The sequence below is a fragment of the Nonomuraea sp. NPDC005983 genome (genome assembly GCF_040614375.1).
Taxonomy (GTDB): Bacteria; Actinomycetota; Actinomycetes; order Streptosporangiales; family Streptosporangiaceae; genus Nonomuraea.
In genome coordinates, this window is record NZ_JBEXUP010000001.1 from 1 (window position 1) to 55,948 (window position 55,948).

The 55,948-nt window shown below is 70.5% G+C and carries 53 protein-coding genes and 1 pseudogene (1 of these 54 cut by a window edge); 31 read left to right on the top strand and 23 right to left on the bottom strand.

Features of this window, described 5'->3' with window-relative positions:
* Positions 1-361: hypothetical protein (locus ABZ297_RS00005; RefSeq protein WP_355336921.1), on the top strand; the 361-nt coding region annotated here is incomplete at its 5' end.
* A gap of 145 nt (positions 362-506) precedes the next feature.
* On the opposite strand, the gene ABZ297_RS00010 is transcribed toward ABZ297_RS00005, so the two are convergent.
* The gene (locus tag ABZ297_RS00010; protein WP_355336923.1) at positions 507-656 is read right to left on the bottom strand and encodes a hypothetical protein; all 150 of its coding nucleotides are present in this window, start codon (positions 654-656) and stop codon (positions 507-509) included.
* A gap of 54 nt (positions 657-710) precedes the next feature.
* The gene (locus tag ABZ297_RS00015) at positions 711-1,229 is read right to left on the bottom strand and encodes a VOC family protein (protein WP_355336925.1); all 519 of its coding nucleotides are present in this window, start codon (positions 1,227-1,229) and stop codon (positions 711-713) included.
* A gap of 85 nt (positions 1,230-1,314) precedes the next feature.
* On the opposite strand from ABZ297_RS00015, the gene ABZ297_RS00020 reads away from it, so the two are divergent.
* From ABZ297_RS00020 to ABZ297_RS00045, 6 genes are all read left to right on the top strand, one after another.
* The gene (locus ABZ297_RS00020; protein WP_355336927.1) at positions 1,315-1,764 is read left to right on the top strand and encodes a MarR family transcriptional regulator; all 450 of its coding nucleotides are present in this window, start codon (positions 1,315-1,317) and stop codon (positions 1,762-1,764) included.
* A gap of 74 nt (positions 1,765-1,838) precedes the next feature.
* On the top strand, positions 1,839-2,027 hold the full coding sequence (locus tag ABZ297_RS00025; RefSeq protein WP_355336929.1) for a hypothetical protein: 189 nt from the start codon (positions 1,839-1,841) through the stop codon (positions 2,025-2,027).
* Positions 2,028-2,070: 43 nt separating this feature from the next.
* Positions 2,071-3,510 (top strand): FGGY family carbohydrate kinase, encoded by a 1,440-nt coding sequence (locus ABZ297_RS00030; RefSeq protein WP_355337487.1) that lies wholly within the window; start codon positions 2,071-2,073, stop codon positions 3,508-3,510.
* A 195-nt stretch (positions 3,511-3,705) separates the two neighbouring features.
* Positions 3,706-4,362 (top strand): DUF998 domain-containing protein, encoded by a 657-nt coding sequence (locus tag ABZ297_RS00035; protein WP_355336931.1) that lies wholly within the window; start codon positions 3,706-3,708, stop codon positions 4,360-4,362.
* Positions 4,363-4,425: 63 nt separating this feature from the next.
* Complete coding sequence (locus tag ABZ297_RS00040) at positions 4,426-6,603, top strand: nitrate- and nitrite sensing domain-containing protein (RefSeq protein ID WP_355337490.1); 2,178 nt, start codon at positions 4,426-4,428, stop codon at positions 6,601-6,603.
* On the top strand, positions 6,603-6,977 hold the full coding sequence (locus ABZ297_RS00045) for a DUF742 domain-containing protein (RefSeq protein WP_355336933.1): 375 nt from the start codon (positions 6,603-6,605) through the stop codon (positions 6,975-6,977). The genes ABZ297_RS00040 and ABZ297_RS00045 overlap by 1 nt, the downstream gene beginning before the upstream one ends.
* On the opposite strand, the gene ABZ297_RS00050 is transcribed toward ABZ297_RS00045, so the two are convergent.
* From ABZ297_RS00050 to ABZ297_RS00065, 4 genes are read right to left on the bottom strand one after another with little or no spacing between them, the layout of a single operon-like run.
* Complete coding sequence (locus ABZ297_RS00050) at positions 6,974-7,546, bottom strand: ATP/GTP-binding protein (protein WP_355336935.1); 573 nt, start codon at positions 7,544-7,546, stop codon at positions 6,974-6,976. The two genes, ABZ297_RS00045 and ABZ297_RS00050, sit on opposite strands and share 4 nt — an antisense overlap.
* Entirely contained in the window at positions 7,527-7,886 is a 360-nt protein-coding gene (locus ABZ297_RS00055) for a DUF742 domain-containing protein (protein ID WP_355336937.1), read from the bottom strand. The genes ABZ297_RS00050 and ABZ297_RS00055 overlap by 20 nt, the downstream gene beginning before the upstream one ends.
* A complete protein-coding gene (locus ABZ297_RS00060; RefSeq protein WP_355336939.1) occupies positions 7,883-8,284 on the bottom strand; it encodes a roadblock/LC7 domain-containing protein in 402 nt (133 codons plus the stop codon). Before ABZ297_RS00060 ends, ABZ297_RS00055 begins: the two co-directional genes overlap by 4 nt.
* Positions 8,281-10,368, bottom strand: a complete 2,088-nt coding sequence (locus tag ABZ297_RS00065) for an ATP-binding protein (RefSeq protein ID WP_355336941.1) — start codon at positions 10,366-10,368, stop codon at positions 8,281-8,283. Before ABZ297_RS00065 ends, ABZ297_RS00060 begins: the two co-directional genes overlap by 4 nt.
* A 153-nt stretch (positions 10,369-10,521) precedes the next feature.
* On the opposite strand from ABZ297_RS00065, the gene ABZ297_RS00070 reads away from it, so the two are divergent.
* On the top strand, positions 10,522-11,307 hold the full coding sequence (locus ABZ297_RS00070) for an SDR family NAD(P)-dependent oxidoreductase (protein WP_355336943.1): 786 nt from the start codon (positions 10,522-10,524) through the stop codon (positions 11,305-11,307).
* Between the two features lie 24 nt (positions 11,308-11,331).
* On the opposite strand, the gene ABZ297_RS00075 is transcribed toward ABZ297_RS00070, so the two are convergent.
* Positions 11,332-13,278 carry an FAD-dependent oxidoreductase gene (locus ABZ297_RS00075; RefSeq protein ID WP_355336945.1) on the bottom strand — a complete coding sequence of 649 codons (1,947 nt, stop codon included), beginning with the start codon at positions 13,276-13,278 and terminating at the stop codon, positions 11,332-11,334.
* Positions 13,279-13,409: 131 nt separating this feature from the next.
* Here ABZ297_RS00075 and ABZ297_RS00080 point away from each other — a divergent pair, with 131 nt between their 5' ends.
* From ABZ297_RS00080 to ABZ297_RS00090, 3 genes are all read left to right on the top strand, one after another.
* Positions 13,410-13,610: a hypothetical protein gene (locus tag ABZ297_RS00080; RefSeq protein WP_355336947.1), complete on the top strand. Its 201-nt coding sequence runs from the start codon at positions 13,410-13,412 to the stop codon at positions 13,608-13,610.
* A 12-nt stretch (positions 13,611-13,622) separates the two neighbouring features.
* A complete protein-coding gene (locus ABZ297_RS00085) occupies positions 13,623-15,107 on the top strand; it encodes an SPFH domain-containing protein (RefSeq protein ID WP_355336949.1) in 1,485 nt (494 codons plus the stop codon).
* A gap of 156 nt (positions 15,108-15,263) precedes the next feature.
* Complete coding sequence (locus ABZ297_RS00090) at positions 15,264-15,863, top strand: hypothetical protein (RefSeq protein WP_355336951.1); 600 nt, start codon at positions 15,264-15,266, stop codon at positions 15,861-15,863.
* On the opposite strand, the gene ABZ297_RS00095 is transcribed toward ABZ297_RS00090, so the two are convergent.
* Both ABZ297_RS00095 and wecB read right to left on the bottom strand, forming a co-directional pair.
* Positions 15,860-17,896, bottom strand: coding sequence for a glycosyltransferase (locus tag ABZ297_RS00095; protein WP_355336953.1), 2,037 nt, complete (start codon positions 17,894-17,896; stop codon positions 15,860-15,862). The two genes, ABZ297_RS00090 and ABZ297_RS00095, sit on opposite strands and share 4 nt — an antisense overlap.
* 69 nt (positions 17,897-17,965) lie before the next feature.
* A complete protein-coding gene (wecB, locus tag ABZ297_RS00100; protein WP_355336955.1) occupies positions 17,966-19,096 on the bottom strand; it encodes a UDP-N-acetylglucosamine 2-epimerase (non-hydrolyzing) in 1,131 nt (376 codons plus the stop codon).
* Between the two features lie 170 nt (positions 19,097-19,266).
* Here wecB and ABZ297_RS00105 point away from each other — a divergent pair, with 170 nt between their 5' ends.
* From ABZ297_RS00105 to hisC, 6 genes are all read left to right on the top strand, one after another.
* A complete protein-coding gene (locus ABZ297_RS00105; protein ID WP_355336957.1) occupies positions 19,267-20,823 on the top strand; it encodes a glycosyltransferase family 4 protein in 1,557 nt (518 codons plus the stop codon).
* A 118-nt stretch (positions 20,824-20,941) separates the two neighbouring features.
* Positions 20,942-22,204 (top strand): nucleotide sugar dehydrogenase, encoded by a 1,263-nt coding sequence (locus tag ABZ297_RS00110; protein WP_350810851.1) that lies wholly within the window; start codon positions 20,942-20,944, stop codon positions 22,202-22,204.
* 19 nt (positions 22,205-22,223) lie between these two features.
* On the top strand, positions 22,224-23,312 hold the full coding sequence (locus ABZ297_RS00115) for a glycosyltransferase (RefSeq protein ID WP_355336960.1): 1,089 nt from the start codon (positions 22,224-22,226) through the stop codon (positions 23,310-23,312).
* Positions 23,313-23,355: 43 nt separating this feature from the next.
* Positions 23,356-25,140, top strand: coding sequence for a DUF4434 domain-containing protein (locus tag ABZ297_RS00120; RefSeq protein WP_355336962.1), 1,785 nt, complete (start codon positions 23,356-23,358; stop codon positions 25,138-25,140).
* A gap of 10 nt (positions 25,141-25,150) precedes the next feature.
* Positions 25,151-25,816 carry an NUDIX domain-containing protein gene (locus ABZ297_RS00125; RefSeq protein WP_355336964.1) on the top strand — a complete coding sequence of 222 codons (666 nt, stop codon included), beginning with the start codon at positions 25,151-25,153 and terminating at the stop codon, positions 25,814-25,816.
* Between the two features lie 80 nt (positions 25,817-25,896).
* Positions 25,897-26,955 carry a histidinol-phosphate transaminase gene (hisC, locus tag ABZ297_RS00130; protein ID WP_355336966.1) on the top strand — a complete coding sequence of 353 codons (1,059 nt, stop codon included), beginning with the start codon at positions 25,897-25,899 and terminating at the stop codon, positions 26,953-26,955.
* On the opposite strand, the gene ABZ297_RS00135 is transcribed toward hisC, so the two are convergent.
* From ABZ297_RS00135 to ABZ297_RS00145, 3 genes are read right to left on the bottom strand one after another with little or no spacing between them, the layout of a single operon-like run.
* Positions 26,956-28,488 carry a hypothetical protein gene (locus ABZ297_RS00135; RefSeq protein WP_355336968.1) on the bottom strand — a complete coding sequence of 511 codons (1,533 nt, stop codon included), beginning with the start codon at positions 28,486-28,488 and terminating at the stop codon, positions 26,956-26,958.
* A gap of 33 nt (positions 28,489-28,521) precedes the next feature.
* Positions 28,522-29,355: a carbohydrate ABC transporter permease gene (locus tag ABZ297_RS00140; RefSeq protein ID WP_355336970.1), complete on the bottom strand. Its 834-nt coding sequence runs from the start codon at positions 29,353-29,355 to the stop codon at positions 28,522-28,524.
* Positions 29,352-30,239: a sugar ABC transporter permease gene (locus tag ABZ297_RS00145; protein WP_355336972.1), complete on the bottom strand. Its 888-nt coding sequence runs from the start codon at positions 30,237-30,239 to the stop codon at positions 29,352-29,354. The genes ABZ297_RS00140 and ABZ297_RS00145 overlap by 4 nt, the downstream gene beginning before the upstream one ends.
* 198 nt (positions 30,240-30,437) lie before the next feature.
* Between ABZ297_RS00145 and ABZ297_RS00150 the strand changes: the two genes are divergently transcribed.
* Genes ABZ297_RS00150 through ABZ297_RS00175 form a run of 6 tightly spaced genes read left to right on the top strand, consistent with a single transcriptional unit; the run spans position 30,438 to position 37,153 of the window.
* Positions 30,438-31,730 carry a sugar ABC transporter substrate-binding protein gene (locus ABZ297_RS00150; protein WP_355336974.1) on the top strand — a complete coding sequence of 431 codons (1,293 nt, stop codon included), beginning with the start codon at positions 30,438-30,440 and terminating at the stop codon, positions 31,728-31,730.
* Positions 31,714-32,712: a Gfo/Idh/MocA family oxidoreductase gene (locus tag ABZ297_RS00155; RefSeq protein ID WP_355336976.1), complete on the top strand. Its 999-nt coding sequence runs from the start codon at positions 31,714-31,716 to the stop codon at positions 32,710-32,712. Before ABZ297_RS00150 ends, ABZ297_RS00155 begins: the two co-directional genes overlap by 17 nt.
* Positions 32,712-34,304 carry a heparinase II/III family protein gene (locus tag ABZ297_RS00160; RefSeq protein ID WP_355336978.1) on the top strand — a complete coding sequence of 531 codons (1,593 nt, stop codon included), beginning with the start codon at positions 32,712-32,714 and terminating at the stop codon, positions 34,302-34,304. The genes ABZ297_RS00155 and ABZ297_RS00160 overlap by 1 nt, the downstream gene beginning before the upstream one ends.
* A complete protein-coding gene (locus ABZ297_RS00165; protein WP_355336980.1) occupies positions 34,288-35,025 on the top strand; it encodes an amidohydrolase family protein in 738 nt (245 codons plus the stop codon). The genes ABZ297_RS00160 and ABZ297_RS00165 overlap by 17 nt, the downstream gene beginning before the upstream one ends.
* Positions 35,022-35,828: an amidohydrolase family protein gene (locus ABZ297_RS00170; RefSeq protein WP_355336982.1), complete on the top strand. Its 807-nt coding sequence runs from the start codon at positions 35,022-35,024 to the stop codon at positions 35,826-35,828. Before ABZ297_RS00165 ends, ABZ297_RS00170 begins: the two co-directional genes overlap by 4 nt.
* Complete coding sequence (locus ABZ297_RS00175) at positions 35,807-37,153, top strand: transcriptional regulator (protein ID WP_355336984.1); 1,347 nt, start codon at positions 35,807-35,809, stop codon at positions 37,151-37,153. Before ABZ297_RS00170 ends, ABZ297_RS00175 begins: the two co-directional genes overlap by 22 nt.
* A gap of 15 nt (positions 37,154-37,168) precedes the next feature.
* Here the strand turns inward: ABZ297_RS00175 and ABZ297_RS00180 are convergent, their stop codons facing one another.
* The 5 genes from ABZ297_RS00180 to ABZ297_RS00200 are packed head-to-tail and all read right to left on the bottom strand — an operon-like array spanning position 37,169 to position 42,018.
* Complete coding sequence (locus tag ABZ297_RS00180; RefSeq protein ID WP_355336986.1) at positions 37,169-37,909, bottom strand: SIS domain-containing protein; 741 nt, start codon at positions 37,907-37,909, stop codon at positions 37,169-37,171.
* Positions 37,906-39,162 (bottom strand): hypothetical protein, encoded by a 1,257-nt coding sequence (locus ABZ297_RS00185; protein WP_355336987.1) that lies wholly within the window; start codon positions 39,160-39,162, stop codon positions 37,906-37,908. Before ABZ297_RS00185 ends, ABZ297_RS00180 begins: the two co-directional genes overlap by 4 nt.
* Positions 39,159-40,067, bottom strand: a complete 909-nt coding sequence (locus ABZ297_RS00190; protein WP_355336989.1) for a BadF/BadG/BcrA/BcrD ATPase family protein — start codon at positions 40,065-40,067, stop codon at positions 39,159-39,161. Before ABZ297_RS00190 ends, ABZ297_RS00185 begins: the two co-directional genes overlap by 4 nt.
* 13 nt (positions 40,068-40,080) lie before the next feature.
* Positions 40,081-41,157 (bottom strand): AraC family transcriptional regulator, encoded by a 1,077-nt coding sequence (locus tag ABZ297_RS00195; protein WP_355336991.1) that lies wholly within the window; start codon positions 41,155-41,157, stop codon positions 40,081-40,083.
* 9 nt (positions 41,158-41,166) lie between these two features.
* Positions 41,167-42,018, bottom strand: coding sequence for a fumarylacetoacetate hydrolase family protein (locus ABZ297_RS00200; protein ID WP_355336993.1), 852 nt, complete (start codon positions 42,016-42,018; stop codon positions 41,167-41,169).
* Positions 42,019-42,133: 115 nt separating this feature from the next.
* Between ABZ297_RS00200 and ABZ297_RS00205 the strand changes: the two are divergent.
* A pseudogene (locus ABZ297_RS00205) lies at positions 42,134-43,327 on the top strand (aminotransferase class III-fold pyridoxal phosphate-dependent enzyme); the annotation flags it as partial.
* Here the strand turns inward: ABZ297_RS00205 and ABZ297_RS00210 are convergent.
* The 5 genes from ABZ297_RS00210 to purD all read right to left on the bottom strand — a co-directional run bounded on the left by ABZ297_RS00210 (position 43,298) and on the right by purD (position 49,565).
* A complete protein-coding gene (locus ABZ297_RS00210; RefSeq protein ID WP_355336995.1) occupies positions 43,298-44,317 on the bottom strand; it encodes an EamA family transporter in 1,020 nt (339 codons plus the stop codon). The pseudogene ABZ297_RS00205 and the gene ABZ297_RS00210 overlap by 30 nt on opposite strands.
* A 363-nt stretch (positions 44,318-44,680) precedes the next feature.
* Positions 44,681-45,970, bottom strand: a complete 1,290-nt coding sequence (locus tag ABZ297_RS00215) for a GTP cyclohydrolase IIa (protein WP_355336997.1) — start codon at positions 45,968-45,970, stop codon at positions 44,681-44,683.
* A gap of 201 nt (positions 45,971-46,171) precedes the next feature.
* Positions 46,172-47,437 (bottom strand): UDP-N-acetylglucosamine 1-carboxyvinyltransferase, encoded by a 1,266-nt coding sequence (gene murA / locus ABZ297_RS00220; protein WP_355336999.1) that lies wholly within the window; start codon positions 47,435-47,437, stop codon positions 46,172-46,174.
* 74 nt (positions 47,438-47,511) lie between these two features.
* Positions 47,512-48,348 (bottom strand): phosphoribosylaminoimidazolesuccinocarboxamide synthase, encoded by an 837-nt coding sequence (locus tag ABZ297_RS00225; RefSeq protein WP_355337001.1) that lies wholly within the window; start codon positions 48,346-48,348, stop codon positions 47,512-47,514.
* Positions 48,345-49,565, bottom strand: coding sequence for a phosphoribosylamine--glycine ligase (gene purD, locus ABZ297_RS00230; RefSeq protein ID WP_355337003.1), 1,221 nt, complete (start codon positions 49,563-49,565; stop codon positions 48,345-48,347). The genes ABZ297_RS00225 and purD overlap by 4 nt, the downstream gene beginning before the upstream one ends.
* 473 nt (positions 49,566-50,038) lie before the next feature.
* On the opposite strand from purD, the gene corA reads away from it, so the two are divergent.
* Positions 50,039-51,106 (top strand): magnesium/cobalt transporter CorA, encoded by a 1,068-nt coding sequence (corA, locus tag ABZ297_RS00235; RefSeq protein ID WP_355337005.1) that lies wholly within the window; start codon positions 50,039-50,041, stop codon positions 51,104-51,106.
* Between the two features lie 162 nt (positions 51,107-51,268).
* Here the strand turns inward: corA and ABZ297_RS00240 are convergent, their stop codons facing one another.
* The gene (locus ABZ297_RS00240) at positions 51,269-52,558 is read right to left on the bottom strand and encodes a serine hydrolase domain-containing protein (RefSeq protein ID WP_355337007.1); all 1,290 of its coding nucleotides are present in this window, start codon (positions 52,556-52,558) and stop codon (positions 51,269-51,271) included.
* Between the two features lie 191 nt (positions 52,559-52,749).
* On the opposite strand from ABZ297_RS00240, the gene ABZ297_RS00245 reads away from it, so the two are divergent.
* From ABZ297_RS00245 to ABZ297_RS00270, 6 genes are all read left to right on the top strand, one after another.
* A complete protein-coding gene (locus tag ABZ297_RS00245) occupies positions 52,750-52,875 on the top strand; it encodes a hypothetical protein (RefSeq protein WP_355337009.1) in 126 nt (41 codons plus the stop codon).
* Positions 52,876-53,160: 285 nt separating this feature from the next.
* Positions 53,161-53,565 (top strand): hypothetical protein, encoded by a 405-nt coding sequence (locus tag ABZ297_RS00250; RefSeq protein ID WP_355337011.1) that lies wholly within the window; start codon positions 53,161-53,163, stop codon positions 53,563-53,565.
* 144 nt (positions 53,566-53,709) lie between these two features.
* A complete protein-coding gene (locus ABZ297_RS00255) occupies positions 53,710-53,940 on the top strand; it encodes a hypothetical protein (RefSeq protein WP_355337013.1) in 231 nt (76 codons plus the stop codon).
* 2 nt (positions 53,941-53,942) lie between these two features.
* Complete coding sequence (locus tag ABZ297_RS00260; RefSeq protein ID WP_355337015.1) at positions 53,943-54,425, top strand: Clp protease N-terminal domain-containing protein; 483 nt, start codon at positions 53,943-53,945, stop codon at positions 54,423-54,425.
* A 411-nt stretch (positions 54,426-54,836) separates the two neighbouring features.
* Positions 54,837-55,766, top strand: coding sequence for an ABC transporter ATP-binding protein (locus tag ABZ297_RS00265; protein WP_355337017.1), 930 nt, complete (start codon positions 54,837-54,839; stop codon positions 55,764-55,766).
* A protein-coding gene (locus ABZ297_RS00270; protein WP_355337019.1) for an ABC transporter permease crosses the window boundary here: on the top strand, positions 55,763-55,948 show its start. The gene runs 657 nt beyond the window's last position; 186 of the gene's 843 nt are visible here — the first part of the coding sequence; its start codon is at positions 55,763-55,765; the stop codon falls past the right edge of the window. Before ABZ297_RS00265 ends, ABZ297_RS00270 begins: the two co-directional genes overlap by 4 nt.

Here is a 55,948-nt window from a genome sequence, read left to right on the forward strand (position 1 = left end):
CCGCTTCGACGCCGGAGGTCACGAGACCGCCGCTCCGGCCACCGTCGCCGTGATCATGACCGCGACCGCCGCCCTGAACTTCGCCGGCACCGGTCCGGCCCCACTGATGACCTGGATCTTCTCCTCGCTCGTCCTGCTGATGAACGCCGGGATCGTCTACAGCAACCTCACCGCGGTGAAGTCGGTGCAGGCCGCCTTCCGCCGCAAGGGCGACCCGGAACTGGCCCGCGTCGAGGTCGCGCCGTTCCTCAAGGCCGCCGAGAACGCCTTCCCCCGCTGGGTGCGAGCCCAGGCCTACATCCGCAACACCGTGGTCTTCGCCGGCTCCGCCATCGCCCTGATCGCCGTCTCCTTCGCCTGACAACCCCTCCTGATCAACAGGGCCTTCGCAGCGACGCCGTCGCCGCGAAGGCCCTGTTCACGTGGCTGGCCGATCGTCGTAGCCGGGCGCATCCAGTCGTTAACGAGCCTGACGGCCAGCGCGTGCGTGGGTGCAGTGTGGCTGTCTACCAGTTCCAGGAGGCGGTGACGCCGATCCCGCACCACCAGCCGCCGTTGGTCACCGCCCACCCGTCGAGGGTGGTCGCCGTTGCGCCCCACCCGATGGACGACAGCGTGCGCCATGAGTCTCCGGGCATGAACATGGGGATCGCCACCACGCACATCGCATGGACACCGGGATGAAGTCCGTAGCCAGGCCGCCGGCCGGCCTAGGTGTATTCGGCCGGGATCGAGACGCCCAGGCCGCCGCGCGTCTGGCTGCCGTACCGCTCCTTGTCGGCCGCGAGGTCCAGGGGGCGGACGGTGGCGCGCGCGGCGAGCACCTCCTCGGTGATCAGCGAGGCCGGCAGCAGCCAGGACACCTCGAACTCCAGGCCGTCGGGGTCGTGCGCGTACAGGGCCTTGGTGGTGCTGTGGTCCGACGCGCCGACGAGCGCGCCCAGCTCGCGCAGCTTGGACGCGACGCGCTCCAATTCGTCGAGCGTGTCGACCTCCCACGCCAGGTGGTAGAGGCCGACGGTGGAACGCCCGGCGGGCGACGGGCCCGCCTGGGCGCCGATCTCGAACAGGCCGAGGTCGTGGTCGTTGCTGGAGCCCTCGGCCTGCAGGAAGGCCGCCCCCGGCATGCCCATGACGACCTCGAAGCCGAGGGCCTCGCGGTAGAAGGCGACGCTGCGTTCGACGTCGCGTACATACAGGACCGCGTGGTTGAGCCGCTGGACCGGCATGGTGAGCTCCTCTCTGTCCGCTCTACCCCCAAGTATATGAGAGTTCAACTAAAAAGTATATGAGAGTTCAACTAAACTGCCAGTCATGACCCGATGGCTGGACGACGACGAGCAGCGCGCCTGGCGGGCCTTCCTGTCGGCCACGCAGCTCGTGAACGAGGCGCTCGACCGCCAGCTGCAGCGCGACGCGGGCATGCCGCACACGTACTACATGATCCTCGTCGCGCTCTCGGAGGCGCCGGAGCGCTCGATGCGGATGAGCGAGCTGGCGGCCAGGGCGCAGAGCTCGCAGAGCAGGCTCTCGCACGCGGTCGCCCGCCTGGAGGAGCGCGGCTGGGTGCGCCGGGCGCGCTGCTCCGACGACCGGCGCGGCAACACCGCCGTCCTGACCGAGGACGGCTTCGCCGCGCTCGCCGCCGCAGCTCCCGGGCACGTGGAGGAGGTGCGGCGGAGCCTGTTCGACGTGCTCACACCCGAGCAGGTGCGCTCTCTGGACGAGATCTGCACGGCCGTGCGGAACACGCTGGAGCGTTAGCGCGAAAACTGTCGGCGACACGTCGTAGCGTTCTCCCCGGTAATCGCTCCCGGTAATCGAACGAGGAGACACGGATGCGCGACACTGAAGAGGCTCTGTTCATGACGGTTCACGGGATCGCCGGGCAGATGGCGGGCCAGCCCGTGCCCGTGGTCATGGACGCGTTGCTGCGCCAGCTGCCCAAGGCGCCCGGCCTCGAGGTGTCCGAGATCCGCAAGATCGCCGAGGAGATCAGCGTGGGGCGCGATCCCTCGGGCTTGTGAAGGTCCGACGCCTCGGGGGAGCATCGGGGCTATGCACGATGAAATGCCCGGGTTAGGGGCCCTGGTCGCCGGTGTCGACTCGTCCACGCAGAGCTGCAAGGTCGTCATCCGCGACGCCGTCACCGGGAAGCTGGTGCGCCAGGGGCGGGCGGCGCATCCCGGCGGCACGGAGGTCCATCCGTCGCACTGGTGGCAGGCGCTGATCGAGGCCCTGACGCAGGCCGGAGGGCTCGACGGCGTCGCCGCGATCAGCGTGGCGGGCCAGCAGCACGGGATGGTGTGCCTCGACGAGTCCGGAAACGTCGTGCGCGACGCGTTGCTGTGGAACGACACGCGCTCGGCCCAGGCCGCCGCCGACCTCGTGGCCTCACGGGGCGGGCCGCAGTCGTGGGCCGACGCGGTGGGGTCCGTCCCCGTCGCGGCGTTCACGGTGACCAAGCTGCGCTGGCTGGCCGAGCACGAACCCGACTCGGCCCGCCGCACGGCCGCGGTCTGCCTGCCGCACGACTGGCTCACCTGGCGGCTCGCCGGGGCCCTCGCCCTGGGGCACTTCGACCCGGCCGCCTGGCGTGACGCCCCGCCGCCCGCCCTCGACCGCCTCACCACCGACCGGGGCGACGCCTCCGGCACCGGCTACTGGTCGCCCTTCACCGGCGCCTACCGCACCGACCTCCTGAAGGCCGCCCTCGGCGCGGTCCCGCTGCTGCCCAGGGTGCTGGGCCCGGTCGATGAGGCGGCCGCTCCGGCGGGCGTCCGGATCGCGCCGGGCACCGGCGACAACATGGCCGCCGCGCTGGGCGTGGGGGCGCGGCCCGGTGACGTGGCGGTGTCGATCGGGACGTCCGGCACCGTGTTCGCGGTGGCCGAGCGGCCGAGCGCCGACCCGAGCGGCGCCGTCGCCGGGTTCGCCGACGCCACCGGCCGGTTCCTGCCGCTGGTGTGCACGCTCAACGCGGCCAGGGTGCTCGACGCCGCCGCCGCTCTCACCGGCACCGACCTCGACCGGCTCGGAGAACTGGCCCTCCAGGCGCCGCCGGGGGCCGACGGGTTGACGCTCGTCCCGTACCTCGAAGGGGAGCGCACGCCCAACCTGCCCGACGCCACCGGCTCCCTGCACGGCCTGCGCCTGGCCACCGCCACCCCTGCCCACCTGGCGCGGGCCGCGGTCGAGGGCATGCTGTGCGGGCTGGCCGACGCGCTCGACGCCCTGGGCCTCCCGCCGGAGCGGGTGCTGCTCATCGGCGGCGGCGCCCGTTCCGTCGCCGTCCGCCGTATCGCGCCCACCGTGTTCGGGCGTCCGGTGACGGTCCCGCCGCCGGGCGAGTACGTCGCCGACGGCGCCGCCCGCCAGGCCGCCTGGCTCCTCACCGGAGCCGAGGAGCCGCCGGCGTGGACGTTGGAGGAGCCGGAGACCTACGAGGCGCCCCCGGCCCCGGAGATCCGCCACCGCTACGCCCGGGCCATCCACCCTGGCGAGGCGTGATTCCCCAGGCGATCTCCAGGCCCTGGGCCTGCCTTTGAGGGGCGCGCCTGCGTCTTGGCCAGGTGCTTTGAGGGTGTCCGGGGGTCGTGCGTGCAGAGGCAGGGTGTCCAGGGGTCGGCGTTCGGGGGTGGGTCAGGGTCGGGTCAGGGGTGGGGCCTGATGTGAGGGGATGCGGCGGCGCGGGAGGGTGTGGGCATGGCCGCAGTCAAGAGGTTCTACCCGCTGATCGCGTGCGTGTCGATCGTCTTCTCGGTCGTCGCGATCGTGGTCGGGCAGCTCGTCCCCGACCCCTACCTCGACCCGATGAACGTGACCATCAGCGAGTACGCCGTGTCCGACCGCGGGGGCGTCACGGAGGTCGCGATGGCGGTTCTGGGCGTGGGGTCGCTGGCGCTGCTCGGGGGGCTGCGGGCGGCGGGGGCGCCTGTGCGGGGGCTGCCGGAGAGGTTGCTGATGGTGTGGTCGGGGGCGCTGGTCGTCGCCGCGGTGGTCCCGACCACGCCCATCGGCGCGGACCTGACGCTGACGGCGCAGATCCACCGTTACGTCAGCGTGGCGGCGTTCGTCAGCCTCCCGGCGGCGGCCACGCTGCTGGTGCCGCGCCTCGCCGCGGACGTGGCCTGGAAGCCGGTGGCCCGGGTGATGGAGTGGACGGCGCTGACCTGCGGGTTCGGGCTGCTGGCGATCACCTACGTGGCGCTGCCCGGCGAGCGGGTGCTGATCGGTCTGGTGGAGCGGCTGCTGCTGGGCGCGGAGGTCGCGGTGCTGGCCGTGCTGGCGGCCTGGCTGGTGCGACTCACCTGGACCAAAGCCGTCAATTTCCCGACATATCACAGATTTATCGCTAGTTGATCTTAATCACACCCGTTTCGATGCTATTCTCTCCCGCGATCTTCTATCCGGGAGCGGGTGTCCATGGCATCGGGCAGATCTATCAGATTCAAGATCTCGACGCTGCTCGTCGTCCCTCTGATCTCCTTGATCGCGCTCTGGGGCTTCGCCGCCAGTAGCACCTTCGGCGAGGCGTTGAACCTGCTGAGGGCGGACACGATCTGGACCGGTGTCATCAACAACACCGACGGCCTGGTCTCCCGGCTCCAGGAGGAGCGGCTGGCGTCCGCCGAGCGGCTCGCCGGAACCGCCACCGATCCCGCGGAACTGGCCGCCGCCCGCGGCAAGACCGACAAGAGCAACCAGAAGCTGCGCGACGAGGCGCAGTCGGGCAGTGTCCAGTCGGCGCTGACGTTCGAGATGAGCACCAGGCTCAAGGAGGCGTTCGCCGCGGTCGACCGGTTGTCCGACATCAGGCGAAAGGTCGACGGCGGCCAGCTGAGCCCGTCGCGGCTGTTGGGCGAGTACGACTCCATCTCCGACTCCATCCACGTGCTCTACTCCACCTTCACCGCGAGCACCGACGTAGAACTGGCCAGGCAGGCACAGGGCCTGATCGCCGCCGACCAGGTGCGCGAGCTGCTGACCAGAGAGCACGCGCTGATCGTCGCCGCCAACGGCAAGCCGAGCATGGCGGATATGCACCTGCTGGCCAGGATCGACGGCACCAGGACGTACCTGTTCCCGAAGGCCATGGCCAACATGGACGCCGAGCTGCGGGCCCCGTTCGACAAGCTCGCCACCTCGTCCCGGTACGCCACCATGGAACGGGCCCTGGACTCGTACCTCATGGGCAAGCCCGTCGACATGCAGATGTGGCGCGGCCTGGCCGACCCGGTGCTGAAGGAGTACACGCAGGGCGTCTGGCGCGCGGGCGAGAGGCTGCTCGCCCGGCTGCAGCCGGCGGGCATGTCGATCCTCATCCGGGCCGGTGTGGCGGGCGCGGTGGGGCTCATCGCGGTCGTGTTCTCCGTCGTCATCTCGATCCGGGTGGGCCGGCGGATCACCCGTGAGCTGGCCTCGCTCCGCGTCTCCGCGCTCGACCTGGCGGAGGTCAGGCTGCCCGACGTAGTGGAGAAGCTCCGCAAGGGCGACAAGGTGGACATGGCCACCGAGGTGCCGCCCATCAAGGTGGGCGACCAGGCCACGAGCGAGGTCGCCGACCTGGCCGCCGCGTTCGACAGCGTCCAGCACACCGCCGTGGACGCCGCCGTCGGGCAGGCGAAGCTGCGCGAGGGCGTGTCGGAGGCGCTGCGCAACCTCGCCAGACGCAGCCAGTCGCTGCTGCAACGCCAGCTCAAGATGCTGGACGACATGCAACGCCAGACCGAGGAGCCCGAGGCTCTGGAGCGGCTGTTCAAGCTCGACCACCTGACCACCCGCATGCGCCGCCACGCCGAGGGCCTGGTGCTGCTGTCAGGTGGCGCGGCCGGCCGCAGGTGGCGCGGCGTCATCCCGGTCGAGGACGTGCTGAACGGCGCCGCCGCCCAGGTCGAGGAGTACACGCGGGTGCGCGTCTACCCGATGCCGGAGTCCGGCGTGTCGGGCGAGGCCGTGGCCGACCTCATGCACCTGTTCGCGGAGCTGATCGAGAACGCCACGTCGTTCTCCTCGCCCGGCAACGAGGTGTCGGTGCGCGGCGAACTGGTCGGCAGGGGCTTCGCGGTGGAGATCGAGGACCGCGGGCTGGGCATCAGCCCCGAGGAGCGGCGGGCGATCAACGAGCGGCTGGCGAACCCGCGCGAGTTCGACCTGGCACAGACCGAGCGGCTGGGCTTCGCGGTGGTCGGCATGCTGGCGGCCAAGCACGGGGTGGCGGTGACGCTCAAACCGTCACCGTACGGGGGGACGACCGCGATCGTGCTGGTGCCCTCGGCGCTCGTCCAGCCGCTGCCGACGCCGATGGACCTGCCGGAGTTCGAGCCGGTGTCGGTGTCGGTGGTCAGGACCGATACGGGGCCGGGAGAGCTCCCGCGCCGGGTCCGCACAGCCAAGCGGGGAGCCGCCGCGCTCTCGCAGGACTCGGGTCTGCCTCGCCGCGTCCGGCAGGCCAGCTTGCCGGAGCAGCTCAAGCAGGTGCCCCCCACCGAGCCGCCTGTGGAGGACCGCTCGCCTGAGCAGACCAGGGCGCTGCTCTCCTCGCTCCAGTCGGGCTGGCAGCGCGGGCGGCAGGACAGCGACCAGGATGGGGGAAGCCGATAGTGAGCCGCGAGCAGGAATGGGTGGACGAGGAGGCGGGGCCCGTCGTGCGGCCGTACGCGGTGGCACGCGGGCGGACCAGATCGTCGTCGCCCTCGATCGACCTGCTGGCGACGGTCGCCCCGACGGGGCTGCCCGTGCCAGGCAAGGCCGAGCTGAGCGTCCAGCACCGGCGACTGCTGGCCTTCGTGGCCGGTCGGGGCAGGGCGGTGGCCGAGGTCGCCGCGGAGCTGAACCTGCCCGTGGGGGTGGTCAGGGTGCTCCTCGGCGACCTTCTCGACTACGGCCTGGTGCAGGTGCGCATGCCCGTGGGCAAGGGCGCGTCTCCGACGGAGAGCCTGCTCAGAGAGGTGATCAACGGGCTCAGGGCGCTCTAGCCGGCCGCGGTCAGGGTCCGCAGCGAGTGCTCGACCAGGGTGATCATGACTTCCTTGGCCGAGGAGCGCCGGCGCACGTCGCACAGCAGGATGGGGACGTCGTCGTCCAGGTCGAGGGCGATCCTGACGTCTTCGACGCCGTGCCGGTCGGCGCCGTCGAAGCAGTTGACGGCCACCACGAAGGGCGTGCCGCGCTGCTCGAAGTAGTCGATCGAGGGGAAGCAGTCGGTGAGCCGCCGGGTGTCGGCGATCACGACCGCGCCGAGCGCGCCGTACGACAGCTCGTCCCACATGAACCAGAACCGCTCCTGCCCGGGGGTGCCGAACAGGTACACGACCAGGCCGTCGCGGATCGTGATGCGGCCGAAGTCCATCGCCACGGTCGTGGTGGTCTTGCTCTCGACGCCGTCGAGGTCGTCGACGCCGATACCGCGGTCGGAGAGCACCTCCTCGGTGCGCAGCGGCTTGATCTCGCTGATCGACCCGACGAGGGTGGTCTTGCCCACCCCGAAGCCCCCGGCGATGAGAATCTTCAGCGCGACCGGGTCCTCAGAGAGCACGGAGTCCATTGATCACTTCCTTGAGAGTGCGCTCACTCGTACGGCGCCCTGCGAAGGGGGACGTGACCGAGATGAGGCCGTTGTCACGCAGGTCGCCCAGCAGCACCCGGACGACGCCGACGGGCAGGTCGAGCTCGACGGCCACGTCGGCCACCGAGATCGGGGCACGCGCCGCCCGCAGGATGTGCCGTTGCTCTGGACCGAGGTCCGGCGGCGGTTCGCCCACGGTCCGGACGGTCGCGATGAGGTCGAGGGTCTCCCCTGACGGCCTCGTGCGACCGCGGATGAGGGCGTAAGGCCTGACGAACGGCCCCGCGTCCTCGTCCAGCCACTGGGGGGCGTCGCTCATGACGTCCGCGGGTTGGTCGAGATGTGCTGACCGACACGCTTGACCAGCATCGCCATCTCGTAGGCGATGTGGCCGACGTCCACGTTGGCGTCGGCGATCACAGCAAGGCAGGTGCCCTGCCCGGCCGCCGTCACGAACAGGAACGCCGTCTCCATCTCCACGATGGTCTGCCGGACGTCGCCGCCGCCGAAGTGCCGTCCGGTGCCCCGGGCCAGGCTCTGGAACCCGGCGGCGACGGCCGACAGGTGCTCGGCGTCCTCGCGGGTCAGCCCCTTGGAGCGTCCGACCGCCAAGCCGTCGGTCGACAGGATCACGGCCTGCCGTACCGAGGCGACCCTGTTCGTCAGGTCGTCGAGCAGCCAGTTCAGCTCACCAGTGTTGGTCGTCGGCACACTCATGCCTCCCCCTCCTCATTGCCTTCTTCTCGGGCGCGTTGGGTTCCCCGCTGGAACGCGGAGAACAGGTCGCGTACCTCGTCGGGAGAGCGATCTGTCTTCCCATCCTGCTCAGGTGGGTCCGCCCTGAGCGCGGGCGCCAGGTTCGCCTGCCGTACCCGTCGAGGAAGGCCGGCGTGGGTGCCGTCGCTCACCACGGCGAGCGCCTTCTTCTTGGTACGGCTGGGCAGCGCGGGCGCCTGGTCGCCGGACGGCAGCGCCGTCTGCTCGGCGATCAGCGTGCGTGGCACGAGCACGATGGCCGTGCTCCCGCCGAAGGGGGAGCGGCGCAGCGTCACATCGACGCCGTGCCGCTCCGCCAGCCTGGCCACCACGAACAGGCCGAGCCTGTCGCTGTCGGCCAGGTCGAACTCGGGTGGCGAGGACAGCAGCTTGTTGTAGGCCGCGTACTCGCCCGCGGACAGGCCCAGCCCCCTGTCCTCCACCTCGATGGCGTAGCCGTTGCTCACGACGTCGCCGCGGATCCGCACGCCGGTGTCGGGCGGCGAGTAGATGGTGGCGTTCTCGACCAGTTCGGCCACGAGGTGCGTCAGGTCGGCGGCGGCGGTGCCGTCGAACGCGGTCTCGGGCATGGTCTCGACGGTGACCCTGGTGTAGTCCTCGACCTCCGCGACGGCGGCCCTGACGATGTCGATGACGGGCACCGGCCTGCGCCACGCCCTGCCCGGCGCGGAGCCCGACAGGATGATCAGGCTCTCTGCGTGCCGCCGCATGCGGGTGGTCAGGTGGTCCAGGCGGAAGAGCTCCTCCAGCCTGTCGGGGTCGTGGGTGCGGCGCTGCATGCCGTCGAGGAGGCCGAGCTGGCGGTGCAGGAGGCCCTGCTTGCGCCGGGCGAGGTTGAGGAAGACCTGGCCGACGCCGCGCCGCATGGCGGCCTGACCGACGGCCGCCTGGACGGCCGTGCGCTGGACGGAGCCGAAGGCCCTGGCGACGTCGACGATCTCGGCGGAACCGCTGACCTTCATCGGCCTCGCCTCCTTCTTGACGTTCACCTCCTCGCCCGCGCGCAGCCGCTCGACGATGCTCGGCAGCCGGGTCTCGGCCAGTTCCAGCGCCGAGACCCGCAGCCCGGCCAGCTCACCGGCGAGGCGGCGGCCGAAGCGCACCGAAATGATGATGGAGGCGAGCACCGCGATCAAACCGAGGACGCCCGCCACCCCGATCCGCACCAGGATCGATGTGGCGGCTGCGACCGAGCGGTCTGCCAGCGCCTTCGTGGAGGAGAGGCCGACCTTGTCGAGCTGACTGGAGACCTTGTCGAGGGCGCCGTTCCACGCCGTGTCGGGCGGCGGGGAGCCGGTCTTGACGATCCTCGTCTCCATCGCGGTGAGGCTCTGGAACGGCTCGCTCTCGAAGATGTCCTCGTACGGCTGCCGCAGCGTGACGTCGAGCTCGGCCATGCCGCGTGAGTGCAGGAACCTGCGGCTGGCGACGTACTCGGTGAAGGCGCCGATCTCGGGTTCGGTCAGCCGGTGGTCGATGAGCGCGCCGCTGATCAGCGCGTGCTCCCTGGCGATGATCTCGCGGGCGTTGCCCATGGCCTGCATCGCCGCGGCCTGCTGGGAGATCGACAGGTCGGGCAGGGAGACGAGGTGGTCGTAGACCCGGAAGAGCAGGTCGAGCACGCGGTTGTAGTCGTTCAGGCTGGCGAGGCGGGAGTTGATGCCGCCGTCGATGGACGCGCGGACGGAGCCGAGCCGGCCCAGCTCGGCGGTCAAGGTGTGAAGAGGGCCGCGCAGCCCGCCGGAGATGGCGTCGCCGGCCTCCTCGACGGACTTCCCGAAGGCCGTGATGGCCTTGTCGGTGCGGGCGCGCTGCGCGCTCAGATCTTCGGTGAGTTCACGGTTGGTGACGGCCACGGCGGTGCGCGACCGCTCGGCCTGGAGCTGAAGCCCCAGCTCTGTGGAGGAGACGCCGATCGTCTGGTACAGCGTGTCGGCTCTCAGGAGGGCCTGACCGTCGCCCACGGTGAGGTTGAGCACGAAGCCCCAGAGCACGCTGAGAGACAGGAGGGGTAGCAGCAGCAATAAGAAGATCTTGAACCGAATTGACCGGTTTTGCGAGCCCATGTCCCAACCTCGAAGTCGAGGGGCATTTCCACAGCTTGTGTAAATCCACCTCCGGAAGATCGCACAGGAGACTAGCACCGATTAAGGTTCCGGCGCAGTGGGAGGAACACGATGATTAGCGTGATTACTGGGGCAAGTGCCGGGATCGGTGCTGCCGCCGCTGCCGGGCTTTCCCGTCTGGGCCACAAGGTGGTCCTGGTGGGCAGGGACGAGACGCGGCTCAAGGCCGTCGCCAGCGGGCTGACCGGGCCCGAACCCGACGTCCTGACCTGCGATTACACCTCGCTTGACGAGGTGCGAAAGTTGGCGTCCCAGCTTCGCGGGCGATACGGGCGGATCGCCGTGCTCGCGAACAACGCCGGTGTGATGAGCACCAGCAGGCGGACGACCGGAGATGGGCACGAGCTGATGGTTCAGGTCAACCACCTCGCTCCATTCCTGTTGACCCATTTGTTGACGGACCGGGTCGACAGAGTCGTGACCACGACGTCCCGGGCGGGCAGGACCGGAAAGCTCGACCCGGGCGACCTGTCGCGCGAGCGGCGCCGGTGGAACGGCTGGCTCCAGTACGGCGACACCAAGCAGGCGAACGCCCTCTTCACGGTCGCGCTGGCGGGGCGCGGAGTCGCGGCCACCTGCTTCCACCCCGGGGTGATCCGCACCGGGTTCGCGGGCGGGAGCCTGCTGATGCGGCTGTTCCTGGCGCTGCCCGGGTACGCCAAGCCGCCCGAGCACGGCGCCCGCACGCTGGTGCACCTCGCCACCCATCCGGACGGCCTGGAGCGTTCCGGGCGCTACTTCGCCGAGGGGAGGGAGGAGCGGGCCTCGTCCGGGATGTCGGACGCCGCGCTGGCCGAACGACTCTGGGAGGCCAGCCTCAGCGCGGTGGGCGGCTAGGGTCGCCCGCCGGGAGCGCGGCCTTCAGGCCGACAGTTCGGCGACGGCGCGGTGGGCGGCCGTGATGGCGGCGTCGGCGTACGCGGCGGGAACCGAGTCGGAGTTGGCGACGGCGATCCTGCCGAAACGCCGGCGGGCGGTCTCGGCGGGGAACGGCCCGTCGGGGTAGAACCGGTTCCACGGCCTGCAGTACTCGGGCGCGTACCCGTGTCCCCAGCGGTTGACCGTGATCGCCTCGATGTCCCTGGCCGGGTCGAAGCCGTCCGCCCCGAGCAGCCGGGTGAGCTGGTCGCGGACGGTGTACTCCAGGTGGCTGTAGGGCGTCCTGAGCAGCGCCCGCCGCCCGGCGACGGCTCCCTCGGCAGGGCCCAGCTCCGACTGGCAGGGCGCGGCGACCAGGTGCGCCAGGACCGGCTGGCCCGGTTCCCGCGGGCAGGAGTAGCCGGGCACGCTGACCGGGTGGTCCAGCTCCGTCACGCACCAGTACGCGCCCGTCCAACGGGCCCTGCGGACGCCCGCCCGCTGCCAGGCCCGCCAGTCGCGCAGCTGCACCGTCGCGTACAGCAGCGGCATCTTGACCGCCCGGCTCAGCGCCTGTTTCTGCTCGGCGGGCAGCTCCGGGACCAGATACGGGATGACCGCGTTCCAGCACGCCATGATCACCGCCCCGGCGCGCACAGTCCTGACGGCGTGCCCGTCGAAGTAGCCCACGGTCGCGGTCGTGGCGGTGTCGGGACGCCCGTCGTTGCGCACCGAGACCACCGGGCTCGACAGTCGGAAGCGGACCCGGTTGCCCGGCCGGTCCAGCCTGCCGTAGTCGAAGGCGGCGGTGGTGACGCCGTCCATGGTGGCGGAGCCGGCGAAGCCGGGGATCATCCGGCCCAGCATCATCCGCACCAGCGCCTGGTTGCCCTCGGGGAAGTGGTGGACGTCCAGGTCACGGGCTCCCCACGCCTTCTTCAGCGACGGGGAGTTGAACCGCGACGGCCTGCCGGGGTCGAGCCCCAGGCCCTGGAAGCCGGGGTAGTCCCAGCCGGAGGCGCTGCCCCAGGCGTCGATCGCGCCGAACGCCTGGGTGCCGTAGGCCCACTCGTCGCTGGACATCGTCCGGCAGAAGCGCTCCACGTCCGGGTGCGCCTCGCAGACGTCCAGCAGGAACGCCGAGTACGTCAGCCCGGCGAGCCGCTCCTCCTTCCGCTCCCGCGACAGGCCGGGGAACCAGTCGGGCGGGCTCGTGTACAGCCTCAGCAGGTCCCTCCTGGCCTGCTCCGCGATCGGGAGGCTGCCGACCCACTCCTCGGCCGTGACGCCGGGCGCGTAGCGGATCAGCCGGTCCGCGGAGAAGGTCTCCCTGTCGCACATCACGCCGTCGTGGCAGCCGTGCCGGGCGTACAGGTCGCGGTCGAAGTAGCCGTCGAACCGCGCGAGGTCGACACCGAGCCGTTCGAGGACGGCCTTGCCCTCCGGCGTCCACGCCGAGGGCGCCTCGATCGACTGCGAGCCGCCGTAGCCGACCAGGGGGCCGCCGCGCCCCTCGGGGTGGAACTCGTTGCGCCGCGCGTGCCCGCCGATCTCGTCGTGGTTGTCCAGGATCAGGACGCGGGCTCCCGGCTCCCGCCGCAGCCACTCGAACGCCGCGCTCACCCCGCTGATGCCGCCGCCGACCACCACCAGGTCGTAGCTCTCGCCGGTCGGTTCCGGGGTGCCCGCGTACTGCCAGAAACGTCCGTCGCGCAGCGCGTGCGGGACGCCGAGCGCGGCCGGGGTGCCGCCCTGCAGCCCGGTCAGCCCCGCGGGCGCCCCGGCGGCCTGCGCCGTCGTGGCGGACGAGGTGGTGCCGCCGGAGCCGGAGCGGCCTCCGGCGAGCAGCGCGGCGCTCGCGACCATGGCGACGCCGTCGAAGAAGTCACGGCGCGAAATGGGCCGGTCCATCCCGAGTTCGCGCGCACGACGCGCGCTGATGTCGCTCATTCGGCGATCATCATGACGGGCCGTGAACGGGGCGCTGAGCCGCGCAGCGGTCCGGGAAACATTTTGCGCGGACTGTTACCGCGAATGCCTGTTTGGAGTACCGTCCGGAATATCACGACGGGGGGAGCTCAGTGGTCGGCAAGCAGGGCAGGGTCACCGGGAAGATCGGCCCTGGCCTCGTCGGCGAGGTCATGGTCGCGATCAGAGGGGGCGTCGAGGCCTTCTACGCCCACCCGAGCGTGCCTGACGAGGAGATCTCCGTCGGTTCGATCGTGATCGTCGTGGACTACTTCCCGCCACGGACGATCTACGTGGCCAGAGCACTCGTCTAGAGAGGCCCCCCGATGTCCCCCGAGTTCTACCTTCTCGGCGGCGGCGTCCTCGTCGCGGTCGTCGTCCTGATCCTGTTATTCAAGGCCTTCTGGCGGGTCGCGGAGCCCAACGAGGCCCTGATCATCTCGGGGCTCGGCGCGCGCAGGCGCGGCGAGGGCCTCGACAGCCTCGGCTTCAAGATCATCACGGGCAAGGGCACGGCGGTGCTCCCCGGATTCCAGACCGCCAGGCGGCTGCGCCTCGACACCAGGGCCGCCAACCTCCAGGTCTCCTGCGTCACCCAGCAGGGCATCCCGGTGCACATCAGGGGCGTGGTCATCTACAAGGTCGGCGACGACTTCGCGTCCATCGCCAACGCCGCCCGCCGCTTCCTCGACCAGCAGGACTTCATGACCGGCGCGATCCACGAGCTGTTCACCGGCCACCTGCGCTCGATCATCGGCAACCTGACCGTCGAGGACCTGATACTCAACAGGGAGCGCCTGACCAGCGAGACCAGGGCGTCGGCCGCCGACGAGATGAGCAAGCTCGGCCTGATCGTCGACTCGCTGCAGATCCAGGAGATCGACGACGAGACCGGCTACATCGTCAACCTGGGCAAGCCGCACGCCGCCAAGGTGGCCTCCGTGGCCCGCATCGCCGAGGCCCAGCGCGACCAGGAGGCCACCGAGGCCGAGCAGGCCGCCACGGCCCGTAAGGCGGCGGCCGTCCGCGAGTCGAAGATCCAGCAGGCCGGTTACCAGGCCGAGGTGGACCAGGCCGCGGCCAAGGCCAGGCAGGCCGGGCCGCTGTCGGAGGCGACCGCGCGTCAGGAGGTCGTCGTCCAGGAGACCAGGGCCGCCGAGCTGGAGGCGCAGCTTTCCGAGCAGCGTCTGCAGTCGCAGGTCCGCAAGCCCGCCGACGCGAAGGCGTACGAGACCGTCACGCTGTCGCAGGCCGAGCGGGACGCCCGCATCGCCCAGGCGGAGGCGGAGGCCAGGGAGACCGAGCTGCGGGCCGTCGCGCAGGCGTCCCAGGTCAAGCAGGCCGCCGCCGCCGAGGCGGAGGCGGTGCGGCTGCGCGGTGAGGCGGCCGGCGCGGCCACCAAGGTCGCGGGCGAGGCCGAGGCCCAGGCGGCCAAGGCCCGCGGCCTCGCGCAGGCGGAGGCGGCCAAGGCGCTCGGGCTCGCGCAGGCCGAGGCCGAGCAGGCCAAGGGCCTGGCGGAGGCGACGGCGATCAGGGCCAGGTCGGAGGCGCTCGCCGAGAACCAGGAGGCGGTCATCGCCCAGCAGCTGGCCGAGCGCTGGCCGGAGATCGTCGAGGCGGGCGCGAAGGCGTTCGGCAACGTGGACCACATGGTCGTGCTCAACGGCGCCCAGGGCATCGAGGAGCTGCTGGCCAAGGCGCTCACGCTGGGCGGCAGCGGGCTGGGGCTGGCCAGGACGCTGCTCAACGGCGGATCCCCGAATGCCGTCGAGCCCGAAATCGCGCGCAAAGCCCCTGAATCCCGCGGATAGCGCCGTTACTCGGCTCGTTACTCTCCGTTTCCTCTAGCGTTTCCCGGGGTGCCGCCAGAGGAAATGGGGGAACGCATGCTAAAGGCCTTTTCCGGGATATGTCTCAGCATGATGGTCGTTACCGGTTGTTCGTCCGGGCAGGCCGCTGAACGGCCCGTGCAGCCTTCACCGTCACCGTCCGCTGTCGACGCGGGCAGGTTGCGCGCCGCGCTGCTGCCGGTGCCGAAGGGCATGCGCGTCGCGTACGGGCCGGAGATCGGCGCCTTCGGCACGCTCAAGTCCACCCGGCTCGGTCTGGAAGCCGCCCGCGAGACCAAGATCGACCGGCCGGAGTGCGCCGGCGCCGCCCAGCTCGACCCGGCCAAGCCAGAGATCGCGGACGCCCCCGCCGCGGTGGTCGCGTACTCCGCGAACAGGGGGTCGATCACCGAGGCGCTGGTGTCGCTGCCGTCGCCGGGCTTCCCCGACGCACTGCCCGAGCAGTGCGCCAGCTACAAGGCGACCGTGAGCGGCACCAGGGTCGCCTACCGCACCACGGAACTGGCCATGCCCAGGCGCGGCGACGAGTCGCGCGCCTACCTGACCACCGCCTCCGGCGGCGACAGCGACGCGCAGATCGGCTCCATGGTGATCAGGCGCGGCGCCGTGGTGCTGAGCATGGTCGTCGTCGGACGGCGAGTGAAGCGTGATGGGCTGTACGAACTCGGCCGCCTCGCCGACCAGAAGCTGGCCCGCATCACCGCGCCGACCAGCTAGATCAGCACGTGCGCGTCGGGCCGGCCGACGAAGGAGAACTGGGCGTTGCGGGTCAGTTTGATGTGGTCGGCCTGCCAGGTGTGCATGCTCGCGTCGGCGCTGCGCCAGTAGACGAAGTTGAACCGGTCGGCCGAGTAGATCTTGACGCCGTCCTCCTTCAGCCTGCGGACGAGGTGCGTGTCCTCGCCGCGGGTGAGGTCGGGGAAGTTGTACGAGCGGAACATGTCGGCCTTGCCGAGGAACGACCCGCCCTGGACGAGGAACGAGTACCGGTGCTCCAGGCCGGGCAGGCGGAGCATGGTGGTGTTGCTGCCCTCGAAGTAGGAGTAGTGGGCGCCCTTGCCGACCAGTTCGGCCTCGGAGTAGTCGAAGGCCCTGGCCAGGTCCGACAGGTAGTGCTCGCCGTAGAGGTTGTCGTCGTCCATCTTGGCGATGAGCTCGCCCTCCGCGGCGGCGATGCCCAGGTTCATGCAGGCGCCGAGCGACAGCTCCGAGGACGCGGGGAGCACCACGACGTCGGAGATACCCGCCATGCGCGCCTTGTCGGCCACCACCACGGGGTCGATGTCGAGGCCGTGCAGGACCATCACGAGCTGGAGCGGGCGGTGGATCTGCTTGGCCACCGACGAGATCGCGTGCTCCAGCTGGGCGGCGCGGTTGGTCGGCAGCACCACGGAGATCGACCGCGACCGCTGCGGGACGGGCCGGCCGAGGAGCTGGAGGATCTGGTCCACCCGGTGCGAGAACAGGTGCTTGTCGAAGACCTCGCGCATGGCCAGGTGGCCCATGCGGGCACGCAGCTCGGGGCTGTTGATCAGGTGCAGGACCTGGTTGTAGGACTCGACCGGCTCGCGGGCGATCGGCACCAGCTCGCCGAACGTCTCCTCGATCGCCCTCGACCAGCCGGAGACGACCGGGGTGGCGCAGGCCGACAGCTCGAAGACGCGGCGGGCGCACATCGTGGGCGAGTCGAGCACCGAGTTGACGTTGAGGAAGACCTTGTACATGCGGTACGCGGAGAGCATCTGGTCGTAGGGCAGCTCGCCGACGATGTGCGGGCGGTACTTCTCCGGCCAGGCGTACTTCTCGTCCACCTCGCCGTTGCGGGCGAAGATGTGCAGGCCCAGCTCGCGCACCGGGTCCAGGACGGTCTCCATCTGCTCGCGGCGCTCGGGATGCTTGTTGCGGAAGTACATCCCGGCGAAGACGACGTCGTGCAGGCGTCCCTGCCGCTGCTGGATCGGGTTGTGGACGCGGGGCTGGGCGGCGAACTGCAGCACATCAACCCGATCGTGTCCCAAAATTTCCCGATATTTCGGCACCATGTCACCGTCGCAGGTGAACACGTAGTCGAACAGCTTGGCCGTGTCGATGAAGAAGTCGAAGTTCGGCGGGTCCTCCTTGTTCCAGAAGACCGTCGGGATGCCCTCCATGCGACACCAGGCCAGCAGGTCGCGCAGCGGCTCCTTGGGCGCGTTCGTGCCGGTCATCTGGTAGCGCCAGCGGCCCTGGTTCCCGTGCCACGCCGACTCGCAGAACAGCAGGTCGGGACGCTTCTCCGCGAAGATCTCCGGCCAGTCCTTGAGCCCGAACTCGATCTGGTCCCACTCGTAGCGGAACGCCATCCTGGAGAAGTCGTCCAGGATCACCGCGACCTTCAGGTCGGGCCGGTTCACCGGGCCGCGCGGCCACTTCACCGCGGGTACCTCGACCAGCGGCGGCCGGTGCTCGGCGGCCTCGATCGCCTCGGTGACCGGGATGGGCGGCTTGGGCGCCCGCTGCTTCGACCGCACCGCCTCGATGACCTTGCCGGGGCTCTTCGAGCCCAGCGCCTCGCCCAGCTTGAAGGTCCGCTTGGCCTGGGTCGCCTCCAGCTTCCAGGTGGCGTAGGCGGCCTTGGCCTCGGCGATCTCCAGCCGCCGCCGCAGCTCTCTGACCTCCGCCTCGAATCGCTCGACGACCTTGCGCTCCTCGGGCAGCCAGTTGACGGGACCGAGCCGCTGGTACGTGGGCTCTTCGGGAGTTTCGGCCATGAGGGTTACTCGCCTATCACATCGCGGAGGAATGTCATGCTACGGCGCTTTGCCGTACGTCATGGGGGGTTATTCGGAACGCGTGCCCTGGGCCGCGGGTGACAGGTTGTCCCCCTCCAGCCAGGCCGAGATCACTCGGGCGATGCGCGGCCCGGCGGCGCCGTCCCACAGCGGGGGCAGCTCGCCCGACGGCGTCGAGGCGCCGTCGGCCAGCGCCTTCTCCGCCGCGGCGGGCAGGAGGGCGGGCGTGACCAGCCTGTTCGTCCCGTGCGTGATCGTGACGGGCCGCTCGGTGTTCGGCCGGACGGTCAGGCAGGGGACGCCCAGCATGGTCGTCTCCTCCTGGACGCCGCCCGAGTCGGTGACGACCAGCGCGGCCCCCCGCACCAGCGAGAGGAAGTCCACGTACCCCAGCGGGTCCACGACCTTGACCGCCGGCCCGTCGACCAGCCCGGCCTCCGCCAGCCGGGTGCGCCCGCGCGGGTGGATGGGCACCACGACCGGGATCTGCCGCGAGACCTCCAGCACGGCCGAGACCAGCTCCCTGGCGGCCTCCGGGGTGTCGACGTTCGCGGGCCTGTGCAGCGTCGCCACGGCGTAGCGGGTCGGGATGGCCAGCCGCTCGACGACGGGCCCGGGGTCGAGGGAGGGCAGCGCCGAGAAGAGGCTGTCGATCATCGGGTTGCCCACCAGGTGCACCTTGGAGGCGGGCACGCCCTCGGCCGCCAGGTGCGAGAGCGCGTCGGCGGAGGTGGCGAAGAGCAGGTCCGAGAGGGAGTCGGTGACGATCCTGTTCACCTCTTCCGGCATCGACCTGTCGAACGAGCGCAGCCCCGCCTCGACGTGCGCGGTGCGGATGCCCAGCTTGGCGCTGACCAGGATCGCGGCGAGCGTGGAGTTGACGTCGCCGTAGACGACCACCAGGTCCGGGTCCTGGGCGAGGAAGATCTCCTCCAGGCCGACGAGCAGCGCCGCGGTCTGCTTGGCGTGCGTGCCCGAGCCGACCCCCAGGTTCGCCAGCGGCTCCGGCAGCCCGAGGTCCGCGAAGAAGACGTCCGACATCAGCGCGTCGTAGTGCTGGCCGGTGTGGATGATGCCCTGCCGCACGCCGAGTTCACCGAGTGCCCGCACCACCGGGGCCGCTTTCACGAAATTGGGACGAGCGCCAAGAACGTGCAGGACCAGGGGGTTCTCCCTCATTGACCTCGCCTTTCATAGCGGAAGGGAAAAAACGCTGCCTATGGTACGGTCCCCACGTGGCATCCGACGCCAGTCGTCAAGACTCCCCAAAGGTTTCCGCGAAGTCCGCCCGTGCCGGCGTCGGGGGACTCATCAGGGGCTTCGTCCAGCACCCGATCATCGTCTCCCGCGTGGTCGTCACGAAGGTGAAATCCGACCCCGTCCGCGTCGCGCAGGCCGCGGCCGAATCCCTTCCCCCCTCGCTGCGCCCGGTGGTCGGCAAGGTGGCCTGGCCCGCCGCGCGCAGGGCCAGGCGCATGGTGCGCAAGTTCGGCATGCGCGTGCTCAGGGCGCCGTGGAACGAGGCCAAGGAGCTGTGGAACGTCGGCCAGGTCAGCCAGGCCGCCGCGGTGCTCGAAGAGCACACCAAGTACCCGTTCGTGAAGCGCAGGGCCCAGTACTACCGCGGCGAACTGGCCGCGATCAGCCCAGACCCGATCCCGCCGAGCCCCAAGGTGGCCGTCCTCGAGCGGGTGGCCGGCCGGGTGATGCACCTGGTCACCAACGCGCTGCCGTTCACGCAGGCCGGCTACACGGTCAGGACGCACCGCATCGTCACCGCCCAGAAGGCCAAGGGCCTCGACCCGCACGTGGTGACGAGCTGGGGCTGGCCGATGTTCCAGGGGCACGCCGACGCGACCCCGTACGAGGAGATCGACGGCATCCCGTACCACCGGCTGCTGCCCGAGGGGCACGGCGAGATGCCGTTCGAGATGCGCGGCCGGATGGTCAAGGGCGCCGACTCGGTCACTCGGCTCGTCGCCGAGCTGAAGCCGCAGATCCTGCACGCCGCCACCGACCACCGCAACGGCTCGGTCGCGCACGCGGTGCGCGACAGGACCGGCACCCCGTTCGTGTACGAGGTGCGCGGCTTCCTGGAGGAGACCTGGGCGTCGCGTGACCCGATCCGTGTCGGCAGCGAGCGTCACGTGCTGCAACGCGAGCGCGAGGCGTTCCTGATGCGCGAGGCCGACGCGGTCGTCACGCTGGCCGAGACGATGGCCGCCGAGATCGTCGAGCGGGGCGTCCCGAGGGAGCGCATCTTCCTGGCGCCCAACGCGGTCGACGACTCGCTGCTCACCGCCGACTACGACGGCGCCACGTTCCGCAGGTCCATGGGCATCGCCGACAACGAGATCGTGGTCGGCTCCGTGTCGAGCATCGTCGCCTACGAGGGTTTCGCCACCCTGCTGCGGGCCGGCGCGCTGCTGCGCGACGCGGGCAGCCCGGTGCGAGTGCTCATCGTGGGCGACGGCACCGAGCGCGACAACCTGCTTGAGCTGGTGGAGGAGCTGTCGCTCGACACCGCCATCCTCCCCGGACGGGTCGGGCCGGAGGAGGCGCTCCAGGCCCAGGCGGCCATCGACATCTTCTCCTGCCCGCGCGAGGACCTGCGCGTGTGCCGACTCGTTACGCCATTGAAACCTGTCGAGGCGATGGCCCTGGGAAAGCCCGTCGTGCTCAGCGATCTGCCTGCCCTGTCGGAGCTCGTCGGCTCTGACGGCGCGGGGCTGCTGGTCCCGCCCGGCGACCCGGAGGAACTCGCCAAGGCGATCGCCGCGCTGCGCGAGGACCCTGCCAGGCGTGCGGAGATGGGCGAGGCCGGACGTGCGGAAGTGGCAGCCAAGCGCACGTGGGGCCGCGTCGCCGAGACTTATCAAGCTCTATACCGATCTCTGGCCAAATGATGACCTTCGGATTGGCTGTCTGTTGTGACGGGTTCGGTCGCATTAGGCGTGAGCTAGGTGGAGTTGAGATAACCTTTGCGACCATGAAGTGTTGTTTCCGGCTCTCTAAGGCACTGCTGTGACAGAAATCGACTTGGCTGTCATCGGCCTGGGCTACGTCGGCATGCCGCTCGCCAAGGAGGCGGTCGCCGCCGGGCTGCGGGTCATCGGCGTGGACGTCGACCCCCGCAAGGTCGACGCGCTCAACGCCGGGCAGTCCTACATCGATGACCTGAGCGACGCCGACCTCGAGCACATGCTGGCCAACGGCTTCAGCGCCACGCTCGACGAGTCCGTGCTGGCCAAGAGCAACACGATCGTCATCTGCGTGCCCACCCCGCTCGACGAGGACCACCGTCCCGACCTGTCGGCCGTGGAGGGCGCGACCAAGTCCGTCGCCCGCAACCTCAGCAAGGGCACGCTCGTCGTGCTGGAGTCCACCACGTGGCCCGGCACCACCGACGAGGTGGCCCGTCCGCTGCTCGAGAACTCCGGCCTGGTCGCAGGCGAGGACTTCTACCTGGCCTTCTCGCCCGAGCGGATCGACCCGGGCAACCCCAAGTTCGGCCTGCGGAACACGCCCAAGGTCGTCGGCGGCTACACGATGACCTGCCGCGACCGCGCCACCGCCTTCTACGGCCAGTTCATCGAGCAGGTCGTGCCGGTCAGCGGCACCCGCGAGGCTGAGATGGCCAAGCTGCTCGAGAACACCTACCGGCACGTCAACATCGCCCTCGTCAACGAGATGGCGATCTTCTGCGACGAGCTGGGCATCGACCTGTGGGAGTCGATCGAGGCCGCGTCCACCAAGCCGTTCGGCTTCCAGAAGTTCCTGCCGGGCCCCGGCGTCGGCGGGCACTGCATCCCCGTCGACCCGTCGTACCTGTCGTACACGGTGCGCAAGCTCGGCTACCCGTTCCGGTTCGTCGAGCTGGCGCAGGAGATCAACGAGCGGATGCCGTCCTACGTGGTGGCCCGCGTCCAGCGGCTGCTGAACCGGCATAAGAAGGCCGTGAACGGCGCCAAGGTCGTTATGCTCGGCGTCACCTACAAACCGGATATCGCCGACGAACGTGAGACTCCGGCCCTGCCCGTGGCGCGTGCGCTGCTGGAACTGGGCGCCGAGCTCTCGTACGCGGACCCGCACGTCAAGGAGTGGTCGGTCGACGGCACACCGGTGCCGCGTCAGGAGGATCTGGCCGAGGCCGTGGTCGACGCCGACGTGACGCTGCTGCTGCAGCAGCACGCCGCGTTCGACCTCGACATGGTCGAGGCGAAGGCCAGGCTCGTGCTCGACACCCGCGGTGTGCTCACCGAGGGTGAACGCGTCGAGCGGCTGTAGCGACAGGGGGCTGCGCGCAGTGCACGTGCTCGTCATGACGGTGGTGCATAACCCCGAAGACGCGCGGATCCTGCATCGGCAGATCCGCGCCCTCGTGGATGCCGGTCATGAGGTCACGTACGCCGCGTCCTTCACCGCGCACGGCGTGGTGCCCCGGCCGTGGGTGACCGGCGTGGACCTGCCGAGGGCCATGCAACGCAAGCGGTTCGCCGGCGTGCTGGCCGCCCGCAAGCTGTTCAAGAAGATGCGCGGCAAGGTCGACCTGGTGCTCATCCACGACCCCGAGCTGCTGTTCGCGGTCTGGGGGGTGCGCAACAGGCCGCCCGTCGTGTGGGACGTCCACGAGGACACCCCGGCGACGCTCTCGCTCAAGCCGTGGCTGCCGCCGCCGCTGCGCCCGCCCGTCCGCTTCCTCGCCAGGATGCTGGAGGGCACCGCGGAGCGGCACCTGCACCTGCTGCTGGCCGAGACCGCCTACGCGGGCCGGTTCAAGCACGCCCACCTCATCGTCCCGAACGAGACGTGGGTGCCCGACGCGGTCACCCCGCCCGGCGACGACCGGGTGGTGTACCTCGGCTGGCTGTCGCGGGCGCGGGGCGTGACGGAGGCCGTCGAGGTGGCCAGGCTGCTCCAGCCGTACCGGGTGGCGGTGGAGCTGATCGGGTACGCCGACCTGCAGAGCCGTCCGATGCTCAACCAGGCCGTCGCCGAGGGCCTGATCGAGTGGCGCGACTTCATGCCGAACGACGAGGCGCTCAAGCGGCTCGACGGCGCGCTGGCGGGCCTCTCGCTGCTGCACGACGAGCCCAACTACCGCCACTCGATGCCCACGAAGATCGTGGAGTACATGGCGCACGGCATCCCCGTCATCACCACGCCCTCGCCCCGCGCGGTCGAGCTGGTCGAGCGGTACGACAGCGGCGTCGTGGTGCCGTGGGAGGACCCCAAGGCCGTGGCGCAGGCCGTCCTGACCCTCCGGGACGACGTGCGCGAGCGGCGGGCACAGGGCGCGCGCGGGTACGCGGCGGCGCGCGCCAACCACCACTGGCCGAACTCGGCCCGGCGGTTCGTGTCGCAGCTCGAGTCGTGGGCCGAGGCCCGGCGATAGCGCTTCACATCCGGCAGATCACTAGGGCGGTAGGTTCCTGAACGTGCGCTGGCTCTTTGTGCTGCTGGGTGCGGCGATCCTGGCCGCTGCCGCGGCCGTGTTCATCGTCCTGCCCGGCGACGAACCGTCCAAGAAGGTCAACCAGGCCAAGCCGACGCCGTCCCGCACCGACCCCACGCCGAAGGTGAGCGAGTTCACCGACCCGTGCGGAACGTTCGAGACCAAGGAGAAGGCCCCCTACGCCGTCACCGGCTACTGGATCATGCCCAAGTCGAACCCGTGCACCTGGCGCCACCAGATGCAGGAGATCCACGACGTGGGCGGCGACACGGTCATCAGGATCGGGTACGGGCTGCAGTACCGCACGGTCGACGGTGAGGGCCGGATCAAGACCAGGGACGGCGAGCTCGACCCGCTCTACAAGGACTGCGTGGAGGACGGCCTGAGCTGCCACGACGCGGCCGAGCGGGACCTCAAGCAGCTCAACGAGCACAGCCGGATCGGCCGCACGTACGCCTACCGCACCGACGAGTCGTTCGGCCCGAACCTGTTCCGCTGCCCCCAGCTGGAGCACCGGATCGAGGCGGGCAATCGCGTCTACTTCCGCATCCTCGCCCAGTCCGACGGCTCCGACGACGCCTCCTGCAACTTCACCAGGACCGACACGTACGACCTGATCATCGTCGCAGGCGCCGCCAACGACAGCCTGACCCAGCTGCTCGACCTGGCCGAGAAGTTCGGCATCCGGGTCTACCCCGCGCTGCCGCTGGCGCCGCGCGACCCCGACAACCAGACCAGGGCCAACCCCAAGCACCTCGGCACGCTCACCACGCTGACCAGGCGCATCCTGCAGGACTACGGCGTGCGCTTCGCCAACAGGGGCTCCCTGGGCGGCGTCTACCAGCCGTTCGAGGTACAGATGGGCGCCTCCCTGGTCGACAACCCGACCCTCGGTGTCTACGCGAACCAGCACAAGATCGCCGAGCAGGAACTTCCCGACAAGAAGATCCTGATCAGCCCCTACCTGGACGCGCGCAAGCGGGTCGGCTTCGGCCAGACACCCAAGCAGGTGGCAGAGGCGTTCAAGGCGCTGGCCAAGACCGGGGTCGGCATCATCGCGCCGCAGGACAGCCGCGGCACCGGCAAGGTCGGCCTGTTCTGGCCCGACGAGCGCGACACCGAGGTGGACGAGCGGCTGCGCCCGGTCGTCGGCGAGACCACGTACGGCACCGCCTACCACGGCTCCACCCGCGACTACTACCGCGAGATGGCCGCCGCCCGCGAGCAGATGCTGGAGGCCGGCTACGACGTGGAACTCTGGGCCAACGTGGAGGCGTTCGAGCCGTCGGGCAAGGAGCCGTGCGCCCCCGCGGGCTCGCGCGGCAAGACCGACAAGAAGCGCCTCGACCAGGCCGTCACCATGGCGGGCCGGTACGTGCAGAAGATCGTCTCCTACATGTGGAGCGACTTCATGACCTGCGGCTCGCCGTCACTGGAAACGGAGATCGCCAAGGACTGGCAGCGGCCGATCGCCGTGGACGCCATCAGACGCAACCGCGACATCCAGGACGGCATCGAGGTGCGCGGCTACAACCTGGCCAACGGCACCGTCACCGTCGAATGGCCGGGCGGCTCGAAGGAGCTGGTGATCTCGTCCGTCGGCTGGCTGGACGACGACCCGATCGAGGAGCCCGCCGAGGGCATGCAGACCGCCTGGGTGCCGTTCGACTGGGCCCAGGTGCCGGCGGGGGAGTGGGTGAAGATCGGCGTGCGACTTCCGTCGGGACAGGCGACCACGGAGCCGTTGCACGTCCGCGTCGGCGTGTAGCGTGCCTGGCATGGTCCCGAGGATCCCGGTCAGTGTCGACCTGGTCGTGCTCACCGTGCGTTCCCAGGCGCTGAGCGCGCTCGTGTGGCGCCGCGACAACCCGCCCTTCCTGCGGCGCTGGTCGCTGCCCGGAGGCTTCATCCAGCTCGACGAGGACCTGCCCGCGGCCGCGCAGCGTCTCCTCGCCGAACGGGCCGGGCTGCCGGGTGCGCCCGTCCACCTGGAGCAGCTCCAGACCTACGGCTACCCTGACCGCGACCCGCGCCAGCGCGTCGTCAGCGTCGCCTACCTCGGCCTGGCCCCCGACCTGCCCGCCTCGGAGAAGGCGCACATGAGCTGGCAGGCCGTCGACTCGCTGGACGTGATGGCCTTCGACCACCGCCGCATCATGCGCGACGGGGTCGAACGGGCCAGGGCCAAGCTGGAGTACACCTCGCTGGGCGCCGCGTTCTGCCCGCCCGAGTTCACCGTGGCCGACCTGCGCAGGGTGTACGAGATCGTCTGGGGCCGCTCCCTCGACCCGCGCAACTTCCACCGCAAGGTCACCAAGGCCGAGGGCTTCCTGGTGGAGACGGGCGAGAGCACCACCCGCGACGGCGGCAGGCCCGCCAAGCTGTTCCGGCCCGGCCCCGCCGAACTGCTGCACCCGCCGATGCTGCGCTCGCTCAAGGAGTGAGACGCGCGCTCGGGAAAGGGCGGGGCGGGCGCCGGATCACCCTGGCAGGCCCGTTCTGGAGGGTTTTGTAAGGTAAGGCCATGCCTCGTTTCCGCGCGATCCTCGACACCATGCCCCCGTACAAGCCGGGTAGAGCCGTCGTGAGCCCCGACGGCCGGTCGTACAAGCTGTCCTCCAACGAGTCGCCCTACGACCCGCTGCCCTCCGTGGTCGAGGCCATCGCCGAGGGCGCCCGGCAGATCAACCGCTACCCCGACCCGTCCGCGGTCAAGCTGACCGAGGCCATCGCCGAGCGCTTCGGTGTCCCGGCCGCGCACGTCGCGCTCGGGCCGGGCTCCGTCACGGTGGCGCAGCAGCTCTTCGAGACCGTGGGCGAGCCGGGCGCCGAGGTGGTCTACGCGTGGCGCTCGTTCGAGGCGTACCCGCTGCTCGCCGACCTCGCGGGGGTCACGTCCGTGCGGGTGCCGCTGGCGGACGAGGACCACGACCTCGACGCGATGGCCGAGGCGATCAACGAGCGCACCCGGATGGTGTTCGTCTGCAACCCGAACAACCCGACGGGCACCTCGATCCGCCGCGCCGAGCTGGAGGCGTTCCTCGACCGGGTGCCCGGCGACGTGCTGGTGGTGCTCGACGAGGCCTACCGCGAGTACGTGCGCGACGCCGACGTCCCCGACGGCCTCACCCTCTACCGCGACCGGCCGAACGTCTGCGTGCTGCGCACGTTCTCCAAGGCGTACGGGCTGGCGGGGCTGCGGGTCGGCTACCTGATCGGGCACGAGCCGGTGGCGGCGGCCGTCCGCAAGACGACCGTCCCGTTCGCCGTGAACCACCTCGCGCAGGTCGCCGCCGTCGCCTCCCTCCAGGCCGAGGACGAGCTGCTCGAACGGGTCGACATCGTGGTCAAGGAGCGCACCCGGGTCCGCGAGGCGCTGATCGCGCAGGGCTGGGTCGTGCCGCCCACCGAGGCCAACTTCGTCTGGCTCAGGCTCGGCGAGCGCACGCTCGACTTCGCCGAGGCGTGCGCCGTCGAGGGCGTGGCCGTGCGGCCGTTCGCCGGTGAGGGCGCCCGCGTGTCGATCGGCGCCCCCGAGGCCAACGACGCCTTCCTGACCGCCGCGAGCGCCTTCCGCGCGTAGCTACTGGCGGGCCTGCCAGTTGAGGTAGGCGACGCAGAGCAGGGTCGAGCCGTACTGCGGCTCGACGGCGTGATCGACGTAGACGGCGCGCGAGTGGGTGAAGAGCGCGCCGTCCCAGCGGGCCACCGGCATGTGGCGCGGCGCCTGGAGGTACTGGCCCGAGGGCGCCAGGCCGCCGCCGCCGTCGACGCTGACGAAGGTCGTGGCGACGCCGTTGTCGGTGGTGGCCAGGTTCTTGGTGTAGGTGCGGGCGAAGCGGGCCATGTCACGGCCGGTGAAGCCGAGGCCCCATCGGTGGGCGACGGCGGCGAACTCTATGTCGATCCCGCCGTGACTGAGGTCCTCGAACTGCTGCGCGCCCTTGGGCGGTGTCCCGTACGAAGGGGTCCACTCGGAGACGTCGTCGGCCTTGGTGTAGCCGCTGTAGAGCTTGCCGTAGCCGGGCCAGTACGGCCAGACGTAGGCGTCGTCGCCGTCGGTCTTCAGATCGCCGGCGAAGCTGCGGGCGAGGCGGCGGGTGCGGTCGCGGAAGACCGGGTCCCCGGTCGCGGCGGCCAGTTCGGCGTAGGTCTGGCCCAGCCCGAGGGACTGGTTGATGGGCTGCTCGGCACCGTCGTAGGGGACGGGCATACCCTTGGGCCAGATGAAGTAGCCGAGCCCGGCGTCGTTCTGCACCCATTCACGGTCGTGCACAGCCGCTGCCGCCTTGACGGCGGCGAGGTACTCCTCGGCCTTGCTCCGGTAGCGGGCGTTCGCCCGCAGGCGGGGGCTCTGATAGACGAGCCGGACGAAGGAGGCGAGGGGGTACGTGATCATGCCGGTGTGCACGGAGAAGATCACTGGCGCGGCGGTCAGCTTGGCCGTGCCCAGCGCGGGCATCGCGGCCCCCGAAGGTGACGGGCGCAGGTCCTTGGCCGTCACCATGGTCGGCGACGGGTAGGCGTCGAAGATCCGCCGCACGGCGTAGTCGGGGTCGGCCGGGTCCATCGACAGGTCGGCGAAGGTCGACACCTTGTTCTTCTTGGGATTGGCCACTTCGAGGGTGAACCGGCCCTCGCCGCTGCCCGCCCGCACGGTGGCCACCGCGTCGTTCACGTTGGTCAGCGCGCTGCGCACCTCGAGCAGCGGTCGCCCCGCCGTGTCCAGGAGGTTCACGCCTCCCGCCGTGTAGCTGGTGTTGCGCCACGCGGGCAGCGACAGGCCGCGGTAGTCGGTCACTCCGCGCTCGGAGTCACGCCCGGCGAGCACCAGGTCGGCGTTGTGGATGAGCCGGTCCAGGTAGTAGGTGTCGCGGTAGGCCTCGTACATCCTGACGAAGGAGGCCAGCACGTAGGATGCGCCCCAGCCCAGGCCGCCCAGCTCGTTGGTGTCGGTCGGCTGGCCGCTGCCGCCGCTCTCGTGGAAGGCCTTGTCGAACAGGTCGAACGTCTCTCGGGACGTGTAGTCGTGGCCGGCCGCGCGGGCCGTGCCTGGTAGGGCGGCGAGGGCGCCTGCGGCGAGCGCTCCCAGCCCGAACTGCCTGCGGGTCAACATCGGTCGAACACCTCCGGGGGGTGGTGCGCGGTGTCAGCCTTTCACCGCACCGCGCATGCCTTCGAGTACGTGACGTTGCATGATCATGAAGAAGACGACGACCGGCAGGATCGAGATCACCGTGCCGGCCGCGAGGCTGCGGATGTCGGTGCCGGTGATACCGGCGAGGTAGGCGATCCCCAGCGCGATGGGGTACAGCGCGGAGTCCTTCAGCACGACCATCGGCCAGATGAAGCTGTTCCACACCGAGATGAAGCCGAAGACGCCGAGGATGGCCAGGGTGGGACGGGCGGCGGGGAGCATGACGTGCCAGAAGATGCGCAGCTCGTGGCAGCCGTCCGTCCTGGCGGCGTCCACCACCTCGCGCGGCACCCCGGCGAACGTCTGGCGTAGCAGGAAGATCCCGAAGGCCGAGAGCAGGCCTGGCAGGATCACTCCCAGGTAGCTGTCGGCCATCCCGATCTGGGAGACCACCAGGAACCTGGGCAGCAGCATGACCTCGCCGGGCATGAACATGGTGGCCAGGATCGCGAAGAAGATCAGGCTCCGGCCGCGGAAGTCCATCTGCGCCAGCGGGTAGGCGCACAGCGCCGACACGAGGATGTAGATCGGCACCATCACGGCGACCAGGAGCACCGAGTTGAGCAGGTAGCGCGGGAACGCGATGGCCGTCCACGCCTCCTTGGCCCAGGTGAGCACCGGGGGGCGGGGGACGATGTCGGGCGGGAAGGAGAAGACGGCCTGGCCGGCCGGCTTCAGCGCGGCCGACAGCAGGATCAGGAAGGGGCCGACGAATACCAGGGCGATCGCGGTGAGCAGGACGTACATGCCCACCCGGCGCATCCACCAGCCGAGCCTGGGGGTCAATGCCCGACCTTCTTTCCCCGGGTGAGCCGGTAGTTGAGGAGGGCCATGACGATCAGCAGGGCCCACAGGACGAGCCCGACGGCGCTGGCGTAGCCCATGTCGTAGTTCTCGAACGCCTCGGACCAGATGTAGTAGCCGAGCATGAGCGTGGCGTCCTGCGGCCCGCCCTTGGTCATGACGAACACGGTGGTGAAGGCCTGCATCGCGTCGAGCATGGTCATCGTGATCGTGACCGCGACGTAGGGCGCCATGAGCGGCACGGTGATGCGGCGCATGCGGTGCCAGGGGCCGGCGCCGTCCACCCTGGCGGCCTCGTAGAGGTTCGCCGGGATGGTCTGGAGGCCCGCGAGGTAGATCATCATGTAAACGCCCATGCTCTTCCAGCCCTCCACGAGGATCAGCGCCGGTAGCGCCCAGGTGGGGTCGAGCAGGTACTGGATGGGCTCGTCGAGGAGGCCGAAGCCGGTGAGCAGCCAGTTGATCACGCCCTGCTGGTGGAAGACGTAGTTCCAGGCCACCGCCACCGCCACCATCGAGGTCACGACGGGCAGGTAGTAGAGCATCCGGAACGTCCTGATCCCCGGCAGCTTCTGGTTGACCAGCACGGCCAACGGCAGCGGGAGCACGACGAGCAGCGGGAACAGGCCGGCCAGGAACAGCAGCGAGTTGCGCAGGGCCGTCCAGAACCGGGTGTCGCCGAGGATCTTGACGAAGTTGTCCAGCCCGGCGAAGACGGGCGGGCTCACCCCGTCGTAGTCGGTGAACGCGAGCTGGAGCGCGGTGACCGCCGGCCAGGCGAAGAAGACGCCGAACAGAACCAGGGCCGGGATCGGGAAGAGGTACGGCGTGTACCAGCGCTGCCCCGGGATCCGGCTGGTGGTCATCGGCGTCACATCCCTCGATTTCTAATAGTGATGTCCTAAGAATCGATAAGGGCTGGCCAGAATTTGGACGCAGCCTATAGACGGCTGATCGAGACCGTCAAGGTCCATGTGGACGCAAGTCTTGACGCCGAAGGCGCTGGCCTGGCATGGTGCCGAAAGGAAATATTAGGGACGGCCGTAATCCTCAGGAGGTTCGCGATGATGAGGAGAAGTGCCTTACCAGCAGGCGTGCTCGCGCTGGCCCTCGTGACGTCCGGCTGCGTCGCCGGCACGTCGGGCGGCTCGACCGCGGCAGCCGACGACCAGCCCTTCGAGGGCGAGGTCGAGTTCTGGACGATCAACCTGAAGAAGAACTACAGCGCCTACATCGACGGGCTGATCGCCCAGTACCAGAAGGACCACCCCAAGGTCAGGGTCAACTGGGTGGACGTGCCGGGCCAGGACATCGCGACCAAGCTGCTCGCGGCGGTCGCCAGCGGTGACGTCCCTGACGCGGTCAACCTCACCTCCAGCGACCTCGGCAGGTTCGTCCCGTCGCTGAGACCGCTCGACGACACCTTCAAGCCCGCCGACCTCGCCGACTACCAGCCGAACCTCCTCGAGCCCCTGCGCGTGTCGGGCAAGCTCTACGCGGTGCCCTGGTACAACGGCGGCACGCCGGTGGGCATCTACCGCAAGTCCGTCGTCACCAAGGCCGGCTTCGACCAGAAGGCCCCGCCGAAGAGCTACGACGAGGCCCTCGCGCTGGCCGACAAGGTCTACGAGGAGACCAAGGTCTACGGCACCAACGACATCCCCGGCATCAACATCGCCTCGGTGCTGCGCTACTACGGCGTTGAGCTGCTGTCCGCGGACAAGAAGAAGGCCGCGTTCAACACCCCGGAGGTCGCCGGACTGCTCGACCGGTTCAAGAAGAGCTACGACAAGCACGGCATCGCGCCCGGAGCCGTCTCCAAGGACGTCCGCAGCTTCCCGCAGAGCCTGGACAACGGCCAGCTCGCCCTGTCAGCGAGCACGTTCGCGGCGACGCTGCTCAACATCCAGAAGAACGCCCCGGATGTCTACAAGGACCTTCTCGTCACCGAGCCCGTCCAGACGAAGACCGGCGGGTACCTGCTCCTCGCCCAGCAGACCTTCGCCATCCCCAAGGCGTCCAAGCACCAGCGGGCCGCGGCCGAGTTCATCAAGTTCTTCACCAACGGCGCCAACCAGCTCGCCTTCTGCAAGCTCGTGCCCATCTACCCCTCGACGATCTCCTCGACGAAGGACGCCTTCTTCGCCGGCGGCGGCGGCGACGACCCGATGGACGTGGCCCGCCAGGTGATCGTCAAGGGGCTGCCGAAGCTGGAGTACACCCCGCTCGGCACCGCCAAGGACACAGAGCTCGGGGAGGCGCTGGCCGAGGAGGTCAGGGCCTTCCTCCAGGGATCCAAGAGCGCCAAGGAGGCGCTCGACGCCGCAGAGAAGCAATGGAATGACGCACTTGCCTAAGCTCAGAATCGGGATCGTCGGGGCGGGGATCATGGGCCGCGGCCATGCCGAGGTCCTGTCCGCCCATCCCCATGCCGAGATCACGGCGGTCGCCCGCCGCGCCCTGGACCACGCTCAGGACGCGACCGTCTACCCCGGCTACCGGGAACTGCTCGCCTCGGGCACGGTGGACGCCGTGTCGATCACCACGCCCGACCACCTGCACGCGGACGTGATGGTGGCGGCCGCGGAGGCCGGCGTGCACATCCTGGTCGAGAAGCCGTTCACGACGACCGTCGAGGACGCGGACCGTTCCGTCGCCGCGATCCGGCAGGCGGGCGTGACCGCGATGTGCCTGTTCAACCACCGCTGGGTGCCCGCCTACGCGCAGGCCAAGGAGCAGATGGAGCTGATCGGCGAGCCGGTCGTGGGCTACGCCCGCAAGAACGACACGATCCACGTGCCCACCGAGATGATCGGCTGGGCGGACCGGACGACCTGCGCCTGGTTCCTGTCCAGCCACGACATCGACCTGGTCACCTGGCTCTACGACGACCACGTGGCCGAGGTGTACGCCACCGCCCGGCATGGCAGGCTGCGCGGCATGGGCATCGACACCCCCGACGCGATGCAGATCCAGGCCCGCTTCAGCCGCGGCGCCGTCGCCACCTTCGAGTCCGGCTGGATCTACCCGAACACCTTCCCGACCATGGTCGACAGCTACGTCACCGTGGTCGGCGAGTCGGGCGTCATCCAGCTCGACCGCCAGAAGGAGAACATCCAGCTCGCCACCGAGAAGTCCTACGCCTACCCGCGGAACATGCTCCAGCGGGTGGTCCACGGCGTCCCGGCCGGCGCCTACCGCGACGCGATCCACCACTTCGTCGACTGCGCCCGCACCGGCGCGGAGCCGCTGATCAGCGTGGAGAGCTCGCGGCACGTCACCGCCGTGCTCGCCGCCGCGCACGAGTCCGCCCGCACGGGACTGCCGGTGAAGCTCTGATGTCTGTGGAGAAGGCGCCGCACGTCGATCCCACGCGGATGCGGCACATCACCGACGGCGCGCTCCTCGAAGCGCTCGGCACGCCGAGCGTCGCCGAGGCCAGACCCTGGCGGCGGCGGCAGCCGGTACCGGCTGCCCTCGGCCCGGAAGGCGCGGACGCGCTGCTCGGGATCGAGGTCGACTTCCTCGACAAGGGCCACGGCCGCTCCCAGCTGTACGGCTTCCACTACCTGCGCTGGATGTCCCCGCTGATCACGGCCTATGCCGAGACCGGCGACCCGCGCTACGCCGCCGAGTGGGACCGCCTGTTCCGCCAGTGGTACGCCGGCCGCGACCTGGTCCAGGGTGACTGGCCGGGGCTGGACGTGGTCTGGTACTCCCTCGGCGTCCGCGCCCGCGCGATGTACGTCACCGAGGCGCTGGCCGTCTTCGCCGACGAGCCCGCTCTGAGCGACGACTGCTGGCTGCAGATGATGAAGACGGTGCTCGGCGGCGCCCGGTGGTCCGCCGAAGAGCACGACGCGTTCAGGCACGGCAACTGGCAGTTCGTCACCGCCTGCGAGCTGCTCCACACGTCCAGGGTGTTCGCCGGCCTGCCCGAGGCGGCGCAGTGGGCGGAGCTCGCCATGGCGCGGGTTCTGGAGCATCTGGAACGCGACGTGCGCGCCGACGGCGGGCACCACGAGCGCTCGCCCGGCTACCACGGCATGTGCCTGGAAGGTCTCGAACGGGCCGCGGCGGTCGAGCCAGGGCTGGCCGGGCATCCGCGCTACCAGGCCATGCACCACTGGCTGGCGGTGCTCGCGACGCCCGGCGGCTGGGTGCCGCACCTGCAGGACAGCGGCGTGGTCTGGCCGGAGCACGTCCGCCCGATCGAGGGGTCGCACAACCTGGAGGCCAGCGGGTACGCGACCTTCCGGGCGGGCGGCTTCCACACCGTGGTCAACTACGGCCCGTACGTCGGGCACGAACTGGAGCCGCACAGCCACCACGCGGCCCTGGACTTCGTGCTGTCAGGCTGGGGCGTGCCGCTGGCCTGGGAGGCGGGCGGCCCGCCGTCCTACGACGACCCCGGCTACTACGACTGGTACCAGGCGACCAGGGCGCACAACACGCTGCTGGTCCCCGGCGAGGAGTACACCGAGGACCGCAGGGCGGCCTGTGACCTGTTCTCCGTCTCGGCGGAGGCCGACGTCTTCGCCGGGCACCATCACGGCTACAGCAGGCGGCACGACCGCCGGATCGTCTTCGTCAAGGGCGAGTCGCCTTACTGGGTGATCACCGACCGGATCGACAGTGAGGCGATCTGGCAGGTCCACGGCCTGTCGCCGTGGGCGCGGCACGAAGGCGGGTACGCGGGCACGCGCGGTCCGGGGATCCTCGTGGTGCCGCTTGAGCCGCCCGACGAGGTCCTGTTCGGCACCGGCCCCGCCAGGATCCCCGACCCGCTCACCAGGACCGCCGAGTACGGCGAGATCCACTCGCTCGGCCTGCGCCGCCACGACGGCAGGTTCATCGTCGGGATCTTCCCCTACCGCGACGAGCCCCCCACGATCCCCGAAGAATGGACGGTTCATGCTGATCGACGCTGACGCGATGCTCGGCCGCTACCCCCGCAGGGACGTCGGCACGGGCTCGATCACGGAGGCGCTGGCCAGGATGGACCACTACGGAATCGCTGAGGCCGTGGTGAGTCACACCCTGTCGTGGCTGCACGATCCCGCGACAGGCAACAGGGAGCTGCTCGACCTGGTCGCGGGGGAGCCCAGGCTGCGTCCGTGCTGGGTGATGCTCCCCGACACCTGCGGCGAGACGGGCACGCCCGCCCAGTTCGTGGCCGCCGCGCTGGAAGGCGGGGTGTGCGCCGTCCGCGCCTACCCCGCCGACCACGGCTACGACCTGGCGGGCAGGGACGCGTCCACGATGCTCGGCGCGCTCGCCGAGGCCGGGCTGCCGTTGCTCGTGGACGCGCCGCAGCTCGGCTGGCCCGCCGTGGAGGCGATCGCCTCCGCGCATCCCCGCCTGCCCGTCGTCGTCGGCGCGCTCGGTTACCGCCTGCTCAGGCAGGCCGCCGGGGTGCTGGCCCGCACCGACAACGTCTACCTCGGGCTGGCCAACCTCTCCTCGCACTGCGGTCTGGAGTGGCTCGTCGAGCGGTACGGGGAGCGCCGCGTCGTCTTCGGCACCGGGGCACCGCTCAGAGATCCGGCGGAGGCGGTCACCCGGCTGCTGTGGGCAGAGCTGGACGACGGCGCCGTGGCCGCCATCGGCTCCGGCACCCTGCTCGGCCTGCTGCGGTTGGAGGCCGCGTGAACGCGCTCACGTCCGCGCTGTGGGGACGGCGCCCGCAGACCAGCGTGCGGATCGTCGACGCCCACGCCCACAGCGGTCCCTACAGCCTCTTCTTCATCCCCGACGCGGGATCGGACGCGATGGTCAGGGTGATGGACCGGTGCGGGGTGTCACACGCGGTCATCTCCAGCCACCTGGCGATCCAGCTCGACGCCGCGGCGGGGAACGCGGCGACCGCCGCGGTGGTCGATCGCGCGCCAGGCCGCTTCACCGGTTACCTGACCGTCAACCCCTGGCAGGACCCTGCGGGAGAGCTCGAGAAGTGGGGCTCCGACCAGCGCTTCGGTGGCATCAAGCTGCACCCCGACCTGCACGACTACCCGCTCACCGGCAGGCGCTACGCCCCGGTGTGGGAGTTCGCGCAGCGCACCGGCTGCCCGGTGCTCACGCACACCTACGACGGCTCGCCGTACAACGACCTGCCCATGGTGGACGAGGTCGCGGCCGGCCACCCCGAAGTGGTGCTCCTCGCCGGCCACTCCGGCGCCACCCCGCTGGGTTTCGAGGCGGCGATCGAGGTGGCGCAGCGGCGTCCGGGGGTGATGCTGGAGGTGTGCGGGTCCTTCAACAGCGGCGCCGACATCGTCAGAATGGTCAGGGAGGTCGGGGCGGAGCGGGTGGTGTACGGGTCCGACTTCCCGTTCATCGATCTGCGGATGTCGCTGGGACGGGTAATCTTCAGTGGCCTCGCAGAGGAGGACCGGGCGGCGGTGCTCGGGGGAACGATGACCCGCCTGCTTCAGTGGAGATCCGGACTGGGGTGATCAAGATCATGGATCGGCTGCGTTCCGAGACACGGTCCAGGGTGGCGATCGGGGTCGTGGGGCCGCACGATCTCGTCGAACAGATCATGATGATCGGTGCCGACCTTCCCGCCGCCGCCGACTGGCGGCTGGTCGGCGCGCCGCACGCCGAGGAGCACGAGACCTACGAGAAGTTCTCCAAGATCGCTGACAGCATCGACGTGGTGCTCTTCACCGGGCCGCTCCAGCACGACCTGGCCAGGCAGGCGGGCGAGCTGCCCGTCCCGGCGACGTTCGTGCCGATGAGCGGTGCCAGCCTGTACGCCAGCCTGCTGCGCGGGGTGCTCACCCAGGGCGTCGACCCGGCCAGGGTGAGCATCGACTCGCTGCCGGCACCCGACGTGGACGAGGCGTACGGCGAGATCGGGGTGAGCACCCAGGGCGTCCACCTGTCGGAGTACGACCAGCCGGAGTCGGCCCGCGGTTTCCTCGGCTTTCACGAGCAGCTCTACCGGCAGGGCGCGACCACCGCGGCGCTGACCACGATAAGGAGCGTCGCCAAGAAGCTGACGGTCGCCGGGGTGCCGACGCTGCGCATGCTGCCGACGTCCCACACGCTGCGCCTCGCGCTCAACACCGCCGCGCTGCTCGGCACGGGCAGCAGGCTGGAGGACGCGCAGATCGCCATCGTGGTGGTGGAGCTCGCCGCCTCGGCCAGGCCCAGCTACTCGGGTCCCGGCAACTACTGGCAGCAGGAGCTCAAGCTGTCACTGCACCAGTCGCTGCTGGCCGATGCCAGGCTGATGGGCGCGACCGTGGTGCCGAGAGACGAGAACAGCTACGTGGTGACCGCCACGCTGGGCGCGCTCGGCCAGGCCACTGACGGGTTCAGGGTGGCGCCGTTCATGGACAGGATCCGCTCCGACACGGGCGTCGCGGTCGAGGTCGGCATCGGCCTCGGCAACACCGCCAGAGACGCCGACGCCAACGCCCTGGTGGCCGTCGAGAAGGCCCGCAACGCCGGCGCTGCGGCGGCCTACCTGGTGGGCGGCGACGGCACCGTCCTGTCGCTCCCGGTCCGCAGGCGCAGGCGCCCCGATATGGAGCCCGCGGTCACCACCAAGGCGGCCAAACTCCTGGAACGCCTGGTGGAACGCCTGGATGACGGTCCCGACGCGATGGTGGTCGACGCCGAGATCGTGGCCGATGTCCTGTCGATCGCTCCGCGCAGCGCGCGCAGGGTGCTCCAGAGCCTCGCGGAGGAGGGTCTGGCCTGGCCCATGCCTCCGGTCAAGGGCGCCCAGGCGGGTCGGCCTCGCCAGCCGTACCGGCTCGTGAAGGGGTAGGGGTTCCGGCTCGCGCTAGGCGTCGCCGAGGCGGACGCGCCGGCCGTACGTCTCCAGCAGCCCGTCGTTGTACGCGTCCCCGCCGGGGGTGTTGGCGGATCTGAAGACGGGCGGCGTCTCGCCGGCGGCGAGGAAGTGGCCCGCGACCTCGGCGACCAGGAGCTGGGCGATCAGCACGCCGGTGAGGTTCGAGACCGGGCAGACGGCGCCGCCGCCGGGCAGGGGCAGGGTCGCGTCACCGTACGGCGCGCCGTTGTCGATGACCACGTCGGCCAGGTCGGCGAGCCGCTGCGGCGCGGCCACCTCGGCGGTGTGCGTCCGCGAGGTGATGGCGATCATCGGGTGCCCGCGCTCCGTGGCCAGGCGCGCCATCTCGACGATCGCCGCGTTGCCGCCGGAGTTCGAGATGATCACGAAGACGTCCTGGGGCCGGATGTCGGCCAGCTCCCAGATCCGCCGGGCCAGACCGGGCTCGCGCTCGATCTTCGGATCGAGGATGTCCCGTGGCGAGGCGTCACCGTAGTAGGCGACGTCGCGAATCCCCAGCTGATTGACGGGCACCAGCCCGCCGGCCCGTCCCACGAGCTCCAGCGCGACAGATCGCGAATGCCCGGTGCCGAACGCCTGCAGCACCCCGCCCGCCCGCAGCCCGTCGAAGACCACTCGACCGGCCCGCGCGACCGCGTTCCGCTCCACGCTGAGCACTCGCTCCACGGCCGCCCTGGCGACCTGCGCGTACGCACTCTGGTCGATCACATCTCCTCCAGTAGGTGTAGTGCCGTCTCGGCGAGCAACTCGGCGCTGCCAGGGGCCACCTGGCTGGCCAGGACCTCGTACTCGGTGCGCTCGTAGGCGTCGATCGTCGGCAGGTAGCCGGGGTAGCCGTTGACGTAGCCCAGCACGACCGTCGGCCGCCCTTCCGCGTCCGGCCCCCGCCGTTCTTCCGCGATGCTCTCGCCGACGGCGAGGAACGGTTCGCCTGGCAGGCCCACCAGCGCGAGGTCGCCCAGACGGGCGACGTTCACGTCCGCGCCGATCGGGGCGATGCCGCCGGTGCGGGAGTGCACGCCTTCCAGCCTGCTGCGGGCCAGACGGGTGGCGACGGGGTCGCCTGAGGCCTGGGCCTGCTCGAAGGCGGTCGTGAGCGTCGCCAGGTCCGCCGGCGCGTTGGCGCGGGCCAGCGTCACGCGCCGCGAGGACCAGCTGATCCTGGACGTCGCGGACCACGCGCGGGCCGGGCGGCCCTGGAGTAGTTCGAGGCAGCGGTCCGCGACGATCGCGCCCAGCCGGTCCAGCTCCGCCGTGTCCTGGCCGTTTCTGGTGTGGCGGGTGCTGATGTCGCCCGCCGCGCCGGTGGCCACCACCACCCACACGGCCGGTCCGAGCCGCGTCTGGAGGCTCCTGCGTACGGCCCCGACCAGGTCGGCGCTGGCCAGGCGGTTGGCCGCGGGCAGCACGGTGGGGTGCACGGGCAGCACCACCAGCACCCCCGCGAGCCGCCCGGCGTCCCGCACGGCGACCAGGTCGAGTGGTACCACGGCCGCCGCCGACGGCCTGCTCCGATCGGCGCCGACCCCGTGCAGGTCGCCGCGGTACACCTCGCCCTCGCCCGGCTTCTCACCGTCGATCGCCTGCTGGACGGCGGCTCGCGTCGCCTCGACGATCCGCTCCAGCCACGCCTCGGGCGTCGGCCCGCCACCGGGCACGCACCCGGTCTCCGGCCCCGCGTGGGTATGGCTGGCCGCCAGCCACAGCCCGCACCCGCCCGCTCGCGAGCCCGGCTGGTGCGGGCGGCTCAGGGCCCGTCTGGCCTGGGCGGCCAGGTCCTCGTTGACGCAGATGACGTCGGCGGTGGCCAGCGCGAAGCGGCGCTCGCCGTCGAACCAGGTGATCGCGGAGACCCGCAGCGGGTCGAGGTGGCCCGTGGAGGGGCCCGGGCGGTCCAGATAGCCGCCCATCGGGGTGCCCTCGGGAACCGTCAGGTCGGCGCTGCCGTAGCCCGCTCTCATCGTCGCACCGTCCTGATCAGCGTTCGGTAGGGGCCGGGGTCGTCGGCGGCGGCCAGCAGGGCGGCGCCCGCGAGGCTGTCACCGGCCGCCGGCTGGAGGCGGGCCTGGGGGAGGAGCGCGGCCAGCTCCGTCTTGAAGCGGGCCCGTAGCGTGGGGTCGCGCAGCAGGCGGCCGGTCCACGCGACGGGAACCGGCGTGCCTTCAGGGAAGCCGCGGGCGGCGGCGGCCACTGTGGTCGCCAGCTCGCGGGCCGCCTCCTCGACGATGGCGCTCGCCGTACCGTCGTCGGTCAGTTCGAGCACGTGCACGGCGAAGCGGGCCACCCGCGCCACCGCGTCCGGCGACAGGTAGAGCTCCGCGGGCAGCTCGGCCAGGTCCCCGAAGACCTCACGGGCGTGCTCGGTGAGCGGGCCCGGCTCGGCACGGCCGTCGAACCCCCGGTACGCCGCGTCGAGACCGCGGCGCCCGATCCAGAACCCGCCACCCGCGTCGCCGTAGAGGTGACCCCAGCCGTCGACCTGCCGCGTGGCGGGTGGGCGACCCGAGCGGGTCGGCTCGGTGGTCACGGCCAGGGCGATCGCGCCGGTGCCCGCGGCCAGTACTACGCCCGGGGCACCGGAGAAAGCGCCCGCGTGGGAGGTGACCACGTCGGTTGTGATCATTACGCGGCGGGCCATCTGGAGGAGGCGGCCGGCCAGCTCGTCCGGGTGGTCCAGGATCGTCGTCAGGCCCAGGCAGATCGTGTCGAGCTCGCCCCAGCCCGTACCGATCCGCCCCAGGACGGCGTCCGCCGGGGAGCCTTCCGCGTAGGACAGGCCGGGGGTTTCGCGGATCTCCTGGACCTGGCCGCGTACCGAGAGGCCGAGTCGTAGGCCGGTCTGGCCGCCGTCGATCGCCAAGTCCATGCAGTTCACCCTATTACGGTCCTGGCCGAAATCTGGTTCGGCGGTATTCGGTGGGGGAGCAGCCGACGTGCCGGCGGAACGCGCCACGCAGGGCCTTGGCGCTCGGATAGCCGGTGTGCGCGGCGACAACGTCGATGGGGAGGGCCGAGGTGGCGAGGAGCCTGCGCGCGTGTCGCAGGCGCAGGCCGGTCAGATGGCGGAGGAAGGTCGTGCGGCGCTCCTCGGCGAACAGGTGCGAGATGTAGAACGGGCTCGCGCTCACGGCCTCCGCCACGGTCGCCAGGCGCAGCCCCGGATCGGCGTAGTGGTCGGCGAGGTACGCCTCTGCCAGCGCCAGGACGTCGCGGCGCGCGGGCGGCGGCATCAGCCGCCCGAGCGTCTCCCGCAGCCAGATGTGCAGGTAGGAGCGCTCGTGGATGTCGCCGACCGTGATGATGTCCTCGATCGGCAGCCGGGCGCACGCCTCCACCCAGTCCGTCGATCCGTCGGCCAGCCTGGCCCGGTTGGCCACGTCCACCACGAACAACAACTCTCCGATGAGCCAGTTGCGCAGCGTCTGCGGGTCCACGTCGCGCTCGCGGGCGCACCTGTCGACCCAGCCGGCCAGCAGCCCGGCCGCGCCGTTGCGATCGCCGGCGCGGACCCGTCTGGTCAGCTCCTGCTCGATCCGGACGGGCGGCGTCACGGCGACCCTGTCGCACGGCGGAGACGCGATCACCTGGTCGCCCCCGAGCACGAGCTTGTAGTCGTTGACCCGCCTGGCGTCCCGCTCGGCCGCGCCGTGGCCCAGGCTGGGCGCGCCGAGGCTGACCGTGGCGGTCCACGCCGTCTCTCGGACGATCCGGGCGCGCACCTCCTCCGCCAGCGCCGCCGCCTCGGACATCAGCGCCTCCGGGTCGGCCCCCGTCAGCAGGACCAGCCACTCCTCCGGCGGCTGCGGACGGTAGGTCGTCCCGGGACGAGCGCTGGTGGCCGCGCGCACCGCCTGGTCGGCGTGCCGGAGCTGGCGGCGCGCCCACGCCCGTCCCCGGGCCTGTTCGGACGCCACGAAGTCGTCGATGTCCACCAGGGCAGCCACAGCGTAGGTCATGCCCCCACTTTAGGCGGACCGAAATTTGACCGTATTTACCAACGTCCCGACTCCTGCCACTGTGGCCCGCATGGTGTCGCCGTCCTTGAGCGGGGCGATGCCGGCGATGGTTCCGGTCGCGATGAGGTCGCCGGGCATCAGCGTCATCCCGTTGGACAGGTCGGCGATCAGCCGGGGGAGGCCGAAGACCATCTGCTTGGTGTTGGCCCGCTGCCTGATCTCGCCGTCCACCTCCAGCGTCAGCTCCAGGGCCTGCGGATCGGGCACCTCGTCCACGGTGGCCAGGTAGGGGCCCGTCGGCGCGAAGGTGTCGAACCCCTTCGACTGGTCCCATGGCACGTTGCGGGAGATGTTGGCCAGTTGCAGGTCGCGGGCCGTCATGTCGTTGATCACGGTGTATCCGGCGACGGCCTCGCGCCACCGCTCCTCGGGCAGGTCCCTGGTGACCTTGCCGACGACCACGGCCAGCTCCACCTCGTGCTCCAGGTGCCGGGTCCGGGCGGGGGCGACGACCGGTCGGTTGTGCCCGGTGAGCGCGGACGGCGGCTTGAAGAACAGCACCGGCTCCGGCGGCACCTCCATGCCGCTCTCCTGCGCGTGCGCGAGGTAGTTCAGCGCCAGGCAGCAGATCTTCGTGCAGGTGGCCACCGGCGGTTCGAACAGGACCGCCGCCTCATCCAGCGTGGGGCCCGCAGACCAGCGCCGATCCACCAGCTCGGTGAGTCGTTCGAGCCCGTACGAGTCCAGTGCGGCCACGGGGTCGTCGCCGAGGCCGGTCAGGCTGAGCAACTCACCGCCCGCGCGCCTGGCCACCAGTTCGACCGGGTCAGAGGGGGTACGCCGAATGCGTCCAAGAAACATGCCTGCAAGCCCATCAAGGGCCCGCAACCTCCACAAGCACCGAAATTTGCGCTGACGACCCGCTTCTTGCCCTCTTTCTTGTCGCCAGGCGGTATGTCACCGTTTGATGGTCGCCATGACCCGGACTCTGGACGTCAGCCGCGACCTCTACGCCACCGCCCAGCGTTTCATCGCCGGCGGCGTCTCCAGCGACGCCCGCCGCACAGCCGGCGTCCCGCTCTACGTGGACCGGGCGGCGGGGGCGCGGCTCTGGGACGTGGACGGCAACGTCTACCTCGACTACGTGCTCGGCCAGGGCCCCGCGCTGCTCGGCCACTGCCCCGCCCCGGTGGTCGAGGCGGTCACCGCGCAGGTGGCCCGGGGCATCGTCTACTCCGCCCAGCATGCGGCGGAGGCCCGGGTGGCCGAACGGCTGTGCGCCATGGTGCCGTCGGCGGAGCGCGTCCGTTTCAACACCGTGGGCTCCGAGGCCGCGCACGCCGCCTGGCGGCTGGCCCGCGGCTACACAGGACGTCCCAAGATCCTCAAGTTCGAGGGCCACTACCACGGCTGGCTGGACCCCGTCCTCTACAGCGTCCACCCGTCCCTGGACGTCGCGGGCCCGGCGGATCACCCCCTCGCGGTCCCCGGCACGGCAGGCCAGCCGCCCGCCGCCGACCTGGTGGTCTGCCCGTGGAACGACCTGGACGCGCTCACCCGCCTGATGGACGAGCACGCCGGCCAGATCGCCGCGGTCGTCGCCGAGCCGGTGCTCTGCAACACCGGCGCCATCGAGCCGGACCCCGGCTACCTCCAGGGGGTCCGCGACCTGTGCGACCGGCACGGCAGCCTGCTGATCTTCGACGAGATCATCACCGGCTTCCGGCTGGCCCCCGGCGGCGCCCAGGAGTACCTCGGCGTCAGCCCGGACCTCTCGGTCTTCGGCAAGGCCATGGCCGGTGGCATGCAGGTGTCCGCGCTGGCGGGGCGCGCCTTCGTGATGGACGCCATCTCCTCGGGCAAGGTCGCGCACGCGGGCACCTTCAACTCCCAGCCGGTCGGCATCGCCGCCGCCGAGGCCACCCTGCGCATCCTCGACGAGCAGCGGGACGAGGTGTATGGCACGCTCTACGCCCGCGGCCAGGAGCTCATGCGGGGCCTGCGCGAGGCCGCCGCCAAGGCGGGTGCCGCCATGCTGGTGGACGGCCCGGGCCCGGTCTTCCAGACCTACTTCACCGACGCCGCGGCCGTGCGTGACTACCGTGACTTCGCCAGGACCGACCGCGCCATGATGGCCCGGCTACACGCCGCGCTGCTCGAGCGGGGGGTCAACATGGTCCCGCGCGGCCTGTGGTTCCTGTCCACCGCCCACACCGAGGAGGACATCGCCGCCACTGTCGACGCCTTCGCGGGCGCGCTGCGGTCGCTTCCGCTCGGTTGAGATCACCAGTGCCACCCCGACCAGGATGATCAGCCCGCCCGTGATCACCTGCACCGTGATCGGCTCGTGCAGCACGAGCGCCCCGAGCGAGACCGCCACGGCGGGGTTGACGTAGGCGTAGGTCGAGACGAGCGAGATGGGCGCGTTGCCGAGCAGCCACGAGAACGCCGTGAACCCGATCAGGGACCCGACCAGCACCAGGTAGGCCAGCGCCAGCCACGACCGGGTGGCGACCGCCGAGGGGTCGAGCCGCTCACCGAGACCGGTGCCCAGCACCGCCAGCCCGACGCCGCCCACGAGCATCTCGACCGCGCTCGTGGCGAACGGGTTGGCGGGCATCGCGATCCTGCCCGACAGGAAGGAGCCGACCGACCACGACACCGAGCCGAGCAGCACGACCACGATCCCCACCGTGTTGGCGCCCTCGCCGCCGGTCAGCGACAGCGCGGCCACCCCGGTGAGCCCGACCAGCACCCCGGCGAGCGTGAGCACCTTCGGACGGTCGCGCACGGCGAACCTGAACACGACCAGCCAGAGCGGCACGGACGCCACCAGCAGCGCGGCCAGCCCCGTGGAGATGTACTGCTCGGCCACCGCGAGCATGCCGTTGCCCAGCGTCAGCAGCAGCACGCCGGCGACCGCGGCGCCGAAGAACTCCCGGCGCGACATCCTGAACGCCGAGGGCCCCGACCGCAGCAGCAGGATCACGGCCAGCAGCGCCGAGGCGGCGATGAACCGCATGGACCCGCTGAGCATGGGCGGTATCGACTCGACGGCGATCCCGATGCCGAGGTACGTCGATCCCCACACCACGTAGACGATGGCGAGGGCGCCCCAGACCGCGAGCGAGGTCTGGCGGTCAGCAGTGTTCGGTCCCATGGCTGGTGACAATACTGGTCGACACCGACATTCCACCCGCCGGGATCGGACCTCGCTCTGGGCGCGGGAGGGCTTCCGGTGGAGACGGCCGAGGGGATCACCCGCCGCCCGGTCGACGCCCTCACCGCTCCCGTGTCGGGCGTCGCCTGCGCCTGCTGAGGATTGGCGCCCCCGTCCGAAACGCGTCGATCGGGGGCGTCCGGGACCATACCCTTAATCCCCGCTGTCAACCAACTACGGCACAAATGTCAGCGCACCTTTCGCCACAATTCGGTGCGATCAGGTCAAATGCCCATCAGGTCGCGGGCGGCCCGCCGCCCCTGGAAGGGGAAGGGGGACGGCGGACCAGGTACCCGAGGGCTCCTAACGGGGCCCCAGCTTCTCCACGATCAGCCGGTAGAGCTGGCGCGGCCGGCCCGGCTGCGGCGTGCGGTTCGGCGGAAGCGGCCACGCGAGTCCCTCGTCAACCAACGTGCGCAGCAACCGCCGAGCCGTACGCGGCGTGACCCCGAGCATCTTCCCGGCGCCCTCCGCGTCGACCACGGTGTCCCCGCCCTCCAGCTTGGCCGCCAGCCTGGCCAGCACCTCCACGCCCTTCGGCTTCAGCGCGGTGGCCCCCTGCGGGGGCATCCGGGGCGCGGGGATGAGCGCCCGGCCCTCGCGGTCCACCGCGAACCCCTGCGCCTGCTTGCCCGCCTGGGTACGCGCCAGCGCCGCCCGCGCGTGCGACTCCGCGTCGTGCGCCGTCCGGCCCATGCCGACGCCCACCTCGACCGCCAGCCCCAGCTCGTCGCGGATCCTGGCGGCGAACGGCAACACCCTGAACCCGTCGGTGGCGGTGGCGATCGAGCCCCTGGTCGCGGTGACCAGGTAGCTGTGGTCGTCGATCGGCCAGACGGTGGCGTTGATCCGGTTCGCCTCCTGGACCAGCAGCCGGTGCAGCGACAGCCGCAGCTCGTCGCGCCAGTAACGCGGCGCGGCGCGGCGCACCGGCTCGCGCAGCGTCGGCACCTCGACCAGCACCACGGTGAGCTGCGACTCCTCCAGCCGGTGGTGCGCGCCGAGCAGCGCCGCCGTGTGCAGCGCCGTGCGCACCGCCGCCGAGGTCGGCCTGATCCTGATCACCGGCACGCCCGCCGTCTGCAGCCGCTCCGCCACCGCCGGCAGGCAGCTCAGCGCGCCCGTGGTGACGCCCTGGCGGGCCAGCCGCTCGTGGTAGGCCGCGATCGTGCCCGTGGCGCCCGGCTCGTCGCGGGTGTGCACGTCCACGGCGGCGATGCCGAGGTCCGTGTACGCCTCCTCGACGTCGGCCCGGCTCACCACGTCGATGCTCACCCGCTGTGGATCGATCCGCGGGTCCAGCGCGGCCTTCGCCAGCGCCGCCACCAGTGCCGCGCCGCCGAGTTGCACGTAGGTCGCCGGCATCGTCAGCACACCGGAACGCCTGGCCAGGTCGTACGGGACCGGGCTGGCGAACAGGCATGCGTCGACACCGGGACCGAGCCGTGTCACCTTGTCGGGCGCCTCCTGCTCGTCGCGGTAGGCGGCGGCCACCAGGCGGCACGGCAGCGGTGCGGCGGCGTGACCCATCAGCATCACCCGCTCGACGAGGTCATGGGGTCCAACCACGCCAATGGTGAGGTCCGGTGTCATGGCGCCCGGGCGTGACACTCGGGGTGTTTCTTCGGCCCTCTCGACCAATGTTCGTCCCATCCTGCTGTCCGTTGCAGTGCTCTCTTTTGGAACGATCGCTCGCGAGGGCCGTAATGTCACGCCCGACTTTTCCGGAAAGCCGTTCAGATCGGCCACGCGAGAACATGTTTTAGCAGCTCAGTAGGGTTTTCCAGGAGATTTTCAACTCTCGGAAATCTCTCGTGTAATGTCCGCGCCAAGGGCTCGCATTCGCTCGGCGAGATGCGCGTGGCCGCGATCGATGAGGTATCCGGACTCGATGACCGTCTCGCCCTCGGCCGCCAGTCCGGCGAGCACCAGCGCGATACCCGAGCGCAGATCGTGCGCGGTCACCCTGGTGCCGGTCAGCGGGGTCGCGCCGCGCACGATCGCCCTGCTGCCCTCGACCTCCACGTCCGCGCCCATCTTGTTCAGCTCGCCCGCCAGGGCGAAGCGGCCGTCGAAGATGCGCTCGTGGATGTAGCTGGTGCCGCCGGCCAGCGCGGCCACCGTCATCATCGGCGACTGCAGGTCGGTGGCGAAGCCGGGGTAGGTGTCGGTGATGATGTTGATCGGACGCAGCGGACGGTCGCACCGGACGTGCAGCACCGCGCCCTGCCTGGCGAAGTCGACGCCCATCTGCTCGAGCTTGTAGCGGACGACGCCCAGGTCCAGGCCGGTGCCGACGAGGCTGAGGTCGCCGCCAGTGATCGCCGCGGCCATCGCGAACACACCCGCGTCGAGCCGGTCGGGCATCACGGTGTGCTCGACGGCGTGCAGCTCCTCGACGCCCTCGACCGTGATGAAGCCGGTGCCGCCGCCGCGGATGCGCGCGCCCATCTTCGTCAGCATGTCGATGACGTCGAGAACCTCGGGCTCCAGCGCCGCGTTCTCGATCACCGTAGTCCCCTTGGCCAGGGACGCGGCCATGATGAGGTTCTCGGTGCCGGTGTGCGAGGGGGTGTCGAGGTAGAGGGTCGCGCCGGTCAGGCCGCTCGCCTTGACGTGGATGACGTTCTCGCCCTCGTCGACGACCGCGCCGAGCCGCTTGTAGCCCAGGTAGTGGAAGTCGAGGTTGCGGCTGCCGAGGTTGCAGCCGCCGACGCCCTCGACGATCGCCTCGCCGAGGCGGTGGAGCAGCGCGGGGGTGAACAGCACGGAGCCGCGGAACCGCCTGGCGATCTCGGCCGGAAGCACCGGGCTGGTCAGCCGGGAGGCGTCGATCACGAGTGTCCGCTCGGCCTCGTGCAGCTCGACGTACGCGCCCACGGCCTGCGCCAACTCGATCGCGCGGCGGACGTCCTCAATGATCGGCACGTTGCGCAGTACGGTGCGGCCTTTCGCGGCGAGCAGAGCCGCACCGATCATCGGCAACACGGCGTTCTTCGCGCCCTGGATGAAGGCGGTTCCACGCAGTGCGTTGCCACCGCGGACGCGGTAACGGACCATTCGTGCGGCTCCTTGAAATCTGTCTGGCTCGAACTTGCCAACAGTAGCCGCTAACCGGACATGGGCCGGTCGAATCATCCGCTAAATGGAGCGCCGGTAATACGCTCGTACGCCTCCAGGTAACGCTGTCTGGTCCGTTCGACTACATGCTGTGGAAGGCGCGGTGGGACGGTTCCAGATGCTTTGTCCCATCCCGATTCGGATGAAGTAAGCCAGTCTCGTACAAACTGCTTGTCGAATGACGGTTGGGAACGTCCTGGCCGCCATTCGTCCGCCGGCCAGAAGCGGGACGAATCAGGAGTCAGCACCTCATCGCCCAAGGTCAGCACGCCGTCGTCGTCCCAGCCGAGCTCGATCTTGGTGTCGGCCAGGATGATGCCCCGCTCGCGGGCGAGTTCCGCGCCGCGCGTGTAGACGGCCAGCGTGATGCGGCGCAGCTCCTCCGCCGTCTCCTGGCCCACCTCGTCGACCACCCGCTCGAAGGGGATCGGCTCGTCGTGCTGGCCGACCGGCGCCTTCGTGGACGGCGTGAAGATCGGCTCGGGCAGGCGCGAACCGTCCTCCAGGCCGGGAGGCAGCGCGACGCCGGAGACGGCGCCGTCGCGGCGGTAGTCGGCCAGCCCGGAGCCCGCCAGGTAGCCGCGGGCCACGCACTCGATCGCGACCATCTTCAGCGGCTTGCACAGCACGCTGCGCGAGTCGGGGCCCGGCGCCACGATGTGGTGCGGCACCACGTCCTTGAGCTGGTCGAACCACCACAGAGAGAGCTGTGTGAGGACCGCGCCCTTGTCGGGGATGCCGGGTTCGAGGACGTAGTCGAAGGCGGAGATCCGGTCCGAGGCGACCATCAGCAGCAGGCCCTCGTCGGTCTGGTAGAGGTCGCGAACCTTGCCGGAGTGCAGGTGCTTCATCGGGCGATGTCCGTCCTGTGGAAGGAGCCGCGCAGCTCGACGCGCGACACCAGGTCGTAGGCGTTGCGGCGGGCCGTCTCCTGGTCGGGGCCCGTGCCGACGACGCTGAGCACCCGGCCGCCGTCGGAGACGACCTCGCCGTCGACTCGCTTCGTGCCGGCGTGGATCACGTACGCGTGCTCGGTCGCGCCCAGCCCCTTGATCACGTCCCCCTTGACCGGGGCCGCCGGGTAGTTCTCCGCCGCGATCACCACCGTCACGGCCGAGCCCGGCCGGAACGCCGGCTCCGGGTGGTCGCCCAGCTCGCCCGCCGCGCAGGCCGACAACAGGCCCGCCAGCGGCGTCTCCAGCCGGTCGAGCAGCACCTGCGTCTCCGGGTCGCCGAAACGCGCGTTGAACTCGATGACCTTCGGGCCGTCGGCGGTCAGCGCCAGGCCCACGAACAGCACGCCCTGGTACGGCAGGCCGCGCCGGGACAGCTCCGCCATCGTGGGACGGACCACCTCGCGCATGACCCGCTCGGTCAGGTCTTCAGGCGCCCAGGGCAGCGGCGTGTAGGCGCCCATGCCGCCCGTGTTGGGCCCCTCGCCGCCGTCGTAGGCGCGTTTGAAGTCCTGGGCCGGCTGGAGCGGGACGGCCGTGCGCCCGTCGCAGAGCGCGAACAGCGACACCTCGGGCCCGTCGAGGAACTCCTCGATCACCACCCGCTCGCAGGCCCGCGCGTGGGCCAGCGCCTTCTCTCTGTCGTCGGTGACCACGACGCCCTTGCCGGCCGCCAGCCCGTCGTCCTTGACCACGTACGGCGCGCCGAACTCGTCGAGCGCCGCCGCCGCCTCCGCCTCGGTGACGCACGTCCTGGCCCTGGCCGTCGGGACGTTCGCGGCGGCCATGACCTCCTTGGCGAACGCCTTGGACCCCTCGATCATGGCCGCGTCCCTGGACGGGCCGAAGACGGGGATCCCGGCCTCGCGCACCGCGTCGGCGACCCCGGCCACCAGCGGCGCCTCGGGGCCCACCACGACCAGGTCGACGCCCAGCCGCCGGGCCAGCTCCGTCACCTGCCCTGGGTCTGTCGGGACGATCTGGTGCAGGGTCGCGACCTCCTCGATCCCGGCGTTGCCGGGGGCACAGTGGAGCTCGGTGACCTGGGGGTCGAGCTTGAGCGAGCGGCACAGGGCGTGTTCCCGCCCGCCGGATCCGATGACTAGAACGCGCACGCGTCCATTCTCGCAGCCGCCTCCAGAACCCTGCCCGCCGCACCCACGCGGCCCCCCGCCCCACCAGCGACAGCGCCCAGCCCGTCCCCGCCCGCTCGGGGGGCCGCTTCACCAGCGGGAGCACAGGAAATGCTGGAATGGTTAGGATTCTTTGTAGACTTCTACCTCTCCCCAGACCTCGGCGGCGAGTATCGTCGGTCAGGTTGGGCAGACTGTGGTAACTTAAGTCGGCTTTGCGGCGTCCTCGTGTGATTGGAGGTGGTCCGGGATGAATCCTGGTGATCCCAGCAGTACGTGCTCACCCACGTACACCCCGAATACCCCCGACCACTCCAATCCGGCAGCCTGATCGTGCCTCCACGCATCCGTGTTGATTGAGGTGACTTTTCATCGCGCGTGGAGCGTGCCAGGTCGGGCGGAAAGGGACTGCCATGCGCTCGTCCACGCTTTTCCGTCGCATCAACCGTCACCCCGTGCAGCCGCACGCCCCGCGCCAGCTCCCCAAGCCGGGGCGTGAGATCTGCGTGCCTCCCGTTGACTCCATCGTCGAGTTCGGCGCCTACATCCAGGGCAAGAAGGTCCACGCCCCCGGCATCGTCGAAGCCCTCGACCTGGTCCGCGAGCACAACCTCGGCTCCGACGGCGCCAAGGCGTTCGTCTGGGTCGGCCTGCATGAGCCTGAGGCCCCCGAGGTCGAGTGGCTGGCCGAGGTCTTCGGCCTGCACCCGCTGTCCGTCGAGGACGCCGTCAAGGCGCACCAGCGTCCCAAGGTCGAGCGGTACGGCGACTCGCTGTTCATGGTTTTGAAGACCATCGCCTACCTGGACCACGACGAGCTGACCGCCACCAGCGAGATCATCGCGACGGGCGAGATCATGGTGTTCCTCGGCGTCGACTTCGTGGTGACCGTGCGGCACGGCGAGCACTGCCCCCTCACCGAGGTCCGCGAGCGCCTCGAGGACCGGCCCGACCTGATGGACCGCGGCCCGGCAGGCGTCCTGCACGCCATCGCCGACCACGTCGTCGACCGCTACCTCCAGGTGGCCGACCTCATGCAGCTTGAACTGGAAGAGGTCGAGGCCACCGTCTTCGCCGACGTCAGCTCCCGCGACATCAACCGGATCTACCAGCTCAAGCGGGAGATGCTGGAGATGAAGCGGGCGATCACCCCGCTGCAGAGCCCGCTGGCCGCGCTGCCGCAGCGCCGGGTGATCCCGTCGGAGATGCGCGAGTACTTCCGCGACGTCGGCGACCACCTCTCCCGCGTGTGCGAGCAGGTCGAGTCGTCGAACGAGCTGTGCAGCTCGATCCTCCAGGCCGCGCTGGCCCGCTCGAACGCGCTGGCCAACGAGGACATGCGCAAGATCTCGTCCTGGGTGGCCATCCTGGCCGTGCCCACGATGATCGCCGGGATCTACGGCATGAACTTCGACTTCATGCCCGAGACCAAGCAGATCTGGGGCTACCCGGCCGTCCTTGGCGTCATGGTCTCCGCCTGCTTCCTGCTGCACCGCAGCTTCCGCCGCAACGGCTGGCTCTGAGGACGTTTCCGCCAACCGGCCACAACGACACGCTCCCCGCGCCGGCGCTTCGTGCATACCGGCGCGGGCCGCATCCCCCCGCCCCATCCCCGGCGACCGACAGGATCGCCGGCCGCCAGGGGAGCGGGAGTTGGTGCGGAATGCCTGGCCGGTTCGGCCCCGTCAGCCAACCGTGGTCTTCCCGTCGCAGAACACCTCCTTGACGAGCTTGTCCAGGGCCTTCGGGAACGTCTGCGCCTGGTCGATTGCGGCGTCCCCGGTGGTCACCGAGGCGGTCAGGGTCTTACTGCCGTCGGGCGTGCTGTACATCAGCGCCCCGTAGCCCCCCGGAGGGCTGCCGTTGTGCTGGAAGATGGTGCCGCCGCAGTTCGGGCCCAGGTCCTGCACCCACAGCCCAAAGCCGTAGCCGAGCTTCCCATGCGGCTTGCGCATCTCGGCCAGCAGCGGGGCCGGCACGAGCTCGCCGCCCATCAGCGCGGAGATGAACGTCTGGAGATCCTTGGTAGTCGAGATCATGTCACCGGCGCCGGCCAGTAGGGAGAGGTTCTGGCGGGCGACGTCGACCACCTTCCACTGGCCGGCGTCCTGGTAGCGGTAGTAGCCGTGGGCGTGCGGCCCGGGGATCTCCGCCCGGGTGCCCGGCACCACGGTGCCCGTCAGCCCGAGCGGCCGCAGGATCCGCCGCTGCATCTCCTCGGCGTACGAGCGGCCGGTGACCTTCTCGATCAGCAGCAAGGCCAGCGTGTAGTTGGTGTTGGAGTAGTTCTGGTCCGTCCCCGGCTCAAAGCGCGCCGGCTTGGACAGCGCCAGCCGTACCAGCTCCTCCGGCCGGTAGGAGCGGAACCGGTTGCCCACCCACTCCTTGCCCGTGGCGGGGATCCCCGGCACGACCGTCCCGTCGTCGTAGTACTCGCCGGTGTAGTTGAACAACCCGCTGGTGTGCTGCAACAGCATCCGCACCGTGATCCGCTGGTCCAGCCCGAGCTCGGGCAGGTAGCCGGCCACCGGTCTGTCCAGCCCGATCTTGCCCTCGGCCACCAGTTGCATCACCACGGTCGCGGTGAAGGTCTTGGTGACGCTGCCCACCCAGAACTGCCCGTCCGTCGGCGGCTTCGCGTTCGCGCCCAGCTTGCGCACCCCGGCGCTGCCGACCCACTCGCCCCGCTGATCGTGCACGCGCAGCTGCATCCCGGCGTAACCGGCATCGACGAACTCCTGGACGGCCTTCTGCAGCTCCGGGCGATCCTGCCCGGCAGCGGCCTTCGGCGCCGGCCTGCTGTCCGCGGTGGCCACCCCGGGTGTGGCCACCCCGGCCAGCAGCGCGGCCGCCAGCGCCGCGACCGCCACTCGCCCGAAGACCCGCGGCATCCGGCCCCTGTTGACGCCGTCGAGCACGATCTTGTCTTTGTCTGTCTTTCGCAGCCCCGAGGCCGCAGTCACTGAACCGCTCATGGCATCCACCATCGCCGACCGCTCTGATACCGGGCCGTTGCCGTGCTGACACGACCGCTGACACGACCCGCATCGGATCTGCTCGCCGCCTGATTTCGTCGGTGAGAAGTAGCAGCACTCCCCGCACCGGGAAGATGTCTTCGCGAACCCTGCGCAGGACGACGATCTTCGGTTGTGAACACAAAAGACCTGTGCCGGGAGTTGTCACCGGGCGCGATCACGGGCTGCACAGGGCCGGCGGTGAGGCCGGGTTCCTCCACGGGCAGCCACGCTATGCCCGGTGCACGCTGGTGCTGGTGATCGGCGACGGCTGCTGACGGTGGCGATCCCGCCCCTCTGCGATGGCCCGCAAGATCACCGGGGCCCTCGACCCGGCTGGCCAGCCCTCGCGCTGACCGTGCGGTGTCGCGTCAGCGGCCGCGTCAGGACGGCAACGGCCCGGTATCAGAGCGGTCGGCGATGGTGGATGCCATGAACGGTTCAGCGACTGCGGCCTCAAGCCCGACCTGAGGAGTCCAGATACCCCGGGCACCAGCAGGACCGCAGTCCACCATCCGTCCGTTCCATTGAATTTCGTAACAGCTTTGAAGGAGCACACCATCATGTCGATCACCCTTACCGACCAGGACAAGCTCACCCTGCGGGTCGCCGCGTGGGGCGCCGTTTCGCTGATGTCTGCCGCTGGTGCCGCAGGCTCGGCCCACAAGGTCGCCACCGAGGGCTCCATCGCCCTGACCTCCGCGACCGGCCTGGTCGGGCACGTGCTCACCAAGGCGCCCAAGGGCGTGAAGTACGGCAAGTCCGTAGCCGAACTCGCCGACCAGGTGCTGCCGGCCCTGACGGCGGCCATGAGCCTGCTCAAGCAGCAGGATCCGGCAGAGGCCGACAACTTCCACCGCACCGTCATCGTCGCCATCGAAGCATCCGCCCGGCCCCAGAAGGGCGAGCCCAGCCCCACCATGGCTGAGATGGCCCGCAAGATCACCGAGGCCCTCGACGCCGCTTGATGGTTGTCGACCCGCGCAGTCACAGCTTGTCGCGGGGTCCTCTCCGGACCCCGCGACACGGCGGCGTGCCGGGTCAGGGACGGGTCGAGCTCCGCTAGCAACCCAAGTTGACTAATCGCGGATTAGTCAACTACAGTTGCTTGCATGCCCGCTGATGAGATTCCCGCTCCTCAGGAGCCCGCAGACGCGCTGGCGGCTGTGGTGGCGTTGCGACGCCTGGCCGACCAGATCGAGGACGCCGCTGTTGAGCAGGCCATGCGTGCGGGCTGGAGTTGGCCGCAGGTCGCCGAGGCGCTAGGAGTGACGCGCCAGGCGGTCCACAAGAAGCATGCCAAGCGGCTCATCGCCGCCGGCGTCACGCTGAGGAGGCGCTGACGATGGCCATGATCGACCATTACATCAACACGATCGTCGAACGGGGAGCGGACGAAGCCCGCAAGGACGGGTCGGCGACGGTCGAGGCGCAGCATCTCCTGCTGGCGATCGCCGCCGAGCGCAACCCCGTCACGCATCAGGTCCTGACCTCGGTCGGGCTCGATCACCAGGCGATCCGCGACGCGCTCGACAAGGAGTTCGAGCAGAGCCTGGGCGCGGCCGGAGTGTCGCTCGCCGCCTTCGGCCTGCCGCGGCCGAGCCCCGCACCCAAGCGTTCGCCGAACCTGGGCGCTTCGGCCAAGCTCGCGCTCGAACGCGGCCTAGTGTCCGCCGCCGGCAAGAAGGATCTGCGTCCGGCGCACCTGCTGCTCGGGATCCTGCTGGCCGAGGTCGGCACCGTGCCGCGCGCGCTCGCCGCGGCGGGCGTCGACCGGGCCGACCTGACGGCGCGCGTCCGGCAGACGCTCACCGGCGAGGGCGAGTAGACGTACGAACGCCGCTGACTCCCCTCGGCGAGGACGACGAACGAACCGACGCCCCTGACGCTCACCAGCGAGGGCGGACAACCAGCGGACCCCATCGACAAGGGCGAGTAGCGCACAGGCGCCGCTGACTTCCCTCAGCGAACAGCCCCCGGTCGCGACGCCGCTTCCCAGCACAGCCGGCCCGACCGCGGAAGCCCCTGAAGCGGGGTCTCATCCGTCGAGTGCCTCGGGTTTCCCTGACGAGCGCACCACCGCTCTCGGCCACCGGCGATCTCGCCGCCCCCGAAACTTCGACTTCGGGTCACTGTGCCGTCGAAATTCAACGAATGGCGAATTTGTGCTGCCCTGCGCGGCTCACCCACCCCGAAAGGAAAGAAACTTCATGCCCACACGTACACCTGAGGTAGCAGCATGACGACGAGCGAGCAGGTCGTGCTCGACGTCGACGGCCTGCGGATGCGCTACGGCACGGACGACGTCCTGCGCGACGTGACGTTCCAGGCGCGCCACGGGGAGGTGCTGGCCCTGCTCGGGCCGAACGGGGCGGGCAAGACGACCACGATCGAGATCCTGGAAGGGTTCCGGACGCGGTCGGCGGGCCGGGTCGAGGTGCTCGGCGCGGACCCGGCGCACGGAGACGAGCGGTGGCGGGCGCGCGTGGGGGTCGTGCTGCAGTCCTGGCGCGACCATGGCAAGTGGCGGGTGCGTGAACTGCTCGCCCATCTCGGCACGTACTACGCCCCCTTCGCCACCGATCAGATCCAGCGGCCGTGGGACCCCGACGAGCTGATCCAGGCGGTCGGCCTGACCGAGCAGGCGGACAAGAAGATCAAGACGCTCTCCGGTGGTCAGCGCCGCCGGCTGGACGTGGCGATCGGCATCGTGGGGCGTCCCGAACTGCTGTTCCTGGACGAGCCCACCGCGGCCTTCGACCCACGCGCCCGGCACGAGTTCCACGACCTCGTACGCGGCCTCGCGGCCCGCCACGAGACCACCATCCTGCTCACCACCCACGACCTGGACGAGGCGGAGAAGCTCGCCGACCGCATCATCGTCCTGGACGGCGGCCGGATCATCGCGGACGGCACCGCGGCCGAGCTGGCCCGGCGGATCGCCGGCCAGGACGAGGTGCGCTGGACCCGCGACGGCCGGCGCTTCACCCAGTCGACCGGCGACTCGACCAGGTTCGTGCGCGACCTGTTCGACGAGTACGGCGCCGCGATCGGCGAGTTGGAGGTCCACCGGGCCTCGCTGGAACAGACCTACCTGGCCCTGGTGCAGCAGGCCGAGTCCGGGCGGCGTCAGGCCGCGTCACGCGAGCGGGAAGAGGTGGCCCGATGAACTCCGGGGCGATCCGGTCAGGCTGGTCACGCGGTCTGATCGAGCTGCGGCAGTCGTTCACCAACGGCGGGGATCTGTGGGGGCACCTCTTCTGGCCGGTGCTGATGCTGGCCGCCATGTTCTTCCTGCGGGACAGGGCGTTCGGGGCCACCGGGTTCCTGCTCGGCACCCTGGCGCTGCCG

Bases quoted from the DNA above. Each gene is read 5' to 3' on its own strand.
- ABZ297_RS00145 (WP_355336972.1), bottom strand. From the start codon at position 30,239: ATGACCACCAGCCGGATCCCGGGGCAGCGCTGGTACACGCCGTACCTC.
- ABZ297_RS00060 (WP_355336939.1), bottom strand. From the start codon at position 8,284: ATGAGTGTGCCGACGACCAACACTGGTGAGCTGAACTGGCTGCTCGAC.
- ABZ297_RS00020 (WP_355336927.1), top strand. From the start codon at position 1,315: ATGACCCGATGGCTGGACGACGACGAGCAGCGCGCCTGGCGGGCCTTC.
- ABZ297_RS00125 (WP_355336964.1), top strand. From the start codon at position 25,151: ATGGTCCCGAGGATCCCGGTCAGTGTCGACCTGGTCGTGCTCACCGTG.
- ABZ297_RS00095 (WP_355336953.1), bottom strand. From the start codon at position 17,896: ATGGCCGAAACTCCCGAAGAGCCCACGTACCAGCGGCTCGGTCCCGTC.
- ABZ297_RS00050 (WP_355336935.1), bottom strand. From the start codon at position 7,546: ATGGACTCCGTGCTCTCTGAGGACCCGGTCGCGCTGAAGATTCTCATC.
- wecB (WP_355336955.1), bottom strand. From the start codon at position 19,096: ATGAGGGAGAACCCCCTGGTCCTGCACGTTCTTGGCGCTCGTCCCAAT.
- ABZ297_RS00160 (WP_355336978.1), top strand. From the start codon at position 32,712: ATGTCTGTGGAGAAGGCGCCGCACGTCGATCCCACGCGGATGCGGCAC.
- ABZ297_RS00155 (WP_355336976.1), top strand. From the start codon at position 31,714: ATGACGCACTTGCCTAAGCTCAGAATCGGGATCGTCGGGGCGGGGATC.
- ABZ297_RS00185 (WP_355336987.1), bottom strand. From the start codon at position 39,162: ATGAGAGCGGGCTACGGCAGCGCCGACCTGACGGTTCCCGAGGGCACC.
- ABZ297_RS00070 (WP_355336943.1), top strand. From the start codon at position 10,522: ATGATTAGCGTGATTACTGGGGCAAGTGCCGGGATCGGTGCTGCCGCC.
- ABZ297_RS00265 (WP_355337017.1), top strand. From the start codon at position 54,837: ATGACGACGAGCGAGCAGGTCGTGCTCGACGTCGACGGCCTGCGGATG.
- ABZ297_RS00030 (WP_355337487.1), top strand. From the start codon at position 2,071: ATGCCCGGGTTAGGGGCCCTGGTCGCCGGTGTCGACTCGTCCACGCAG.
- ABZ297_RS00200 (WP_355336993.1), bottom strand. From the start codon at position 42,018: ATGTTTCTTGGACGCATTCGGCGTACCCCCTCTGACCCGGTCGAACTG.
- ABZ297_RS00085 (WP_355336949.1), top strand. From the start codon at position 13,623: ATGTCCCCCGAGTTCTACCTTCTCGGCGGCGGCGTCCTCGTCGCGGTC.
- murA (WP_355336999.1), bottom strand. From the start codon at position 47,437: ATGGTCCGTTACCGCGTCCGCGGTGGCAACGCACTGCGTGGAACCGCC.
- ABZ297_RS00210 (WP_355336995.1), bottom strand. From the start codon at position 44,317: ATGGGACCGAACACTGCTGACCGCCAGACCTCGCTCGCGGTCTGGGGC.
- ABZ297_RS00025 (WP_355336929.1), top strand. From the start codon at position 1,839: ATGCGCGACACTGAAGAGGCTCTGTTCATGACGGTTCACGGGATCGCC.
- ABZ297_RS00250 (WP_355337011.1), top strand. From the start codon at position 53,161: ATGTCGATCACCCTTACCGACCAGGACAAGCTCACCCTGCGGGTCGCC.
- ABZ297_RS00135 (WP_355336968.1), bottom strand. From the start codon at position 28,488: ATGTTGACCCGCAGGCAGTTCGGGCTGGGAGCGCTCGCCGCAGGCGCC.
- ABZ297_RS00255 (WP_355337013.1), top strand. From the start codon at position 53,710: ATGCCCGCTGATGAGATTCCCGCTCCTCAGGAGCCCGCAGACGCGCTG.
- ABZ297_RS00035 (WP_355336931.1), top strand. From the start codon at position 3,706: ATGGCCGCAGTCAAGAGGTTCTACCCGCTGATCGCGTGCGTGTCGATC.
- ABZ297_RS00015 (WP_355336925.1), bottom strand. From the start codon at position 1,229: ATGCCGGTCCAGCGGCTCAACCACGCGGTCCTGTATGTACGCGACGTC.
- ABZ297_RS00195 (WP_355336991.1), bottom strand. From the start codon at position 41,157: ATGACCTACGCTGTGGCTGCCCTGGTGGACATCGACGACTTCGTGGCG.
- ABZ297_RS00040 (WP_355337490.1), top strand. From the start codon at position 4,426: ATGGCATCGGGCAGATCTATCAGATTCAAGATCTCGACGCTGCTCGTC.
- ABZ297_RS00190 (WP_355336989.1), bottom strand. From the start codon at position 40,067: ATGGACTTGGCGATCGACGGCGGCCAGACCGGCCTACGACTCGGCCTC.
- ABZ297_RS00240 (WP_355337007.1), bottom strand. From the start codon at position 52,558: ATGAGCGGTTCAGTGACTGCGGCCTCGGGGCTGCGAAAGACAGACAAA.
- ABZ297_RS00260 (WP_355337015.1), top strand. From the start codon at position 53,943: ATGGCCATGATCGACCATTACATCAACACGATCGTCGAACGGGGAGCG.
- hisC (WP_355336966.1), top strand. From the start codon at position 25,897: ATGCCTCGTTTCCGCGCGATCCTCGACACCATGCCCCCGTACAAGCCG.
- ABZ297_RS00215 (WP_355336997.1), bottom strand. From the start codon at position 45,970: ATGACACCGGACCTCACCATTGGCGTGGTTGGACCCCATGACCTCGTC.
- ABZ297_RS00165 (WP_355336980.1), top strand. From the start codon at position 34,288: ATGCTGATCGACGCTGACGCGATGCTCGGCCGCTACCCCCGCAGGGAC.
- ABZ297_RS00150 (WP_355336974.1), top strand. From the start codon at position 30,438: ATGATGAGGAGAAGTGCCTTACCAGCAGGCGTGCTCGCGCTGGCCCTC.
- ABZ297_RS00055 (WP_355336937.1), bottom strand. From the start codon at position 7,886: ATGAGCGACGCCCCCCAGTGGCTGGACGAGGACGCGGGGCCGTTCGTC.
- ABZ297_RS00225 (WP_355337001.1), bottom strand. From the start codon at position 48,348: ATGAAGCACCTGCACTCCGGCAAGGTTCGCGACCTCTACCAGACCGAC.
- ABZ297_RS00075 (WP_355336945.1), bottom strand. From the start codon at position 13,278: ATGAGCGACATCAGCGCGCGTCGTGCGCGCGAACTCGGGATGGACCGG.